Raw genomic sequence first — 57,671 nt, forward strand, 5'->3', positions numbered from 1 at the left:
ATTGCCGGTTTTATACTGGTATTTCAAAAAAAATATATCTGGGGAGGTTTGCTTACAATGTTCGCCGTTGCATTGGAAGTAAATGCAAATCACTTTCAGATGACTTATTACCTATTGATTTTCTTGTTGATTCTTTCCGGATATTTTACTTTTAATTTCATTAAAGAAAAACAATTCAAAGAACTTGGAATTGCAGTCGGGGTTTTAGCTATTGCGGGAATTTTTGCTATTGGAGCAAATGCTACAAATTTAATGGCAACAAGTGAGTATGCTAAATTCAGTACACGAAGCAACAGCGAACTGACTTTCAATCCGGATGGGTCTAAAAAGACCAATGAAAATGCCTTAAGCCGTGAATATATTACAGAATATAGTTATGGAATAGCTGAAAGTTTTAATCTTATTGCACCTAGACTTTTTGGAGGTTCTAATCATGAAAATGTAGGGACAGACAGCCGTATGTATTCATTTATGATCGAACAGGGAGTTCCATCCACACAGGCTCAGGATTTTGTATCAGGGATGCCTACTTACTGGGGAGATCAGCCTATAGTTGCTGCACCTGCCTATATTGGCGTTGTGGTTTTCTTTTTGGCTGTTTTAGCCCTATTTGTTGATGATAGAAAGATAAAATATGTATTTCTTGCAGGCGCATTGTTCTCTCTAGTCCTTTCCTGGGGAAAAAACTTTTCACTATTAACCGACTTCTTTATTGATTACGTTCCGATGTATGATAAGTTTAGAGCTGTTTCTTCTATTCAGGTGATTCTCGAATTATGTTTTCCTGTATTGGCTGTAATGGGAATCCAGTCGTTTTTTAAAGCAAAAGATGAACCAAAACTGCTGCAAAAAGCCCTGATACAAACAGGTGTTTTTGGTATTGGCGTAATTTTAATTTTGGTAATTGCAAAAGGCTTTTTCCACTTTACCGGAAGCAGTGATAATTATTTCTTAGAAAGTTATGGTCCTGGTTTTGTTGAAGCTTTGAAAGAAGACAGAATGACTTTGTATTCAGCTGATTTATTGCGTTCCGGATTTTTTATTATCGTGACTTTTGGAATTTTATGGCTATTTATTAAAAATAAACTGTCTCAAAATACCACTCTGATTATTGTAGGACTTTTGATGATTTTTGATTTGTTCTTTGTAGATAAAAAATATGTTTCTGCGAAAGATTTTGTAAGTCCGGTAGAAATTGCTGCACCATTTCAGGAAACGCCGTCTGATGCACAAATTTTAAAGGATACGACCCATTACAGGGTTTTTGAAGTAAGCGGAAATATGTCAAGTGCCCGTGCTTCTTATTTCCATAATTCATTAGGGGGATATCATGCTGCAAAGCCAAGAAGAATCCAGCAATTATTCGATTATCAGATCGCAAAAAATAATATGGAAGTTTTGGATATGTTAAATGTAAAGTACATTATCCAGACTGATAAAGAAGGAAAAGAATTCCCAACAATAAACCCAAATACAAATGGAAACGCATGGTTTGTCAGCACAGTAAAACTTGTCAATAAGCCAGACGATGTCATGAAAGCATTAGATCATATTGATACTAAAAAAGTAGCAGTTTTCAATGTACATGAACACGAGGGAAAATTTAGAAGTGCCCGTTTAAAAAAACAATGGGATACGACAGGAACAATCAAAGTGGTGCAATACAAACCAAATTATATTAAATACCAGTCGGATAACGGAAAAGACGGATTGGCTGTTTTCTCTGAAATGTATTATAAAAACGGCTGGAATGCTTACATCGATGGTCAGTTAACAGATCATTTTCCAGTAGATTATGTTTTAAGAGCTATGGAAATTCCAGGCGGAAAGCATACAATCGAATTTAAATTTGAGCCTCAGGTAATTAAAACCGGAAGTACTATTACCCTTGCAAGCTCAATAGGAATGATGCTGCTTTTGATTGGAGGAATTTATTTTGAAAAATTCTTTCGCAAAGATTCGCAAAGTAATCACGGAGATACTCAAAAATAATTTAATAATCTTTGTGCTCCTTAGTGGGGATTTTGTAAATCTCTGTGGAATCTGAATATGGAACAAAAAAAACTTTTAATAATTACTTATTACTTCCCGCCGGCAGGAGGGCCAGGTGTACAACGCTGGCTCAAATTTGTAAAATACCTGCCTGAATTTGGTATTCAGCCAATTGTTTATGTGCCTGAAAACCCAACTTATCCAATTGTTGATGAAGGTTTAGTAAATGAGATTTCAGATAAAGTAATTGTTTTAAAGAATAAAATTTGGGAACCTTATCAGCTGGCTTCTGTTTTTTCAAAAAATAAAACGAAGAAAATCGCTTCGGGAATTATGCCCAATAAGAAAAAACAAAGCTTTCTTGATAAACTTTTTTTGTGGGTGCGCGGTAATCTTTTTATACCAGACGCACGTGTTTTTTGGGTTAAACCTTCTGTTTCTTATTTAGAAAAATACATCACTGAAAACAATATTGATGCGATTGTGACTTCGGGTCCCCCTCATAGTCTCCATCTGATAGGTTTGGAATTGCAACAGAAACTGAAAGTAAAGTGGTTTGCTGATTTCCGTGATCCATGGACAACTATAGGTTATCATAAAGCGCTCCGTTTATCTTCTTATGCTGAAAAAAAACATAAAAAGTTAGAGTATAAAGTGCTTAATTCGGCAGATGAAATTATTGTAACAAGTAAAACGACTAAAGCAGAATTTCAGGAAATAACCGATAAACCTATTTCAGTTATTACAAATGGGTATGACATTGAAAATGTTGAGAAGCAGGTTTTAGATACTAAATTTACTCTTGCCCATATTGGTTCCTTTTTATCAGATCGAAATCCAAGGTTTTTATGGGAATGTCTGATTGAATTGTTAAATGAGGTACCTGATTTTAAATCACATTTAGAAATTAAATTAATTGGAGCTGTAAGTCAGGAAGTATTGGATTGTATTGCTGAATTTAATCTCAATTCATATCTCAACCTTCTCGGATATGTGTCACATCATGAAGCAATTGCTCATCAAAAAAAATCTCAGGTTTTGCTGCTAATCGAAATTAATTCTGAAGACACTAAAAGCATCATTCCGGGAAAATTATTTGAATATATGGTCTCAAATCGTCCAATAATTGCTATTGGACCTAAAGGTTCTGATTTTGCTGATATTATAAAACAAACCAATACAGGGGTATTTTTTGATTATTCTGAAAAAGCGAAATTAAAAAGTGTAATTTTGGACTTTTATAATCAGTTTTTAGAAGGAAACTTGCAGGCTCATGGCGTTGGTTTACAACAATATTCAAGGAAAAATCTCACCAGAGAATTGGCTCAACTGATAAAGTAACAAGTTTTCCAAAACAAACCAAATAATCTAAATTTAACAATTTACACTCGAACATGGGTATTGTTTTAAATCAATCTTTCAAAAATACTATAATTACTTATATAGGTTTCGGCATTGGGGCTATTAATACTCTTTATTTGTACCCAATTTATTTAGGAGCAACATATTATGCCTTAACAAATTATATTCTTTCTGCCGCAAATGTTATCATGCCTTTATTTGCTATTGGGATGCAAAATACATTAGTCAAATTTTATTCACAATATAATACTGAAGAGGAGAGAGAGCAATTTTTGTCTTTTACAGCATTGTTTCCGATATTAATGTGCGTTCCTTTGGGGATTATCGGAATCTTTTTCTTTGATGATATAACAGATTTTGTTTCTAAGGAAAACCCTGTTGTCAGGGAGTTTATGCTTTTAATTCCGTTTATTGGAATTTGCATGGCGTATTTTGAAATTTTTTACGCTTGGGCAAGAGTACATATGCATTCGGTTTTTGGTAATTTTATAAAGGAAGTTGGTTTGAGATTATTCTCTAGTTTTGCTTTAATTGGTTTGTATTTTAACTGGATATCCCTGGTTCAATTTGTTTACCTGACTGCAATAATTTATTTTGTAGCTTTTTTGATCACGATGTTTTACGCATTTTATATTAAAAGGCCGAATTTTCAAATTACAATTCCGGACAATGTAAAAAGTGTTATGGAATATACTTTTTACATTATTTTGTCTGGAAGTGTTGCGAATCTGCTTTTAGATGGTGATAAACTAATGCTGAATCAATACATGGAAATTAAGAATATTGCTTATTATTCTGTTGCAACTTATATTGCCCTAGTTATTTCTGTTCCAAGTCGTGCCATGCATCAAATCGTATATCCGATTACTGCCAAATTAATGCATGAAAACAAACATGACGAATTAAATATTTTATACAAAAAAACATCTATAAATCTTCAAATTGTAGGTGGTTTTGTTATGCTGTGCATATTTGTTAATATCAATCAGTTATATGAGATTGTTCCTGACGAGTATAGGGGAGGAATTCCTGTAGTTTTTATGATAGGTCTTTCAAAATATTTCGATTTAATTTTGGGAAATAATAATGCTATTATTTTCAATACAAAATATTACAAAACGGTATTATTTCTTGGTTTAGGTTTAGTTATATTGACGTTTATTTTAAATGTAATTTTCATACCCCTTTATGGTATTATGGGATCGGCATTTGCCACCCTGTTGTCAATTACTTTTTATAGTTTAGCCAAATTATTGTTTGTAGTTAAAAAACTTCATTTATATCCTTTTACAATACAGAATTTATATTCTTTAGGAGTTACAACAGCTTTGTTTTTAGCGTTTTATTTTTGGAATTTTCCAATTTATCCTTTGATTGGAATTGCTATGAAATCCATTTTGGTCACGATTTTATATCTATACCTGAATTATAAATTGAATATATCGCCAGATATAAATAAAGTTGTTGATGGTCTTCTAAGAAAAATTGGAATGAAAATTTAAACAAGATTTGTTTAGTACAAATACCTAGTATTAAAAAATTGAATTAGTTTGATAATACATAATACATTTTCGACACTTCTAATCTAAATTTAACATTTGTTTTATTTGTAGTTTATAAGATAAAAACTACCTTTATGTTCACGGATTAACAAGAAAATCTCTTTTACACTGAAAAATTATTTGTAAATCACTAAAAGTGGGTATTGTTAGCAGTATTGAGTTTGTTTAATTTTGTTTAAAATTTATAAGATTAGTTTTAATTTAATGATTATGAAAAACAATCAATTCAGCCAGGAGGAAAGTTTACAAGTATTCTCTAATATGATTTCTAAAAAGGTTCATAATGGATTTATACTTGAGGAACGCAATGACAAAATGCTTTTTGCGGTACTTTCAAAAGGAGGAAAAGCTGTAGATCATGGTTTCAATTTTATAATATTTTGTCTAACATTAGGTCTATGGTCAGTAGCATGGTTGTATCTTACAGTCCAAGCGTCTAAACAAAAAAAGATTTTAGTCGCTATAGATGAAGATGGTGTTCCCTTTGAAGAAAGATGTTTAGTTGCTTAACGCGCAGGACGAAGCAATTTTAAAAAATAGCCACAAATTATTACTTATTACAATTCAGTAAAAAGAATAATTTGTGGCTAATTTATTTTTATTGAAGTTTTTCTTTTAAATAAATCCCTGTAACAGACTCGCTAACCTTCACAATGTCTTCAGGAGTTCCTGCAGCTAATAAATGACCGCCGTTTTCACCTCCTTCAGGACCTAAATCAATAATCCAGTCCGCACATTTTATAAGGTCAAGATTGTGCTCAATTACAATAATAGAATGTCCTTTTTCAATTAGGGCATCAAATGAAGCCAGTAGTTTTTTGATATCGTGAAAATGCAATCCTGTTGTCGGTTCGTCAAAGACAAATAGCGCTTTGTCTTTCGTAACACCTTTTACTAAAAAAGAGGCAAGTTTAATACGTTGTGCTTCGCCTCCGGAAAGGGTAGAAGAAGATTGTCCGAGCTGAACATAACCTAGACCAACATCCTGAAGAGGCTGCAGTTTTTGAGTGATTTTGGGTTGTTTGTTTTTTTCAAAAAAAGCAATAGCATCATCGATAGTCATGGTCAGGATATCATTGATGTTTTTTTCGTTGAAATTAATTTCCAGAATCTCTTTTTTGAATCGTTTTCCTCCACAGGTTTCACACGGTAAAGAAACGTCAGCCATAAATACCATTTCGACATTTATAGAGCCTTCTCCTTTACAGGTTTCGCATCGGCCACCATCAACATTAAAAGAAAAATGTTTGGCCTGATAGCCTCTTATTTTAGACAGTTTTTCTTTGGCGTACAAATCACGAATATCATCATAAGCTTTTATATAAGTAACAGGGTTGGATCTGGAACTTCTTCCAATAGGATTCTGATCTACATACTCAATGTGTTTTATTTGAGAAAAAGATCCTTGTATGTCGGTAAACTGACCCGCTTTTTCTGAAGCACTTTCCAGTTTTTTCTGCATAGCCGGAAATAAAATCTTTTTAATAAGGGTACTTTTTCCGCTTCCTGAAACCCCTGTTACAACAGTTAAAACATCTAATGGAAAAGTAACATTAATGTTTTTTAAATTATTTTCCCTGGCCCCAATAATATCAATGTGATTCTTGAATTTACGTCTTTTCTTAGGTACAGAAATTTCTAAATCACCATTTAAATATTTTGCAGTAAGGGATTCTGACTCTAAAATTTCATCATATGTTCCCTGAGCTACAAGATTACCTCCAAAAGTTCCTGCTTCAGGACCAATGTCAATAATCATATCAGCTGCTTTCATTATATCTTCATCGTGTTCAACTACAATTACTGTATTGCCTAAATCACGAAGCGACAGCAAAACTTTTATTAATCGTTCAGAATCTTTTGGATGCAATCCTATACTTGGCTCATCGAGGATGTACATTGATCCTACTAAACTGCTTCCCAGCGAAGTGGCAAGATTAATTCTTTGGGATTCACCTCCGGAGAGTGATGCTGAGTTTCTATTTAAAGTAAGATAATCTAAACCAACTTCAGTCAAAAAGGATAGACGATTGTTAATTTCAACCATCAAACGTTTGGCAATCTGTTGTTCGTAAACATTCAATTCGATGTTTTTGAAAAAAGTCACTAAGTGTTTTATTGGTAAATCCACTAATTCAGAAACCGTTTTTCCGCTTATTTTTACATATGAAGCTTCTTCACGCAAACGTTTACCACGGCATGCATGACATTTTGTTTTACCACGATAACGGGATAGCATTACCCGATTTTGAATTTTATAATTTTTCTCTTCGAGTTCTTTAAAAAAGCTGTTCAATCCCTGAAAATACTGATTGCCTTTCCATATTAAATCTTTTTGATCTTCTGTAAGTTCAAAATACGGTTTGTGAATTGGAAAATCAAATTTATAAGCATGTTTAACTAATTCATCCTTATACCAGCTCATGCTTTCGCCTCTCCATGGATAAATGGCACTTTCAAAAACAGATAATGCTGTGTTTGGTACAACTAAATCGGTATCAATACCAATGATGTTTCCGTAGCCTTCGCAAACCGGGCACGCTCCATAAGGATTATTAAAACTGAATAAATGAACGTTTGGTTCTAAAAACGTAATGCCGTCTAATTCAAAGTTATTAGAATAAGAAAATCTTTTATCGGTACCTAATTCCTGAAGGAAGCAAATTCCTTTTCCTTCAAAAAAAGCGGTTTGTACAGCATCTGCGAGACGGTTGTAGAATTCTTCTTCCTCTTTAACAACGATTCTGTCAATGACTAATAAAATGTCTTTATTGTCTAATTTGTGAATATCGGAAGGTGAAAATTCATCCAGACGAACCATTTCGTTATCAATTAATATACGCGCAAATCCCTGTTGTAAAAGGACTTTAAGTTTGTCTTCAAGCTTTCTTCCTTCTTCTAAATGAATAGGTGACAATAAAAGCCATTTGCTGTCTATTTCTAAAGTTTTTACATCTGAGATAACATCGGTTACAGTATTCTTTTTTACTTCTCTGCCGGAAATCGGAGAATAAGTACGGCCAATTCTGGCATATAAAAGTTTGATATAATCGTAAATTTCGGTTGAAGTCCCTACAGTTGAACGGGCGTTGGTGGTGTTTACTTTCTGTTCAATTGCAATTGCCGGAGCAATTCCTTTTATGTATTCAACTTTAGGTTTGTCTAAGCGCCCTAAGAACTGACGCGCATATGATGATAAACTTTCAACATAACGGCGCTGTCCTTCGGCATATAAAGTATCAAATGCCAGACTAGATTTTCCAGATCCTGAAAGTCCTGTAATGACTACAAGTTTATTTCGCGGAATAGCAACATCTACATTTTTTAAATTATGTACCTGAGCGCCTTTAATGATGATATTATGTTTTGGGTCTAGTGTCGAAAGATCAATCTGCATAAAAAAGTCAATTTCTACAAAAGTAATCAATTTTGAAATGAGTTTTGTTAAGGTGGCTGTTCCAAATTTTAACAGAATCTGGATAGAAAACAATTTTTTATAGCTATTATTTTATATTAAAATTTGCTGGTTTGATTCAAAATAAGCTATTTTAGAAGTGTTTTTGTAACAAATTAAAACACTATAAATTTGAAGACTAAGTTTTGCTTTCTGTATTTTTTGATTTCTGTAAGTCTGTTTTCTCAGGAATTACCGCCAATTGTAAAATATCCTTCGACTGTTCATGGTGCAGGAAATCAAAGTTGGATGATTGCACAGGACGAGCAAAACATAATGTATTTTGCCAATAATGAAGGACTTTTAGAATATAATGGAACAAATTGGGAGTTATATTCAACGCCAAACGAAACCATAATGCGATCGGTAAAAGTAATCGATAATAAAGTTTATACAGGTTGCTACATGAATTTTGGTTACTGGACAAGACAGTCAAATGGTAAGTTAAAATATATTTCACTTAGCGACAAAATCAAAAATAAAATTCTGGACGACGAACAATTCTGGAATATTTTAAAATATGATCAATGGGTATTGTTTCAGTCTTTGAACCGAATTTATATTTACGATACCAAAACAAAAAGATTCAAAATTATTGCGCCTAAAAATGGTGTTGTAAAATCATTTTGTATTAAAAATTCGATTTTTTACCAAACCACAAATGAGGGGCTGTTCGAAATCGAAGAAGGAAAAGGAAAATTGATTTCAGAGCATCCTATTCTGAAAAAAAATACAATTGTAAATGTTTTTGCAGTTGATGACGGCTTACTGATTCTGACACAATTAGGCGGATTTTATAAACTTGCTGGTACAGTTTTAACTCCTTTTAAAACAGAAGTAGATTCACAGATAAAATCAGGATTTGTGTATAGCAGCCAGAAACTTCATGACGGCAGTTATGCTTTAGGAACTGTTTCTGATGGGGTTTTTATTTTATCGGATTCAGGAAAACAAAATTATCATATTTCGCAGAGTAAAGGATTGAGTAATAATACCGCTTTGTCTTTGTTTGAAGATAAGGATCAGAATGTTTGGATTGGTCTTGATAACGGAATTAATTGTATAAACTTACAGACTCCTGTTCATAGTTTTACAGACGATACTGGAGTATTAGGAACTGTTTATGCTTCAATTGTAAACAACGGAATATTATATGTAGGCACTAATCAGGGATTGTTTTGTAAAAGATACCAAAGTAATGAAGATTTTCAGTTTGTAAAGGGTACAAAAGGGCAAGTCTGGTCATTATTTGAATATGATAATACTCTTTTTTGCGGTCATGATTCAGGTACTTTTATTGTAGAAAATACTTCGGCAAGAAATATTTTCAGGAATTCAGGAACATGGAAATTTGAGCCTGTGCCAAATCATAAAAATATATTGCTTCAGGGAAATTACTACGGGATTTCAGTTTTAGAGAAAATTAATAATCAATGGCAATTTAAAAACAAAATTGAAGGTTTTAATTATTCGTCGCGTTATTTTGAAATTACTCCAGACCAGGAAATTTATATAAGTCATGAATACAAGGGGGTTTTTAGGATCAAAACCGATTATTCTTTTTCAAAGTCAATAGATTTTTATGCCTATTCTTCTCCCAAAAAAGGAAAAAATGCAAGTCTTACAAAATTTAATAATGCGATATATTATGCATACAAAGATGGAATTTTCAAATTGAATTCAGTTACAAAACAATTTGAAAAAGATAAATTGCTGAGTTCTATTTTTGAGAAAGACCAATATACGTCGGGTAAACTGATTGTTGACAAATCGAATAAAATCTGGTTGTTTTCTAAGAACTATATTCATTATTTTTCTGCCAGTAAGTTAAGTCATCAGTTAAAACAAAATATTATTCCAATTCCTTCATCCTTAACAAATTCTATGCTGGGTTTTGAAAATATTACTCAAATTTCAAAGTCAGCTTATTTAATAGGGACTACAGATGGTTATTACACGCTTAATATTGATGATTTAAGTTTTAAAAATTATACAGTTTCTATTTCGGAGATTTTAGTTAATAAACAGAATCAAACTTTAAAAAATGTAGCTTTAAATGAAGAAAGGAGTTTCAAATCGAATGAAAACAACATTACATTAAGTTATACAGTTCCGGAATACAATAAGTATATTAATTCGGAATACCAGTATTTATTAGAAGGTTTTCAGAATGAGTGGAGTGAATGGAGTACAAAATCTTCTGTGAATTTTAAAAATTTATCTCCGGGTAAATATACATTCAGAGTCCGCGCAAAATATGCTAATACACTTTTGCAGAATACAGCTACTTATACTTTTATAGTTTTAAAGCCTTGGTATTTAACTAATCTGGCTTGTTTTATTTATTTGTTGCTGCTTGTCGTAATTGGTTATTTTATTAATAAAGCATACCGAAACTTTTATCAAAAGCAAAAAGAGAAGCTAATAGAAGAAAATAATCTATTATTAGAAATCAAGGAACTCGAAAACGAACAGCAGTTAATGAAACTCAGAAACGAACAATTATCTCAGGATGTAGATAATAAAAACAGGGAATTAGCGGTTTCAACAATGAGTCTCAATAGTAAGAACGAACTTTTAGCATTTATTAAAGAAGATTTAAAGAAAACGGCTCAGGATGATAATAGAAACATCAAATCCGTTATCAGAACTATAAATGACAATATTACTGAGGAAGATTCCTGGAAAGTCTTTAAAGAAGCTTTTGATAATGCCGACAAGGACTTTCTAAAAAGAATAAAACAGCTACATCCCTTACTTACTCCTAATGATTTGAGGTTGTGCGCTTACCTGCGACTGAATCTTTCTTCAAAAGAAATCGCACCATTATTTAATATTTCGGTTCGAAGTGTTGAAATAAAAAGATATCGTCTACGCAAAAAAATGTATTTGCAGCATGAAATTGGTTTAGTAGAATATATTTTATCTGTATAGTAAACCTAAAGCATCCTACAAACACCTATACATTACCTCAACATTTGCCTTTTATTGTGAATTATACACTTATTTGTTAAAAAAATTAACATTTGTGATTGGGTATTCAATGAAGGTGTTTTTTGAGGTATTTGTATTTTAAATCTTGATTTTTTACGATGTATGTTTTTTGTTGAGGTTATTTTTATCTTATTGTTAAAGAGATACAATAATTTTATCATTCAATAAAAAACTAACTAAATATGAAACCAAAATTATTATTAATAGTATTGTTACTATTTACCTCTTTTGCGTTTTCGCAGGCTTTTGATGTAAATGGTACAGTACTGGATGCATCAGGTATGTCGCTGCCAGGTGTAAATGTAAAAGTTAAAAGTTCGTCACAAAGTACCACAACAGATTTTGACGGTTCTTTTAAATTATCAGGTCTCTCAAAAGGAACTATAATCGTTTTAAGTTACATCGGTTTTCGAACCCAAGAGGTTTCTGTATCGGATAACAAAATAACTGTAAAAATGAGCGATGATGCAAAGTCATTGGATGAAGTTGTGGTAATTGGTTATGGTTCACAGAAAAAGAGAGACCTTACCGGATCAGTAGGTTTAGTTGACAGCAAAACTATTGAAGCCTTAAAACCTGTAAAAGTAGAGCAGGCTTTACAAGGAACTGTTTCAGGAGTTAATGTAACGAGCCAGTCAGGAGCGCCTGGAGCTGGGTTGGACATTCGTATACGTGGTATTGCGACTAATGGAGAAAATAAGCCAACTGCAATTATTGATGGTTATGTTGGAGATTTAAGTTTACTTAATCCAGGTGATATCGAGACTATTACTGTTTTGAAAGATGCGCAGGCTGCTATTTACGGAACTATTGGGGCAAATGGGGTTATATTGATTACCACTAAAATGGGTAAAAGAAACTCAAAAGCTAAGCTTTCATATAACACGTATACAGGATTTCAGGAAACTTCAAGAAAACTTCCTACTTTAAATGCTACAGAATATGTTCTTTTATTAAATGAAAGTTATGCTAATGCGGGACAGGGAATTAAATATCCAAATGTAAATGGTTTTGGAAAAGGGACAGATTGGCAAGAGGAGATTTTTGGAAAAGGAGTGCCAATTATCAATCATGATTTATCTATTTCGGGAGGTTCTGAGAAAATTAATTATTCGGTAAGCGGATCACACCTTGACCAGGAAGGAATTGTTGGTGGAGAGAAATCTGGTTTTCTAAGAAATACTGCAAGAGTTGCAATAGGGGGTGATGTGTCTGATAGATTAAAGTTTAAGACTAATGTTATTTATACCTATTTTACAAGAAAGACATTGAATGAAAATGGACTGGGTTCTGTTCTTTTTAATGCATTAAATATTCCTGCTACAATAAGTCCTTATGATGCAAATGGTAATTTTACTATAATTCCACGTGATGGTTTAGGAAATGAGATTATTAATCCATTAGCGCAAATTGCTAATACATATAACAATTATAACTATAAGAAAATCAATGGGAATTTTGGTTTGGATTATAAGATTTTCAAAGGTTTTGTACTTTCTGGAAATATTGGTTTTAACACTTCAAATAGTGAGTATAAAAATTTTGCAAAACAAGTAAGTTATGGGGATAAAGTATTTGATGTAAAACAAAGCTCTGTAACACAGGGAGCCGTAAATGATAATGACTATTCATTCGATCTTTATGGTACCTATAGCAAACAAATAGGTGAAAATCACAATTTAGTTGGAACGGTTGGTACTACAGTTTTTAAGACCTGGGGTAACGGACTCTCAGCTACAGGCTATGATGTACCTTATAATTCATGGGAATTTGCAGATCTTAGTTTGATAACAACTATTCCAAAAGTTTTGACTAACGGATCTTATAATTATGACCAAAGAAGATTGTCTTATTTTGGGAGAGTACAATACGATTATAAAGGTAAATATTTGTTGTCTGGTATGATCAGACGAGATGCCTCTACAAAATTTGGTCCGGATAATAAAATAGCATATTTTCCTTCTTTTACCGGAGGCTGGGTTGTTTCTGATGAAAATTTCTTTGGTAAACCAAAAATAATTAATTTCTTGAAATTCAGAGCGAGTTACGGTACTTTAGGAAATGATCAGATTGGAGATTATCGCTATTTGAGCCAGCTTTCAGGAGAGGCAACGTATGTTTTTAATGATGAATTGGTTAGCGGCAGGGCTGAAGGTGTATTGGCAAACCCGAATGTTAAATGGGAAGAAGCCAAAAAATTTGATGTTGGTGTCGATATGAAATTATTAGATAATAAAATTTCTGTTGTTGCTGATTATTTTATTGATACCAGAAAAGATTTATTAATACCTGGTATTGCAGTTACGGGTATTGGAGGTATAGGTGCTCCTGGTGCTGGTGCTCCAACTATAAATGCGGGTACAGTGCGGAATTCAGGTATTGAATTTGCGGTAGAGTACAAAGAAAAATTTTCTGATGCTTTTTCAATGAGCGTTGCTTATAATGTAACTTTCCTTAAAAATGAAGTACTTGAAGTAAATAACGAAACTCATTATATAGAAAGAGGTGCTTTTTCTGTAGGTCAGCAAGCCCCGACAAGAATGGAGGAAGGAAAACCAATTGGCTATTTTTATGGATATAAAACAGATGGTATTTTTCAAAACCAGGCCGAAGTTGATGCTCATCCTTCACAACTGGCATTAGGGGCAAATGCAGCTCCTGGTGATTTGAGATTTGTAGATGTAAATGGAGACGGTCTCTTAGATAGTAAAGACAGAACCAATATCGGGGATCAGATACCTGCTGCAACTATGGGTTTCAATGTACAAATGAATTACAAGAATTTTGATTTTGCAGTTTATACCTATGCATCTGTAGGTAATGATTTAATAAGAAATTACGAGAGAAATCTTTCTGATGTTAACCATTTAAATTATGTATTAGACAGATGGACTGGTGAAGGGACTTCTAATTCAACACCTAGAGTAACAACAGGAGCTACAGCAAATAGCATATTCTCTGATTATTATGTTGAGGATGCTTCTTACCTGAGAATTCAAAACTTGCAAATTGGTTATACGTTAGACTCTAAAGTGACCCAAAAAGCCGGTATTACAAAACTCAGATTATATGTTGGGGCTAATAATCTTTACACCTTTACCAAATATAAAGGTTTTGATCCTGGAGCTTCTACCGGAGATCCTATCGCGGGAGGAATTGATTACGGTTTTTATCCTATACCAAGAACCTATCAATTAGGACTAAATCTTAACTTTTAATTTTTGTCAAAATGAAAAAATATACACTAATATTTCTTTTAACAGGAATACTGTTTACCACAGTTTTTATTTCTTGCTCTGATGATTTTGTAGAAACCAAACCACAATATTCAATAGATTCAGAAAATTATTTTAACTCAAAAGCAGATTATGATCAGGCTTTAGTTGCCGCTTATGACATACTTCAATCTACATATGTAAATGTTTTATTAGGAGAAATTGCGTCTGACAATACTTTGGCTGGAGGTGAAAGTCCTACTGATGTGGTGGGTTTTCAACAAGTAGATGATATGATTCATACGCCGGTAAACAGCAATTTACATGATATATGGAACTGGATGTTCGCCGGAGTGCAAAGAACAAATTATATTCTTGAGTTTAAGGATAAAACAGATTTTGAAGGAAAAACACAACTCCTTGCAGAAACCCGTTTTCTTAGAGCATACTACCAATTTGAATTAGTAAAATGGTTTGGTGGTATCCCTATGAAGGGCGATGCAAGATTTAAATTAGGAGATGAAACTAAAATTCCGCGTTCTTCAGTAGCAGAAGTATACGCTTCAATAGAATCTGATTTAATTTACGCAATAGCAAACTTATCTCCAACCACAACTCAAAAGGGAAGAGTCACCAAAGGAGCTGCACAGGCTTTGTTAGGCAAAGCTTACTTATATCAGGATAAGTTTGTACAGGCAGCCACGACATTAGAAAGTTTAATTAGTACTTCTCCTTATTCTTTGGTAACAGATTATAATTCAATATTCGAGATGGAAGGGGAAAACGGACCTGAATCTGTATTTGAAATACAATATACAGATGTTGAAGGTGCCGGATTCGGATGTTTACAATGTAGTGAAGGGAATGTAGCAGTTGGTTTCAGTGGCATACGTGGTTATGAAGGGCCGCTTTTTACTTCAGGATTCAGTTTTAATATTCCAACTCAGGAAAGTGCAGATGCTTTTGAAGTTGGAGATAAACGTAAAGATGTAGCTATATTAGATATAAAAGCGTGGGCAGCAGCAAACACGGGTGTTAAATATGGTAAAGGGAATGAAGATACAGGATTTTTTAACCGAAAATATTTGCCAAGAAAAAGAAGCGCTAATGCAGCCGGAGATTTGAATTTAACTAATCCAAACAATTACAGGGCAATCCGTTATGCAGACGTTTTATTAATGGCTGCCGAGGCTTATAACAGAGGAGGAATTGATGATGGTAAAGCAAGGACATATCTGAATGAAGTTAGAAAACGTGCTTTTGGAGATAATAATCACAATATATCAGCATCAGGAGCCGCATTGACCGATTTTATTTGGGCAGAAAGAAGATTAGAGCTTTTTGGAGAAGGACATCGTTTCTTCGACTTAGTGAGAACAGGCAAAGCAGTTGGAACAATTCCTGGTTTTCAAAAAGACAAAAACGAATTATTTCCGATTCCAATTGAAGAAATTCAATTTGCAGCAGGAAACTGGCAACAAAATCCGGGATATACTAAATAACATCAATTATGAAAAAGATACATTTTATTATAAGTTTTTTCGTTTTGACAGTCCTGATGGGGTGTGCAAGCGATAACAGCGATATTGATTTGGATGGTATAGCAGCGCCGGAAAATATATCAGCTTTGACCACGGTAACGCAGGATAATTCAGGAAAAGTTACTTTTTTACCTAAAGGAGAAGGAGCAACACAATACAAAGTTGATTTTGGTGATGGAAGTGCTGTTTCAGAATATATTTCGCCGGGAGCTACCGTGACACATGCATATGCGGAAGGCGTTTATACAGCTAAAATTATAGCGATGGGATTAAATGGAAAAACTACTGAAGCAGCTCAGCAAGTAGTAGTTTCCTTTAAAGCTCCGGAAAATTTAGTAGTAGTTGTAACCAATGATCTATCAGTGTCTAAAAAGCTAACAGTTACAGCCTCTGCTAATTATGCTTTGTTTTATGACGTTTATTTTGGAGAAGCAGGAAAACCAGATCCAATTTCGGCAAATAACGGTGAATCGGTTTCATATACGTACCAAAATGCAGGAGTGTATACCATTCGTGTGGTTTCAAAAAGTGCTGCCGTTAAAACTACAGAATATACAACTGAGGTTACTGCCAAACTGGTTCTTAATCCAACAACATCAGCTCCGGCTCCGCCAAACAGACAAGCTGGAGATGTGATTTCTATTTACAGTTCTAAATATACTAATGTAGCAGGAACTGTTTTCTATCCGAATTGGGGGCAATCTACTACTTTGACAGAATTTGATTTAGCAGGAGATAAAATGCTGAATTATAATAACCTGAATTATCAGGGGATTGCATTGGCAGATGGTGTAACTATTGATGTAACCGGAATGGAATTTTTTCATATGGATGTATGGACAGCAGATTTAGATAAAATCGAAACATTCTTAATTAGTAAAACGAATGGAGAAAAGCCAGTAGCAAAAAACTTGACAGCGAATGCATGGACAAGTATTGATATTCCTATTTCGGCATTTACAAGTCAGAATTTAACTGTTGCAGATATTTTTCAATTGAAACTGGTTGGAACCCCGGCAGGAAAAAATGTTTATATAGATAATATTTATTTCTACAAAACAGCTGCTCAGTCCGTACAATTGCCTCTTGATTTCGAATCAGCTAGCTTAACTTATGCCTGGGGAGGTTTTGGAGACTCAGGTTTTGGACCAATTCCCGTTTCAGTTGTTACAAATCCTGATAAAACCGGCGCTAATGTATCTAATAAGGTAGTTAAAATTGAGAAAACATCCGGAGCTCAGGTTTGGGCGGGTGCAAGTCTTAATTTAGAAAATACAATCGATTTCACTAAAGGTACTACTGTAAAAGTAACTGTGTGGTCTCCTAAAGTTGGTGCTGATATTTTATACAAAATGGAAGTTTCTACCTCTCCAAAAGACGGAAATGGAAATCCAACGATATTTTTCGAAGCGCATGCAACCACCACAACAGCAAATGCATGGCAGGTATTAACTTTTGACCTCACTACAGCGCCAAATTTTAGTACAGCAAATAAATACGACCGAGTAATTTTGTTTCCGGACTTTGGGCAAATGGGGACAGGTTCGACCTATTACTTCGATGATATAAAACAATCCAATTAAATTAAGAAATCATGAGCAAAAAAATAATTATAAAAATAGTATTCTTATTTGCTATTCTCCTGATGACGGGTTGTCAGAAAGATGATTACGCATTTGGAGATATAAATGCGCCGGCAAATATTCAGATAACTGCTGAAATTGTTGGAAAAACAGCCGCAGAACCCTATGGAGACGGATCAGGAATTGTTAAACTTGTGGCAACTGGAGATGATGTTATTTCATATAAATATGTATTTAGTGACGGAACTTCAGAAAATTCCCCTAGTGGTCATTTTGATAAACGATTTACTAAAACAGGAGTAAATAAATATATCGTTACAGCTGTTGCTTACGGAAAAGGAGGTGTAGCGACCAATACTACAATTGAAGTTGAGGTTTTAAGCAATTTTAGTGATCCGGAAGCAGTTGATTTTCTGACTGGAGGATCGTCTAAAAAATGGTACTGGTCAGCTTCTGAATCAGGGCATTTAGGAGTGGGACAAAATGATGGTGATGCAACCAAAAATTATTATGCCAACTATTATCAGGCAGGTTCATTTGAAAAAGCAGCCTCACCAGCTAGCAGTTGCCTGTATGAAAATGTACTGACTTTTTTTTTAGATGGAGAACAATTAAAATACGAACTGAATAATGGAGGTTCTACCTTTTTTAATGCTGCTTTTGCAAGTGTAGCAGGAGGAAGTTCACCCGATGATGCCTGTCTGGCATACAATGCAGGAGGGATGAAAAATGTATCCCTGAGCCCATCAGAATCTGTTGTGACTAAAAATCCTAATCATGCTACTCAGACAAGAGGAACTATGCTAAACTTCTCAGATGGTGGATTTATGGGGTATTATATCGGTCAGAGTTCTTATGAGATTTTATCTATTACAGCTAACAGAATGGTTGTAAGAGCGGTTATGGGAGGTAATCCTGCCTTGGCATGGTATCATATTTTTACGACAACAAAGCCAACTCAGGTTCCGGATACAGATGTAGATTATAGCAATTTAGTATGGTCTGATGAATTTAATACTGATGGTGCTCCTGATCCGGCGAAATGGGGTTATAATTTAGGAACCGGAGATAATGGCTGGGGAAATAATGAAAAACAGAATTACACTAATGCTGCTGCGAATGTAATCGTTCAGGGTGGAAATCTTAAGATTACTGCGAAGAAAGAATCTTCAGGAGGAGCGGCTTATTCATCAGCAAGATTAGTTTCTGAAAATAAATTTGAATTTAAGTATGGAAAAATAGAAGTAAGGGCCAAACTTCCAATAGGTGCCGGAACCTGGCCTGCCATCTGGATGTTAGGACAAAATTATGCAACAAGTCCGTGGCCTGCCTGTGGTGAAATTGATATTATGGAACATGTAGGAAACAATCAAAATGTAATTCATGGTACACTCCATTATCCAGGCCGCTCTGGAGGAAACGCTGATACAGGCAGTAAAACAATCGCAAATGTTTCAACTGAATTTCATGTTTATAAAGCGGTTTGGAGCCCGACAGCCATAAAAATATATGCTGATGATACACTCATACATTCTGTTGCGAATACTGCTTCGCTGCCGTTTAACAGCGACTTCTTTTTAATATTAAATGTAGCAATGGGAGGAAATCTTGGAGGGAATATCGATCCTGCTTTTACACAGTCTTCTATGGAGATTGATTATGTAAGGGTATATCAATAAAATAATTAATTAATATGATGAAAATTGGAAGGTCAGTTTTTGCTGGCCTTCTTAATTTCTTAATTTAAAAAAATATTGACATGAAAAAAGTAATGTTGCTTTTTATAATTAGTAGCTTTTGCATGGCGCAGGGACTAAAAAGAAAACTGATTTGGGAAGAAAATTTTAATAATAAAGTAAACGAATCTGTCTGGAATTTTGAAGTCGGTGACGGATGTCCAAATCTTTGTGGATGGGGAAATAATGAAAGACAAATTTATACCAGAACCAATCATGAAATAAAAAATGGTAATCTCGTTATTGAAGCACGAAAAGAAGGAGAAAAATACACATCTACAAAAATCACAACTAAGGGAAAAAAAGAATTTTTGTATGGCCGGATCGAAGCAAGGGCCAAGCTGCCTGTTGGTCATGGCTTATGGCCTGCATTTTGGATGTTAGGTGCAAATATTGATGAGGTAAAATGGCCTAAAACGGGAGAAATTGATATTTTAGAATATATAGGAAGAGACCCGCATATGGTTTACACCACCCTGCATACTCAGGACAGTCATGGAAATACAATTAATACAAAAAGAACTGAGTTTCCTAATATAGAAGAAGGATATCATATTTATGCAATTGAGTGGAATAAAGATAAAATTGATTTTTTCGTTGACGAAATTTTGGTTTATACTTTTAATCCTGAAGTTAAAAATGAAGATACCTGGCCTTTTAATAAGCCATTTTATATCATTATTAATTTAGCTATTGGAGGTAATTTTGGAGGCCCGGCTGTTGATGATGCAGTTTTGCCTCAAAAATTTTATATTGATTATGTCCGTGTGTATAAATAATATAAAATAACTACTATTAAAAAAGAAGTGTAACTTGTTTAAAATAAATAATTTAGGCGAGGAAACTTCTTTTTTTTTTAACTGTTAAAACATTTAAATTATTTAAGATTTACACGCGCTTTATCGATAAAATTTAAAATTAATTAATATTATTTCGAATTTTACTACTAATTATTCTGCTGTTCATTTGCTTTTTAAAATAAAAATTTGTTAAATTTGGACAGATTATTAACAAACTCAAAAAAAGATAAGCCTATACAATAAAATTACTTTTTAGAAAATTACTCCAAATTTCAACAACTAAAAAAGTAGTATATTATGGCTGATCTGCATATTCCTGACGCTCTATTGGTTAAAAATTATGTTGAAGGCAATGAAAATGCTTTAGCAACATTAATAAAAAGGCATGAGTCTAAAATCTATGGATTCATATATTCAAAGATTGCTGATAGAGATATTTCAAATGATATTTTTCAGGATACTTTTATTAAAGTTATTAAAACTTTAAAATCCAACTCATACAACGAAGAAGGTAAATTCCTGCCTTGGGTGATGCGAATTTCTCATAATTTAATTGTGGATCACTTTCGAAAAACCAAAAAAATGCCAATGTACAGAGAAACAGAAGAGTTTTCGATTTTTTCGATTATGTCTGATGATTCTTTAACTATTGAAGGTAAAATGATTTTAGACCAGGTCGAAGTTGACCTTAAAAAACTAATTCAGGAGCTTCCCGATGATCAAAAAGAAGTATTAATAATGCGCATGTATCAGGATATGAGTTTCAAGGAAATCTCCGAATTAACCGGTGTAAGTATCAACACAGCATTAGGCAGAATGCGTTATGCATTAATGAATTTAAGAAAAATAATTGATAAACATCAAATTATTTTAACCAATTAATACTATTTTAGATATTGTCGCGTTATACTGGTATAAAACATTTTCATAGTATGGCGAAAATTTACTCTAAAAAGACATTAGCTTCTAAAGATTTAAAACCAAACAAAGAAGTCGTTTCTTTTTTATTAAGTTATTCACAAGCTTTAAAAGTTGTGAAAATCGATAATAAAAGTTTTGAAATTATAGCTAATTAAACAGCCCACTACTTTTGTCGGATGTTTATTCGAAAGAGAACCAAATGGTCGTTTTGGTCGAAAGCTCACTATTCGTATGCAGATACAAATAGTGAGTTTTTTTATAAAATAAATCCTAATTCATATGATCTTGAAAGACTGTTGATAAATATTTGTAATAAAGAAATGGCGTAAAGCAACTTGTTCTTGTAAGGAATTATTTCTTTTAAACAGACTTTTGAAAAATAATTTGTATTTTATTTGTGTATTCATTTTTTAATTCTATTTTTAGATAAAAAATAAATAACCTTCAAAAAATGATGTAAAAAAAAAACATTTATAATTTTAATTCAGTTAAAAAATGATTTTTTTATATGTAGCGAATGTCTAACCGTATAAAATTTGTTGATATGATAAAAAACTACCCTAATTTTTCTATCTAGTTTGATGAGCTTTTAAATCCCATCAGATTTACAAGCTTACAGTTTTGCATCTAAATGCATCCCAAATCTATTAACTATCAAACTAATCTAAATATGAAATTAAAATTTATAATGTTATCAATACTATTGATACATGTTGGAGTATATTCTCAAAAGTCTCAAATAAAAGATGCTCAATCTTTGTTTGAAAAAGGAAAATCTGATGAGGCAATTGTAATTTTAAAGAAGACAGAATATCTAATTCTAAATGCCCCGGATGAAGAAAAGTCAGATTTTTATTTCTTAAAAGGAAATGTGTTAAAGGACCTGGCACTCAAAAATATTGATGCTGCCAATAATTTTTCTGCTGCATCACAATCTTATCAGGATGTAATTTTATATGAAAACGAAGCTGGTAAATACAAACTTTCCGTAAAAGCAAACCTGGCTTTAAAAGATATGAAGTCAAAACTTGTTAATGGTGCAATCAGTGATTTCAAGGCAGGTAATTTTAAAGAGAGTGCTGAAAAAAGCTATAAAGTATATTTATTCGATAAAAAGGATACAATGAATTTGTACAATGCAGCTGCTGCTTACTTAAATGCAAAGGAATATGTTTTGGCAATCCAATATTATGAGCAGTTAAAAAAAATCAACTTTTCAGGAAATGGAATTCTTTATTACGCGACCAATAAGAAAACAAAAGAAGAAGAAGCTTTTATTTCTCCAAAAGCAAGAGAATCGTATATTCAGGAAGGACTTTATGAAAAACCGAGAAATGAAGCTATTCCTTCCAGGAAGTTCGAGGTAAATAGAAACTTAGCATATGCTTATTTAGAGAGAAAGGAATTAGTAAAAGCAGAGGCGACCTACAATTATCTTTTAGAATTAAATCCTAATTATATTGATGCATACATCAATCTGGCTTATTTAAAACTAGAATCAAAAAAAGAAATAGTAGAAAAGATAGATGCTTTGGGGAATTCTAAAAAAGAAATGCTGGAGTATGATAAATTGTCAGCAAAAAAAGATGATATAACAAAAAGTGCTATTCCTTATCTTACAAAAGCACTTACTATCGAGCCAAAAAATCCAGAAGTTACAAAGATGCTTTTAGGAATTTACAGATCTTTAGATATGACAAAAGAGTATAATTCTCTAAAGACAATTAGTAATTAATAACAATAAATTTTATTAGCTATTAATTGTTCAAAAGAGACTTAGGAGTTTAAATTTAAAACTTAAAAGCTTTAGTTTTATCGGGATTTTTTATTTCGAAATAAAAACCAAATCGGTATTTTGCATGAAAGCTCACTATACGTATGAAAATACTGATAGTGAGCTTTTTTGTACACTAATTTAATGATAAATAGATAATCAATCTTAAATGTATGGTGACATAAATAGCAGGATTTGCGGTTTAAAATTTTTAATTAGTTAAAGGAATTGTACTTTAATTAGGATTTTTATTATTACGGTGTTAAAGTTTAGTGCTTTGTTAGTTTGCCTGATTTTTATCTTTAGGTTATTAAAAAAAAGCTTTTATTTTGTACAAATCAATAGATCTAAATTTGTCGGATTTGAAATGGTTCAGAATAAAAGTAAATAATAATAAAATAAAAATTTAAAGCATCAATTTTAACATCTATGAAAAAAAACTACGATAATTTATTTTGTTTTGTTTGCGCCTTTTAAATGTATACTACATTCAATTAATCAATTATTTAATAATCAAACTAAACAAAAAAATGAAAAATAATATTAAAATACTATCCTTTCTGTTATTGGTTAATGTTGGGGTATTTGCCCAAAAAGATCAAATAAAAGAAGCTCAGTCTTTTTATGATAAAGGAAAAATCGAAGAGTCATTAACAATTTTAAAAAAAATTGAATATCTTATCGTCAATGCCCCTGACGTAACCAAATCTGATTTTTTTTACTTAAAAGGAAATAGTCATAAAGATTTAGCGAATAAGGACATAGATCCGAAAAATAATTTCACATTGGCTTCTGGTGCATATCAGGATGTACTTTTGTATGAAAATGATTCACGCCATTACAAATATGCTTTTAAGGCAGATTTAGCTTTAAAAGATATTAAATCAAAACTCGTTAAGGGGGCAATTAGCGATTTCAAAGAAGGGAAATACAAAGAAAGTGCTGATAAGAGTTATGAAGTTTACTTATTTGATAAAAAAGATACGTTAAACTTATACAATGCAGCAGCAGCTTCCCTAACAGGTAAAGATTATATTTCATCTATCAAATATTACGAGGAACTTAAAAAAAGGAACTATACAGGAACAGGAACTATTTTTTATGCAACTCATAAAAAGACAAAATTAGAAGATGCTTTCGTTTCTTTAGGTGCGCGTGATTTGGCCGTTAGTGAAGGTGTATACGAGAAACCCAGAAATTTTTCGCCTCCTTCAAAAAGAGAAGAAGTTTTAACTAATCTGGCTTTTTCATATTTAGAGCGAAATGATTTTGCTAATGCAGAAAAAAATTATCAGGATGCTTTACAGGTAAATCCTAATTGTATTAATTGTTGCATTAATCTTGTTTTTGTCAAAATGGAATTAAAAAAGGCATTGTTAGATCAAATGAATGCACTAGGAAATACTCCAAAAGAAGTAAAACAATATGATGAATTAAATACTAAAAAAGATGAGATTGTAAAAAGTGCAATACCAATTCTTAAAAAGGCTTTAATTATCGAACCAGGCAATGAAGAAGCAAAAAAATCACTTTTAGGTATATACAGAGCTCTGGAAATGACTAATGAATATAATGCTTTGAAAAACAGTAAATAATTTATACGGAAGCTGCTAAATTTTCTTTTTGGCAGCTTCTTCTATTATTGATTTTTTTCCAATAGTTCTCGTAATAATATCTTTTTCCAGACTCCAGCCCCTTGCAGGAGAATATTCACGTCCGTACCAGATAATCTGCAAGTGTAAATCATTCCATAAATCTCTTGGAAATAATCTTTTAGCATCCTTTTCGGTCTGGACTACATTTTTTCCGTTCGAAAGATTCCATCGGTACATCAATCTGTGTATATGCGTATCAACTGGAAATGCCGGAACCCCAAATGCCTGGGACATCACCACACTTGCTGTTTTATGGCCAACAGCCGGCAAAGCTTCAAGAGCCTCAAAACTCTGAGGAACTTCTCCGTTATGTTTTTCAATTAAAATCTCAGATAACCCGTGAATCCCTTTTGATTTCATTGGTGACAACCCGCACGGACGAATAATTTCCTTAATTTCTTCTATAGACATTTTTACCATATCATATGGGTTATCAGCCTTAGCAAATAATAAAGGTGTAATCTGATTCACACGCACATCTGTACATTGTGCAGAAAGCAATACAGCAATCAATAAGGTATAAGGATCTTTGTGGTCAAGCGGGACAGGTATAGTAGGGTAGAGTTCTTTTAACGTATTTATAACAAATTGTACTCGGGCTTCTTTATTCATTTCCGTATTTTTATTACCGTAAAAATAGCATAATTTTGATGATGTGCCTAATCCGGCTTTCCGTTTCAACTCCTCATTGTCAAAGTAACATTTTTAAGCATTAACAAGAGCTTCCGCTGGTCGCTTTCTTAATGCAAAAAATGTAAACTTTCACAATTCCGGGGTTTTCACTGCAATCCGGGGCAGAAAACAAGTAACAATTCATAATTAACAATTATAAAACATGACGACATTACAAAAAGGGGATAAAGCACCCAATTTTTCAGGAACAGATCAGGACGGAAAAACACATACACTGGCAGATTATAAAGGGAAAAAGCTGGTAGTTTTCTTTTATCCCAAAGCGAGCACACCGGGCTGTACCGCTGAAGCCTGTGATTTAAGGGATAATTTTGAGCGTTTTAAAGCTAATAATTATGAACTTTTGGGTGTAAGTGCGGATAGTCAGAAAGCGCAATTGAAATTCAAAGACAAATACGAATTTCCTTTTCCGCTTTTGGCAGATGAAGACAAATCAGTAATCAATGCTTTTGGAGTCTGGGGACCAAAGAAATTCATGGGAAAAGAATATGACGGAATCCACAGGACCACTTTCGTAATTGACGAAAACGGAATAATCGATGAGGTTATTTCACAGGTCAAAACAAAAGAACATGCAGCTCAAATTTTGAAATAATTAAGTAAAAAAAATGCCCTTTTTTCGGAAAGGGCATTTTTGTATATTTCTATTTTCAAATTATTCTAAAACTAAACCAATCTGACCATCGTCATCTAATTCAGTTTCTACAGGATCGTCTTCTGAAATTTCAGGTCTTTCCGGAACTTCTTCAACAGGTTCTTCGTAAGGAAGCGGTTCTAATAAATTGACTTGTCTTAACTTTTCTGTTGTTAACTGATTTCCTAAAGCTTTAAAACCTTTTACGGCTATAAAGTCTGCTACATCTATATGAAGATCTTCTTTCTGAACACCTTTTACTTTTGCAAAAACCAATTGTGCCACCGGACGATAATCTGTTGATACAATTTCCAACTGAGAATTCGGATGATCGGTAATAAAGCTTTCTTCTTTGCCCTCATTTTCTACAAGGAAACGCTTTAAGAAATAGCGCTCTTTTTCACCATCGTAATAAATTGCAGAAATTGGTTTCTTAGGTTTCCATTTTTCCAAAACAATCATATCTTCTTCAAAGTGAGTTGATAACTCCGGAATAATTACTTTTAGTTTACCGGATTGACTGATAACCAAAATCTTGTCAGTTGGCTTGAATTCGCCCAGTAATTCTCCACGTCCGTCAACATTTAAACGTTTTACCGTATCATCAAACCAGACTTTTCTAGGCAATAAAGTAGAAATTCCTTTTTCTTTTAGTTCGATTTTTTTAATCGGGTATTTAGTAACCAGATTTCCTTTTGATGCACGTCCTTTAATGGCAAGGGCAGCAAAATCAATATCGAATTTCAGTTTTTTAATCGTTCCAATTTGTCTTAATAAGATGGTAACAACTTCCGCTTCACCGTTGGGATTATGTGAGAAATAAACAACCTGAGAACCTTTGGTACCATTTGTTAAATCATAAGCTTTGTCTCTGGTAACTCCCGAAACATTGAAACGTTTGATATAAGACGGACCCGATTTTCCATCACGATAAATCATGTTGTAAATGGTACGTTTATCGCTTTTATCAAATACTGCAACATGTATAATGTCTTTACCAACAAACGTTTTGCTGTCAACTTTTGTAATCATCATTGTACCATCACGCAAAAACACAATGACATCATCAATATCAGAACAGTCTCCAACGTATTCGTCTTTCTTTAAGCTGGTTCCTACGAAACCTTCTTCGCGGTTTACGTATAATTTTGTGTTTCGTAAAACAACTTTTGTAGCTTCAACGTTATCAAAAACACGAAGTTCAGTCTGGCGTTCGCGCCCTTTTCCATATTTCTCTTTCAACTTAGTGAAATAAGCAATGGCAAAATCAGTAAGATGTTCCAGATTGTATTCGACCTCTTTCATTTCTTCTTCTAACCTCGAAATCAATTCATCGGCTTTATCAGAGTCAAAACGGGTAATACGAATCATCGGAATCTGAGTCAGTCTTTGCAAATCATCATCATTGATTTCTCTTACAAATGATTTTTTGAAAGGCTCGAAACGGTCATACAAATATTTGTAAAGGGATTCCCTGTCACCGTATAATTTGAAATCAATGTACATTTCTTCGCGAATGAAGATTTTCTCCAGAGTAGAAAAATGCCATTTGTTTTTTAATTCTTCTAATTGGATTTCAAGCTCTTGCTTAAGTAATTCAACTGTTCTTTCCGTAGAAATTTTCAACATTTGAGAAACACCGATAAACAAGGGTTTATTATCTTCAATAACACAACCTAAAGGTGCTACAGAGGTTTCGCAGGCTGTAAATGCAAATAAAGCATCAATAGTTTTATCCGGTGAAACCCCTGGGAAAAGATGAATTAAAATTTCAACATCTGCCGCAGTGTTGTCTTCAATTTTCTTAATTTTAATTTTACCTTTTTCGTTCGCTTTCAAAATACTGTCAATCAGACTCGAAGTATTGGTAGAAAACGGAATCTGTGTAATTACTAATGTATTTTTGTCTAACTGTGAAATCTTCGCACGCACACGCACACGTCCGCCACGCATACCGTCGTTGTAATTCGAAACGTCGGCAACACCGGCCGTCATAAAATCAGGATACAGCGTGAATGGTTTTCCTTTTAAGATTTTAATCGAAGCGTCAATTAATTCATTGAAGTTATGCGGTAAAACTTTTGTTGATAAACCAACTGCAATACCTTCAGCTCCCTGTGCTAAAAGCAACGGAAATTTTACAGGAAGATTAATCGGTTCAGCTTTTCTACCGTCATACGATAATCCCCATTCAGTAATTTTTGGAGAGTATAAAACCTCCAAAGCAAATTTAGATAAACGTGCTTCTATATAACGAGAAGCTGCTGCTCCGTCACCTGTAAGTATGTTTCCCCAGTTTCCCTGGCAGTCAATCAATAAATCTTTTTGACCGATCTGTACCATAGCATCACCAATACTCGCATCTCCGTGAGGGTGATACTGCATGGTGTGCCCAACTACATTGGCAACTTTATTATAACGACCATCATCCAGCTCTTTCAAAGAGTGCATAATACGACGCTGAACAGGTTTAAAACCGTCCTCAATTGCAGGTACAGCACGTTCCAGAATTACGTACGAAGCGTAGTCCAAAAACCAGTCTTTGTACATTCCGGTTACTTTGGTAATCACATCTTCGCCTTCTTCTTCCTGATTTTCGTAAAAATGCTGTCCTTCAAAATGTTTAGCATCTACGTCTATAATCTCATCTTCATCACCATTTTGATTGTCATCAATTTGGTTTTCATCCTGATTATTCTCGTCGTCGCTTGGAATTATGTTATCGTCTTCTTCGTCTTTCATTTTTTATGCTGAATTATTTCAGTATTTCTATTTAATCGCTTTGATTGCCAAATTTTTTCTGCGAATGCTTCTTCTTTCGCTATTGCTTTTGGATCATCATTTTCTACAAAAAGTGAAATTCCAAATTTTTTAAATAAGTTACTCATATCATAATAACAATACCTTTGAAAATCTTTTAAATTATCTGAATTTCGAGAACTTGAACATTCTAAACAAAACTCATTATAACCAATAATTCTGTTTTTATTATCTCTAAACAGAATCATGTGTCTAGGATTATAGCAAGCTGACTCAATTTGATCAAGTGAACAACTATCACTTATCATTAAATTCAAAAGCTCTTTTTCCTGAATTTTATTTAAAACAACTCTTTCCTGTATCATTGTACTGTCGAAAGTTAATTTATATTTAGCTACTAATACTTTGTGAATTGGAAATTCTCCTTTAAATTTAGTATCCCAATAATTTCTATTATAATAAGAAATCAGTTCAATCTTAGAATAATTCTTTATTGGAAACTCTCTTTTATTAATTACTTTACTATATGTTTTATCTGTATCATTCTTTTTACAAGAAATTAAAAGTAAGGTTAAGATCAAAAATATAATTTTCTTCATTTCTCGCTCTCTATTTATTTTGAAGAGGTTCTTTCAAAACCTCAACACTTGGTAAAACGGTTTTATATTTACTCGCAAAAATCTGCTCATTGTTTTCAGGCAATGTATATTTAACTACAGCTTCACTTTTATTTTGGCAAAGAAAAAGGTGAAGGATCTTCAGCTACAAGTGTAAGTTGCTGCGAATCTTTATTTTCCAATTTCGTAGACAGTGTCGACTAATTTGAATATATCTTATAAAATTTTCTCATTCGGTCAAGATTTTCTACAGAAAATACTTTACCGAATTCTTGTATAAGCTGCTCAGATAAACCTTTTAAAAGCTTTTTACCGTATTCAGCCCTATCTTTTCCATTTTGTTCATCTTCAACAATAATTTTTCCTATTTCAAAATAACTATAAACCATTGTTGAGTTTACAGTGCGCAAAACCTGTTGTCGGGCATTTTGCAATAGCTCAAATACTTGCTGAAATATAAATTTATTTTGAAGATCGCTTGACAATAATATGTTTTTTAAATAGTGGCATCTTCCAATTCATCAATCTCAACCTTCAGATTCTTGATGATAAAATCCTGTCGATCCGGAGTGTTTTTCCCCATATAGAAAGATAACAATTGCTCAATCGAAGTATTTTTATCCATCATAACCGGATCAAGTCGGATCGTATCTCCAATAAAGTTTTTAAACTCATCTGGTGAAATCTCCCCCAAACCTTTAAATCGCGTGATTTCCGGTTTTGGTTTTAGTTTTTCGATAGCTTCTTTTCTTTCTTCTTCAGAATAACAGTAAATCGTTTCTTTTTTATTTCGAACCCTGAAAAGCGGCGTTTGTAAAATATACAAATGTCCTTCTTTGATTAATTCAGGAAAAAACTGTAAAAAGAACGTAATTAAAAGCAAACGAATGTGCATTCCGTCGACATCGGCATCGGTTGCGATTACAATGTTGTTATAGCGCAGTTTTTCTAAGCCATCTTCGATATCCAATGCTGCCTGAAGTAAGTTGAATTCTTCGTTTTCATACACGATTTTTTTACTCATTCCGTATGAATTCAGAGGCTTACCACGCAAACTGAAAACGGCTTGCGTATTCACATCACGCGACTTAGTAATCGATCCGGAAGCAGAATCACCCTCGGTGATAAAAAGCGTACTTTCTAAGTTTCTCGGGTTTTTGGTATCAGGTAAATGCGCACGGCAGTCCCTTAATTTTTTATTATGCAGATTGGCTTTTTTAGCACGGTCTGTTGCCAGTTTTCTAATTCCGGATAATTCTTTTCTTTCACGCTCAGCCTGAAGAATTTTACGCAGTAAAGCTTCAGCTGTCTGCGGGTTTTTGTGTAAATAATTATCTAATTTGGTTTTGATAAAATCGTTTACAAACGTACGTACAGAAACCGGTGGAGTTCCATCGTCTGAACCCATATCGGTAGAACCTAATTTTGTTTTGGTTTGAGACTCAAAAACCGGTTCCATCACTTTAATACTAATCGCACTTACAATTGATTTACGAACATCTGATGCTTCGAAATTCTTATTGTAAAACTCACGAATTGTTTTTACAACGGCCTCACGGTAAGCCGCTAAGTGCGTTCCTCCCTGCGTTGTGTTTTGTCCGTTTACGAAAGAGTGGTATTCTTCACTATATTGCGTTTTACTGTGTGTTAAAGCGACTTCAATATCATGATCTTTCAAATGAATGATCGGATATTCTAAATCCTCTTCGCTGATGGTTTCTTCTAATAAATCACGAAGACCGTTTTCAGAAATATATTTTTCGCCATTAAAAATAATCGTCAAACCATTGTTTAAGTAACAATAGTTTTTAACCATCTTAATCACGTATTCTAAACGAAATTTATAGTTTTTAAAGATCGATTCATCTGGTGTAAAAGTTACTTTTGTTCCTTTACGTTTGGTTGTGTCAATAACATCTTCTTCCTGAACCAGATTTCCTGCAGAGAATTCAGCTGCTTTTTGTTTGTCATCACGAACCGATTCTACACGGAAATAATTAGAAAGCGCATTTACCGCTTTTGTTCCGACACCATTCAGACCAACCGATTTCTGGAAAGCTTTAGAATCATACTTTCCTCCGGTATTCATTTTCGAAACTACATCGACCACTTTACCCAATGGAATTCCACGTCCGTAATCACGAACAGAGACTGTTTTGTCTTTAATGCTTACCTCGATAGTTTTTCCCGCACCCATAACGAATTCATCGATACAGTTGTCTAAAACCTCTTTTAAAAGAATATAAATACCATCATCAGGCGATGATCCGTCCCCTAATTTCCCGATGTACATACCCGGACGCATACGAATATGTTCCTTCCAATCGAGTGAACGAATATTATCTTCGTTGTATTGATTTTGCTCTAGCATAAATGAATTTAGGATTTTTTGCTAATGTACCATTTATCGGTAAAAAATAAAAGTGTATTCCTTATTTGTTATGAATAATAACAGTTTAAAACCTATTTAAATTGACTTGCAAATAATAACTCCAATAAAATTATGAAAAAACTGATTTTTCAGCAAAAAATACTACTTGATTCCGAGTACTTGTTTGGCTAAATCAATCATTTCAGATGTTCCCGTGTTTTTATTTTTTTCGTCAGAGAGTTTTACAACACCTTGCCAATGTGTATTATCAGGTTTCGTATCTGTTAATTTTATAACCATATTCATTGCAGGAAGTCCAACGTCATTAGTGAAATTGGTTCCAATTCCGAATGACATTTTTATTTTGTCTTGACAGAAATCGACGATTCTTTTTACCTTTTCGAAATTTAACGAATCGGAGAAAACAATCGCTTTCGATTTTGGATCAATGCCCATTTTGGTATAATGTGAAATTACTTTTTGAGCAAATTCTATCGGATCGCCGCTATCATGTCGTACACCATCAAAAAGTTTGGAATATTTTTTATCGAATTGACTAAAAAATATGTTTGTTGTGTAGGTATCTGTCAAAGCGATTCCAAGGTCGCCTCCGTAAACCTGAGTCCAGTGTTCCAGGCTGATCGAATTAGCCATTTTAAAACCGTACTGTGCAGCATGAAACATAAACCATTCGTGTGCGTGGGTACCTAAAGGTCTGCGGTTGTTGATCATTGCAAAATGTACATTACTGGTTCCCAGGAAGCTTCCGGAACCGTAAGTTCTGAGTGTTTCATTTATTAAATGATGCACATCGTAAGAATGACGGCGTCTGGTGCCAAATTCCAAAACAGAAACACCAAGATTATTGTAATTGTCAATTTTGTTTTTAGTCAGTTCTTTTATGGCGTCGTCATTTAAACGTATTAAAAGATTTGATTTATAAAAGAGTTCAGAAATTAAAGCCATCAATGGCACTTCCCATAAAATAGTACGATACCAATAGCCTTCAATAGTAACTTTGATTTCTGAGCCTTCCTGAATAATGTGCACTTCAGATGGATCGTAGCTATATCCTTGAAGAAAATCTAAATAAATAGGGTCGAGATATGGACAGTAGTGTGATAAATAATTCTTTTCGTCTTTGGTTAATCTCAGGTCTGCCATTGCGTCAACCGATTTTCGAAGCAAATCCGAAAAACCTGGCGGGAAAATATGTTTCCCCCGATTGATAAAACCATAGCGTACCCTGGCTTTTGGAAAAAGCCTGATTACAGCGTGCTGCATCGTAAATTTATAGAAATCATTATCTAAGATCGATTTCAAAAAAGTTGTTTCCATAATTCAGGTCATTGCTATTTTAGCAATAACTACTAAGTTACGACAATTCAGTAAAATAAGAAAGAATCTGGTTAGCGATAATTATTTTTGAATTACTTTAAAAGAAGCAATGCTATTTGTATCCAGATAAAATGTAATATAATTTCCGATAGTATTATCAAAAGTAACCTGAAATTCTAAACCGTTTCTTTTCTCTTTTGAGTTTGTTATCCTGACAGGCTGGTTCTTTTTATTGAGGTAATAAAGCGTATCTGACTTTGAAATGTTTTTGATCAAAAAAGTTATTTTATCACCATTATTGACCTCAAGGATTCCGGATTCAGGAGTTATTATTTTATTGTCTCCTTCGATTGTTTTGTTGTAAATTAAAGGACCATTTAGAAAGTCCTCTTTGTTTAATTTCTTCCCAAGAAAAGTACCTGAATCAGGAAAATGTTTTGCAAAAAAGTAATCCGGTTCTGTATCAAAATAGGCCGGATCAAAATCTTTTACCATTCTGCCCTTACTGCTGTCATAATAACCTTGTCCCCAGGTAACGTCAACTAATCTCCATTTTCCATCAATTAAAACGATGTTCCATGCATGATTGGAAGAAGTGCTCTTTCTGCCAATATCTGCGAGTCTTGTCTTTGAATCTCCTTTGATAATTTCTGATTTAATTCCAACTAATCCAGTCAAATGCTGAAATAAAAGGGTAAAACCTTCGCAGACTGCTTTTTTCGATTTGAAAGCCTTTTGAAGTATTTGGTTGTTAAACTCTTGTATTTTCTTTTGCTTTTCTGCTTCATTCCGATAAGAAAAACGCATTGATCCAGGAGGGTTTAAAAAAGCATCATAATCATATTTTATGTTAAATGCTATCCAGCTGTAAATGGCTCTTGCCTTATCATAATCTGAGTTGAAATCCTTGTCGATTTTTTGAGCTAATTCTTCGGTGCTGTCAAAACTTTTAGGATATTTCAGGACAATCCCGTCTATAGCATTCAGTTTTTGAGAGTAGGAGAGATGAAGTGTAATTACATTTAAAAATATAAATGCAAAAACAAATTGTTTGAATTTCATTAATTAAAACTGTTTTTTACAATAGTTTTGAGTTCATTATCAAATTCCGGATTTGAAATTTCATCTTTTTCCAAATCAAAATTAGCATTGAATGAAGGTAATGAAAATAGGGCTTTTATCTGAGCGCCATATCTTGGAAATGCAGTTTTTGCAATTTCTAAAACAGAAGCACCGCCTCTCGCCCCAGGTGAAGTCGCCATTAATAGCATTGGTTTTTGCTGGAACACATCTTTTATAATCCTGGAACTCCAGTCAAATACATTTTTAAAGGCAGCTGAATAATTTCCGTTATTTTCAGCCAAAGAAACCACTAGTATATCAGCACTTTCTATTTTTTTAAGAAATGATTTTGCGGTTTCGTGCTGTCCTATTTCTTTTTCTAAATCAACGCTGAATAAAGGCATTTCAAAATCATTCAGATCTAAAATTTCTATTTCTGCATTTTCAAACTGATTTGCGGCATAAGCAGCTAGATGTTTATTGATGGACTGTTGGCTGTTACTTCCTGCAAAGGCTATAATTTTCATGGTTTGTTTTTTAATTAAAAATACTAAAATTAAGTTACAATTAAAAACGCAGTAAATTGAAATAAATTTTACAAAAAAAAGTCCAAAATGAATGATTCTTTTTGGACTTTTATGATTTTGAATACAGTGAAATTAATTCTGTTCTAATTGTTTTTCAGGGTGATAGCCAAAAAGATGATGTTCTTTTATGATTTCGGCAACTCCGGAAGGAAGCATTGGTTCCCAGCCAGGTTTTCCCTGACCAATCATTTTCAATACTTCACGGGAAAATACATTTAAAATATCTGGGTTGTAGTCTACAATATCAACTACTTTTCCGTTGAATTTAAAGAATTTATACAATTCTTTCATTCTTGGATGTACTTTTAGATTTTCTGAAGTAATAATTTCTCCATTTTCACCCAACATTGGATATAAAAACACTTTCATATCACGATAGAATAATTTTCCAAAAGCTTCAAGTATTCCGCCGCTTAAATGGCGGTAGTATTTCTCGTCAAAGATATCGACTAAATTATTTACACCCATTGCAAGTCCCATACGGGCTTTGGTGTAATTAGAGAAATATTCAACCACTTTATAATATTCCTGGAAATTAGAAATCATAACAGTTTGCCCTAATGAACAAAGCAATTCGGCCCTGTCCATAAAATCACGCTCATCAATTTCTCCGTCTGAACGTAAATTTGAAAGCGTAATTTCAAAAACTACTAAAGTATTTTCTTTTTCAACCTTATTCTCTTCCAGAAACATTTTTAAAGATTTCCTGTACATGTCTACATTTACATTGGTAACAGGGCGGAAACTTCCTCTGAAAGCAAGAAGGTTTTTCTTGTATAAAATCGCTGCAGGTAAAATATTTTTTCCTTCCGGATTGAACATTACAGCATCAGTCATGCCGTTTTTAACCAGTTGCAAGCTCATCAGACGATTGTCAACATCTGCAAAACGAGGTCCTGAGAAATTAATCGTATCGATCTCTAACTGATCTTTGTCTAAGTGATCGTATAAATGTCTAAGTAATTTTTTAGGATCGTTATAGGTGTAAAAAGCACCATAAATCAGGTTAACACCTAAAATTCCTAATGTTTCCTGCTGTAATCGGGCATCTGTTTCTTTAAAACGAATGTGAAGGATAATTTCGTTATAAGCTTCATCAGGTTCAATCTGGTATCGGATTCCGACCCAGCCATGACCTTTAAACTGCTTGGCAAAATCTATCGTGGCAACAGTATTGGCGTAACTAAAAAAAAGTTTATTGGGGTGTTTTTCTCTACTCAGACGTTCTTCAATTAGTTCACCTTCAAAGGTTAACATTTTTTTGAGTCGGTTTTCGGTTACATATCGTCCATCACTTTCGGTACCATAAACCGCGTCACTAAAATCTTTATCATAGGCAGACATTGCTTTTGCAATTGTTCCTGATGAACCTCCGGATCTGAAAAAATGTCTTACAGTTTCCTGTCCGGCACCAATTTCTGCAAAAGTTCCGTAAATATTTTCATTTAAATTAATACGTAATGCTTTGTCTTTTATAGAAGGAATCTGAGCGATGACCTTGTCACCTTTGAGTTTTATTTCTGTGCCCATTTTATTTTGAATAGATTTGTTACAAAGTTAGTAAATTAGCGTTCTAATGAAAGAGAAATAATCCCTATTTTTGTAAAAAAAAAAGTTCAATTGAAGATTTATTTTTTAGGTACCGGTACTTCTCAAGGTATTCCCATTATTGGGATTGATCACCCTGTTTGCAAGAGTTTAGACGCTAAGGATAAAAGACTTCGTGTGTCGATTTGGATCACATGGGACGAGCATTCTTATGTAGTGGATTGCGGACCTGATTTCAGGCAGCAAATGCTTTCCTGCGGCTGTCGAAAACTTGATGCCATTTTATTTACACATGAGCATGCTGATCATACGGCGGGTTTAGATGATATTCGGCCTTATAATTTCAGGCAGGGGGAAATTCCCGTTTATGCCCACAAACGAGTGATTGATAATTTAAAAAAGCGTTTTGATTATGTTTTTGAAACAGTCAATAAATATCCAGGCGCACCAAGTGTAAAAACGATTGAAGTAATCAATAACAAGCCTTTTGCTATTGGAGATAAAATGGCTGTCCCGATAAATGTTATGCATGGTGATTTGCAGGTTTTTGGGTACAGAATCGATGACTTTGCTTATTTGACAGATGTAAAAACCATTGACAAAACGGAAACTGAAAAATTAAAAAACCTGAAAGTGCTGGTTGTGAATGCACTTCGCGTAGAACCTCATGATACGCATTTTAATTTGCAGGAAGCACTTGATTTTATCAATTTAGTGAAACCTGAAAAAGCTTATTTAACCCACATTAGCCATGTTTTGGGATTTCATGAAGAAGTTCAGAAACAGCTCCCTGAAAATGTTTTCCTGGCTTATGACAATTTAGAAATTACAATTTAATTATACCTACAAAATGAAGAAATCCTTAATGCTTTATCTTTTTTTATTAGCAATTCTAATGAATATTTTTACTTATATGTTTTACAGCAGAGAAGTAAAATTTGAAAAGGAACGATATGATAAAACGACGAAAAAGCTTAGAGACAGCATCAATCTGGTTTCAACAAAACTAGCTGAATCCAACTATTTTTCATTAGAAAACAATGAAAATGCCCAAAATTATTTTGATAACAGCGCTTCTGGCGGAAAGGTAATTTTATATGAAAAGCTGATTCCGGCGGTAACCGAAAAATTATTGGACTTAAATGCTAATCCAAACGGAAATCCTTACACAGGGCAAGATAAAATTGGACCTAATAAATTTATTATCAATAAAGTAAAAATATTAAATCACAGGTGGATTATTGCTGATTACAGTAATGGCGAATTGTGGGGAGAGGTATTGTTGAAATACTTTGTTGACGATAAGGAAAACATAACTTTTGAAGTAAATCAAACCTGGTTATATCAAAAATAGGATTTTTTTTAATCCTGTTTTACAATTATAAAAAAAATCCGATGCAAGTTATTGTATCGGATTTTTTATAAAAAGATGTTTTGAACTATTCAGCCAGCCAATTCTTAAAATCAAAGAAATTCTGAGGCGCCACGCCATGCCCAACAGGATATTCCTTATAAGTAGCAGGGATATTTAAATTTTCTAAAATAGAAGGCGTTTTTCTGGCCCATTCAATTGGAATTACCTGATCGACTGTTCCGTGAGAAGCGAATATTTTCAGATTTTTGAAATCGTTTTTCTCGTAACCTTCTTTGATAATTTCATCATTAAAATAACCGCTCATAGCAACGACACGCTGAATTTTTTCAGGATATGAAAGTGCAACAGAATAACTTAAAATAGAACCCTGGCTAAAACCGATTAAAGTTACATTATTAGCATCAATGGGATAGTTTAATGTCAACTCATCAATGAATTTAGCAATTAAATCCCTTGAAATTTTTGCTTGTTCGTTGTTAGAAAACTTATTCTGGTCGGCATCAAAATTGATTGCATACCAGGCATATGATCCATACTGTAAATCATAAGGAGCCCTTGCAGAAATTACATAATAATGATCCGGAAGTTCTGTTGCAAACGAAAATAAATCGGCTTCGTTACTGCCATATCCGTGCAATAAAAGCAATAACGGATTTTTATCTAAAATTACTTTTGGCTCTTGTATTTTATATTCTAAAGATAAATTCATTCTTAATTAAAGTTATGAGTTATAAGTTACGAGCTTCCTTAGAAGCCTAACTTTTACAAAGCTTTTGGGATTTGGATTTTTTTTTTGGAATTTTATCCAATGGATTTAAACCATTTCTGATATAAACCGCCAACTAGAGGCACGGGTCTTGTGTGTCCTTGTATGGCGCTGAAAATTCCGTAAGTCCACAAAACAGACATGCAGATCCACATTGGAAACGTAATCAGAAAACTGTCAAAAGGACTGATAATTAAAGCCAGTGAAATAAAAGTAATCGATAGTCCTAAAGCCTGACGGATATGAAAAGAAGCAAAACTGTTTTTGTTTTCCGAATTCATGCTCATGGCAATCAGGACACCAATAATCAGAATATAACTGGTAATAGCAATTGATTTTCCTTCTTCTACTGAATTATTCATTTTATTATTTTGTGATGACAAGTTGATTTTGATTTAAGATTCCGTACACAGAACCTTTGATTTCAGTTCCTAAAAAAGCAGAATTTTTAGACTTTGAAAGAATGTTTTCTTTCGTAAAAGTTGATTTTCCTTCTGGAGTGAAGAAGGTAAAATTAGCTTTTGAGCCTTCTTCGATTGTATTATTTTCTAAACCGAAGACGTTTCTTGAAGTTAGTTTTAAAATTACAGTTTCTAAAGGTAAAACAGTTAATAATGCGCCAAAAGCACTTTCTAAACCTATAGTTCCATTTTTCGCAGTATCAAATTCCATTTTTTTGAATTCAATGTCAATCGGGTTATGATCTGAAGTAATCATGTCGATTGTTCCGTCTAATACAGCATTTATAAGAACTTTTCTGTCAGCTTCGCTTCGTAATGGAGGTGTAACTTTAAAGCGGGTATCGAAACCTTCCAGTTTTTCATCTGTTAAAACTAAATGATGTACAGAAACACTGCAGGTTACCTTTAAGCCTTTTGCTTTAGCTTCTTTAATTAATTCGACTGATTTTGCAGTAGAGATGGTTGGAATGTGAAGTTTACCACCTGTATATTCCAATAAAAATAAGTTTCGGGCGATTTGTAATTCTTCGGCTAAATTCGGAATCCCTTTTAACCCCAGTCTTGTTGAAACAATGCCTTCATTTGCCACTCCGTTTCCTTTGATGTTGGCATCCTGTGAATAGGCGATTACCAAACCATCAAAATCTTGTACATATTGTAAGGCTATTTTGAGCAGATTGGCATTGCCAAGACTTTTATTATAATCTCCAAAAGCGATAGCTCCCGATTTTTTCATGTCAAATAATTCGGCCATGTCTTTTCCTTCGCTGGCTTTCGTTAAAGCACCAATAGGAAATAATTCTGTGGCAAAACCATTTGCTTTGTTTTTTACAAAATTTACCTGCGATTGATTATCAATTACAGGATAGGAGTTTGGTTGAAGAGCAATGGCTGTAAATCCGCTTTTTGCTGCAGTATTCAATCCGTTTGCAATTGTTTCCCTGTCTTCGTAACCAGGCTCTCCAAAAGAAACACTGCTGTCAAACCAGCCTTGGGAAAGGTGTAAATTGTTGAACTTAACTTCGGTTGTGTCGTCAATGTCAAGAATGGAAGTTCCTATTTTTTCTATTAAACCATCTGCAATTAAAAGATCAACAGTCTGGTTGTGAAACGGACTTTTTGAATCGATAATTTTGGCGCTTCTGATGATTATTTTCATATGTAGAGAAATTTATTTTTTACTTAAAGATTCCGTTTTGTCATTTCGACGAAGGAGAAATCGCATCCAGAATTTCATATAGTTCGTTCTCAGCGTGTGTGATTACTCCTTCGTCGAAATGACAGTGAAATCTATTTTACAAATTTAATGATGGCCATTTCTAATGCTAAAAACAGCAATGCAAAGATAACAAACCATTTCCAAATTTGGCTGTCAGTTCGTTCTGTTTGCAGTGTATTAAAAATAGTTGAAATCGTATCGGCAGTTTTAAAATCTGAAACTACGTTTGTATTTACCTGATTCAAATCACTTTCGCTTCGGTTGTAATTGAAACTCAGGTTTTCGACTGGTTCTTTTTTATCGTAAACACTGTAATTTCCGGCTGTGTCCGGGAAATCATTGAAAGTTAATTTGACCTTATTGTTCAGGATCTGCTGAATCGGAATAAATGAATCTTCCGTTCCTTTTACCTCTAAAATCGCATCTTTGCTCAATAATACATCCACAAAATAAGGCTGATTATTGCCAATAGTCAAAGCATTTACGCCTGTTTTTTGATTGTTTTGCCCCATTTTATAAAATAAGGGAACAATTAACGGCGATTGCTGGAAGTTAGAATTGGTGCTGTTTATTGGTGCTGAAAAAACCGTAATTCCTGCAACCGGATTTTGGATCATGGTTACAAACGGACTTTGATCTTCATAGGATAAAACTGCCGGATATGGACTGGAAATATCAAAAGAAGAATTGGTTTTTGGATATTGGAAATTCGTGATTTTATTCTCAAAAACGCCTGAAAACAAGGGGTGATCAAAATTAATTTTCGTAATCAGCCTGCTTGCTGTTTTTAGACTGTTGATCTGAATTTTTCCAAAATTCCCTAAAAAAGTATTTAAATTTGAAACGGAACTTTTTTCAGAAGGAATAATAACCAGATTACCGCCTTTTGAAACAAAAGCTTTTAAAGTCGTCTGCAAAGCCTGTGGAATTTCGGTTAATTCATTCAGGATTATAGTGTTTTGTTTTTCTAAGCTATTGTAATCTAAAGCGCTGATTGGGTAATTGTTGTAATTGAATTCTGCCGGAGTATAAATTCTTGATAAAAAGCCGTTTTTTTCTGGTTCCCCGATACTGATCACATTTGTCTTTTTAGCTTTCGAGATACTGAAAAAAAGTTTGTTGTCGTAAGCCAGACCGTTGTCTTCGATTGTCACATAACCATGAAAGGCTTCTTTCGGAATTGTAAAATTGACCTTCTTTTTCTTCGCATCAAAGTTAATAATTGTTTTGGCAATTAGCTTTTTCTGATTGTACAATGCTATCGAAACAGGTTTAAAATCCTCACCGTATGCCGATAAGTTGATTCCTATTTCGTAGAAATTTTCTAAAGTCTGATTGATAAAAACGCTGTCAATAGAAATGTTGTTTTTTTGTTCTGCTTCCGGAATTATAAAATACGGTTTTTCTTCGAAATCAATATTTTTCACCTCTTTTTCGGGTAAACCAACAGCATCAGTGATAATAACAATATCCTTTTTATGGACGGATTTGTGTGCTTTTATTTTTGCAGTTATGGCTGAAAGTTCAAATGGAGTAGCACTGTATTTTAAATTCTGGAGCGCACTTTTAGCCGATTTAATATCCGTGTTCCATAAATTTTCGGTGTTGGTCAGTAATGAAAATTTAGCAGTTTCTGGTGTGTTTTCCAACAGTTCCTGAACAGCACGTTTTAATAATTCGCCTTTTTTTCCTTTGGCCTGCATACTGAATGAATTATCCAGGACAATGTACATTTCGTTTGAGGCATTTTTACTGTCTTTTGCTTCAAAAAAAGGCTGGGCAAAAGCAATAATTGCACATGTCAATAGTAACAAACGTGTAGCTAATAATAACCTTTTTTTGATTTTTGAACTTTTACGGGTCTGAACCGCAAGTTCTTTTAGAAACCGGACATTTGTGAAATAGGAAGTTTTAAAACGTCGTAATTGAAATAAATGAACCAAAATTGGCACAATCAATAAGAACAGAAAGTATAGAATTTCGGGATTTTTAAAATGCATTCAGGTTTTGATTTATTTCACTGCGTTATATTTTTGCAAATGTGCTTGCCAAAAATACAAATTTGTTGAGAGTTTAAAGCTTTTCAAAGCAGGATTTTTTATTCAAAAAATATTTGAATAATATAAGTTTTAGAAATTCATTTATAAATGAAAAATCTGTAGGAAAAGATATTATTACCTATTTTAGCTAATTCAAAAAACCACTTTACAATATGAAAAAAATGTATTTAATACTATTTTCAGCTTTAGTAGTGACCACTTCAAAAGCTCAAAATAAGTTTAACTTGTTGGTAGGAACTTATACCAATACCTGCGAAAGCAAAGGAATTTATGTTTATGAGTTTGATGCTAATTCAGGAGATTTTAAATTAAAAAAATCTTCGGAGGGTGTTGTAAGTCCGAGTTATTTATCGGTTTCGGCAGATAATAAGTTTGTTTATGCTGTAAATGAAAACGGAAAACAAAGTGCAGTAAGTGCTTTTAGTTATAATTCTAAATCCGGCACAATAAAATTAATAAATAAGAATGATGCTTTGGGCGCCGATCCCTGTCATTTGATTAATGACAGCAAAAATGTAATTACGGCTAATTATTCCGGTGGGAATATTGCCGTATTTAAGAAAAATGCTGACGGAAGTATTACAGAAGGACAACAGCTTATCCAGCATGAAGGCAAAGGACCAAATGAAGCACGTCAGGAAAAAGCGCATATGCATATGGTTGCTTTTTCTCCGGATAAAAAGTTTGTTTTAGCCAGTGATTTAGGTTTAGATAAAATTTTTATCTATAAATATAATCCTGGTGCAGCACATGAAATTTTAAAATTAAAAGAAAGTGTAAATGTAAAGGCAGGAAGCGGACCAAGGCATTTGACTTTTAGCAAAGATGGTAAATTTGTTTATCTGATTCAGGAATTAGACGGAACCCTTACGACTTTTAGTTATGACAAAAGCGGAAGTTTAAAAAAGATTGCAGAAACAAGTATTCTTGCTAAAAATTTTAAAGGCGGTACAGGCGCAGCCGCAATTAAAATTTCACCAGATGGAAAATTTCTATATGTGACAGATCGTGTTGATGCGAACAATATTTCAGTTTATAAAATCCTTAAAAACGGCAGCATTCAATTGGTAGAACAACAAAGTACATTAGGAAAAGGCCCAAGGGATTTTGCTATTGATCCAACGGGGAATTATCTATTGGTTGGACATCAATATACGAATGAAATAATTGTTTTTAAAAGAGATAAAACTACAGGAAAGCTTACGAATACAGGAAAGAAAATAGAGTTATGTTCCCCTGTTGGACTGGTTTTTACTAAAATATAGTGTATCAAATTCCAAAAAAATAAAAATTCCAGATTCCAATTTTAGACTTTAATTGGAATTTGGAATTTTTTTATTGTGATTTACTACCTGTCGTTATTTTTTTTTCTTCTTCTCATTTCTTGTCTTCAGCATATTTCTGTTAACAGAACCATGTGTTTTCTTTTTTGTTTTTGAAGGTCCGCCCAGATTGACTTTTTGGTTCTTTTTAGATTTTTCGTGAAAAGCCCCGTCACCTTCCAGTTTTACTTTTTTCATCAAAAACTTAATCGGCTGTTTGTCTTTTTCAGGCTCGATTAGTTTGGCTGAAATTTCAACTTCTTCAGGCAAATCAGTGATTTCAAGCTCCTGATCCATCAAAAGTTCAGTTTCGATTTTAAATTCTTCTTCTCTTGGAGAAACAAAACTAATGGCTGTTCCCGTTGCATCTGCACGGCCTGTACGGCCAATTCGGTGCATATACAATTCAGGCTCTTCAGGCATTTCGAAATTAATTACGTGTGTGATGTTAGAAATATCAAGACCCCTTGCCATAACGTCGGTTGTTATTAAGCCACGAAGATTTCCTTCCTGAAATTCGGCCATCGTACTCAAACGATAATTTTGGGATTTATTAGAATGAATTACACCAAATTGCCCTGCAAAAAGCTCATCAATTCGATTGAAAAGCATATCCGAAATCTTTTTGTTATTTACGAAAACTAAAATACGGCTCATACTTTCGTTAGTCTCCAATAAATGTTTTAACAGATTTACTTTCGTATTGAAATTCGGAACGTTATAGGTAATCTGGGTAATTTTTTCAAGCGGTGTTCCTGAAGCAGCAAGAGTAACTTCTTCTGGAAAATCAAAATAATCATTTAAAATATCGTCAACTTCATCTGTCATCGTTGCAGAGAACAAGATATTCTGACGTTTGGTTTTCATCATAGCTAAAAGCGAAGTAAGCTGTGGTCTGAAGCCTAAATTCAGCATTTCATCAAATTCATCGATAACCAGTTTTTGGGTGTCATCAAAACGAACAACAGCATCAAGCGCTAAATCCATCGTACGACCCGGAGTTCCCACTAAAATGTCAACACCTTCGTAAACCGCTTTTTTTTGAGTATTGATGTTTACGCCACCATAAATCCCCAGAGTTTTAACGGACATATAGGTGGTTAACTTTTCAACTTCTTCCACAACCTGGACTACTAATTCGCGGGTTGGTACCAGAATTACGATTTTTGGCGTATTGGTATTGGTGAATTTATATAATTTTAAAAGAGGGAGTAAATAAGCAAATGTTTTACCGGTTCCGGTTTGTGCAATTCCCATCATATCTCGGCCGGACATAATTACAGAAAAAGATTTTTCCTGAATAGGAGTAGGTGTAACAAATCCTAATTCGTCAACAGCTTTTTGTAATGATTTTGGAAGATTGAATTTTTCGAAAGTACTCATTTGCATTAATTTTTTGCAAAGATAGCATTAAATCCTCTTTGAAACAGAGAAATACGAAAAACATCGTGAGTTAGTTATGTCTTTTGTGGTAAAATGTTATTTTAAATATCTTTTTACCCGAAATAATAATTCGTTAGGACTAAAAGGTTTAGCGATAAAATCGTCAACGCCTAATTTAAAAGCGTCCAAAACTGTAGCTTCCTCTTCACCCAGGGAAGACAAAGCAATAACAGGTGTTTTAGTGAAGTTGTCTTTGATGAATTTTATAACTTCAAGACCCGATTTCATAGGCATTAAAATATCTGTCATAACCAAATCAGGCTTTTCTTCCGGAATTCTTTCAATAGCATCTAATCCGTTTTTTGAAATAATAACTTCGTACCCTTCTTTAGAAAAGATATACTTTAATATCTGTATGGTCATGTTATCATCTTCAATAATAAATATCCTTTTTGGCATGAGCTGATCTTTAGGGCTATTATTTGAGTATTATTTCATCTATCATCAGCATGGGTTTTTTGTTTTTTCTTTCGCGCCATGCAGGTAATTTTTGTTCGGGGACTATAATGACTTTGATTCTATCAAAATTACGGAAACTAATGCTGTTAAAACTGTATTTTTTTACAGTAAAGTCATAATTTTCAGTTAAATATGATTCTTTTTTCTCCTTTAAAGTTTTCCATTTCTGATTTTTGAATCCTTTTATAATAATTTTTGAGGGTGGAAAAATCCAGTGACGCTGATCTTCCAGACATTGAAATTCTAACGAGTTGAAATCTGTATTATTGCAATTAATAATTATTTCGGCATTTTGGCCATACCATCCTGTCCAGTTCAGATTAAAATCTTTATAACCTTTTATCCCGTCTTGTAATCCATTTTCTTTTTTTAGGTTGAATTCAGGTTCGGGTTTTGTCACAAATTCATATTTTAGGTTTTCTCCTATATGATCGACAACATTGTTTTGAGCGATGTAGTTCCATTGAGTACTATATTCTTCAGGACTTAAGCCCTCTTCATTAAGTTCATAAATTCCGAAATCAGTACAATTTTGTACAAAATTCTGAACCCTTTTTTCCAGATGATCTTTGACAGAAAATGAATCTCCATTTTTTTGAAACATTCCGTGTGCTTCTTTTCCGTAGAATTTCGCCTGTTCGAAATAGACATATTCTAATGCCAGTCTCAGTTTTAAAACTCTCTTTACAATTACAGGTTTGTTTTTTGAAACCATTTCTGCCTGGCTTATTAACTGATCGTACTGATCCATTGCCTCAGATGATAGAAATGTGTTTCTGCTTTCTATTGGATTTGTATAAATATTGAGATAACGGTCACTTTTTTCCTGATTTTGAATAAGTAATTCAATATATTTCTTAACAAATGGTGCCGCATCGCCATAAAATCCATTTATAAAATCATTCGTGACAGCTTCAGCATCAGTATCAGTATCCCAAATTATTTTTGCCAGAAGATATTGTCGTAATTCATATAAATCTCCGGCAATATCAGCATAGCCCTGTACAAACAGTCCTTTGACCTTATTTTGTTTGTATAATTTGTAGTTTTTCGAAAAAGCATGAAAATTTGGAAAAGGGGAAAGATAATTGGTAAACTCAACGGTGTAATCCCATAAATACAAATTTTCTGTTGCGGTATTCCATTTGTTGAGAATATTTACAAAACTGTTCTTGTCTGATGTTTCTTCTATAGCTTTACCGCGATTCATTTCTATTGGACAAAAAATTGTATAAATATTAGGCTTGATTTTTATGTTTTTTGGAGCCTGATAAGTGTGAAGATATGCTAAAGTTGTAATTTTCGTTTTTGGGAATTGTGCTGCAATTTTGTTCAGGAAATAATATAATGATCCTTGCGGTCCCCCATGTTTTTCGTTTAAAGCTTTGCATTTATCACATTCACAATAAACCACATCATCGTTTTGGCTTACTGAAAAGAAACGGGCATTAGGGTTTTGACTTATAATGTCCGTCATTTTTTTTGAAACAATTTTGACTACAGCATCATTGGTCATGCATAATGATCCGGTATTTCTCTTACCTTCATAAAGGGCAAAAAAGTCTGGATTTGTTTTGGAATACTCTTTGGCACTTACTAATTTGTAAAAGGAGTGTCCCCAAATACCAAAATCATCGATATGCCAATCCAGTTTGTGCCATTCCCTAAAATTTTCATCGTAGCAATCAGGATAAAATAAAGCCCGGTATTCAAAAGAAGGTTTATAAGTTTTATGGAAGTTTTTTGGAAAAGTTACTTCTGTAAGCTTCGGAATAAAACTGTCTTTTGCAGTGTATTTTCTAAAACCCCATGTTTCCAGTAAAGTATAAATGGCGTATCGTAACGTTTTTTCATTCGAACCAATCAGATAAATATTTTTTTCGTTGCTTTTGATTATAAACGAATCATTTTCACCAATACTTCCTTGATTAACTTCAAGAATTATTTTTGAATTCTCAGCGTTTTCTGATTTAGCATTCTGAATTAAAAATGGATTATCGAAAGCCTGATCCAGATAGGTTTTTAAGAGAACTGATGCTTTTTGAGTATTTTCATCAGAAGAAACAATAATCACTTCCTGTCCTTTCGTATTTGCTAAATGTAAGGAGTTTTGAGCCATAATTTTGCAGTTTAGAAAAGATAGGAAAACAACAATGTAAAAAATAATGTGTTGTTTGATTTTCATTTTTTAGAATTGATATTGAAGCTCCGGATGAGCCTTGATTTCTCTTTCTTATTACAAAATTGACTTCAAACGATTTAGGTATAAATGATTCACTTTAATTTTCAAATGCAATTACCTGAAGCGGATTTCCCAGGACAATGCAAGGGTAGAAATCCAGAAATAATTTCCCTGATCAAAAGGGATTTCCTGATGAATGATTCCGAGTTGTGCGCCCCAGGCATTTTGTTTGTTATGGGTCGAGAAATAATAAGAGACATTCAGTTTTTGCGATTGCAGGTTTACGATTCGGTTATCATTTTCAAAAAAGTAATTCTGATTAAGTTCCGGTGAAATTCCAGCTCCGATATTGATGCCAAAGTAGTTATCAGCATCGCTTCTGTATTTTCGGTATGTTAGAGTACCTGAAGAACTTAAACCATTATCACCCGGAGTAAAATAGGGACGGAAAGACCAATAATTATTTCCATTATACCAGGTTACAGAACCTGTATAAATCATGGTAGTTGTATCGTATTGCAAACCTCTGAGTCCAGCCGAAATTTCAAAACTTCTTGGCAGCGATTTGAAAATCTCTGCTCCGTATCTATAATCAGGGAATAAAGAAGAACCGGATATACCAAAGTTCAGATAGGCATAAGTTCCTTTGGCAATTTTAGGATATAAATCGACCTCATACTGAGTTCCGTACTCACCAAGCCTTCTGTCGATGTTTACTCTCCCGATAATACTTCCATATTTGGTTTGTCGTGCATATTTTACAGCATTGTAAAACATAGGATCAAATACATCAGAATAAATATTGACTTCTGAAGTGACGCCAATAGTATTGTTTAGCACTTTTTTTCTCAAATCCGATTCCGATTCTTTAGATATAGAATCCTTCGGGATATCGCTCGATATTGTTTGTACAGCACCGGCAGTGGCAGTTGGGATCATGGTGCTTTCCTGTGCGCTTTTCTGCAAGTCTAATATTTCAGCATCATTTGTGAATTTTTTTAATGCTTTTCGGGATAATTTTAATGCAAGAAAAGGAAAGCCTCCCCATATTTCATTTTTAATGGCTGCTATCCACGTAGTTTTCCTGTGTTGGTCTTTTACCAAAATCTTCTGAAATTCGGTTCTTGCTTTTTTATAATCGCCATCCCAGGCATAGGTTGAAGCTAAAAATTCGCGAACATCATGATAATTAGGATATTTAGTCAGGATATGCAATAAAGTATCCTGTGCCTGCTTTCTACTATTATTAAAAGCCAGATCACGGGCCTTTGCAAATGAAACGTCAGGGTCACCACTATAAATTTTTTCTTGTCCTGTCATCTTAAACGATGCGGAAAATAAAGTTATAATGAGAAAAATATAGATTTGAAAATTTCTATGTCCAATTTTTATAAGATTCCCCATGACTTATTTGGTATTTGAATTGTTGATTGATTTTTGAGATCTTTCGATCTTTATTTTGATTTCGGGATTTTTTACACCGTTTGAAAGTGCTAATTTACCTGTTTCGATAGCTTTCTTATTCTGATCAGACCACCAATAAACATCCATCAGGGCTAAATAAGCATCATCATACAAAGGCATTCTTTTGATGACAATCAGTAACTCATTTTCTGCTTTTTTGTATTCACCGTCCCAACCAAATATCCGGCCTTTTAAAGTCCGTACATCTGAATAATTGGGTAATTCATTTAATATATAATCACATAACAAAATCGCCGTTTTGTGCTTTTTATTGAAAGCTAATTCCCTTGCTTTGAAAAACATCTGGTCGGGATTTAATCCTTTGGTTAGTTTGTCGATCTCCATTTGCTCTTCTTTAGTAAAATCGACGCCCTGTTCTTTGCTTAAACTCAAAGATTTTGGAATAATTTTGTCTTTTTGTGTCAAATAAGCATTCAGCTGTTTAAAAGCATTGAATTCGCTGGTAATCTTATTCAAAATGGCATCGTCATTGATGCTTTCTACATCAAAATTGTCTTTTATTTTGTACAATTCACCACTTGAGTACAAATATTCTTTATACACATAATCATCAATTGTTCCTTTATTGCGCGTTAAAGGTATACCCTGAGTGTTTCTGAATTCTTTTGCCGTATCAAGACCTTTTCCCATCCAGGCCGTTTGATCCAGTCTGTTGAATTTGTAATTATTAAACAAAAAGGAAACTAAACTTGGTGTTACATCCCAGTGGGAAGAAACCGACTTAAACGATTCAGTTTTTTTCAGCATTGGACTAAATATATACAAAGGTACATGAAAGCGGCATAATTTGTCTTTTTGTGTAATAGGAATCAAACGGTGGTCGCCTGTAATTATAAAGATAGTATTTTTATAATCAGGTCTTTTTGCATACGCTTCCATATAATTTTTGATGGAATTATCAGTGTAATTCAGACAGGCAAAAATATCTTTATAAGAGCTAATATTATCTTTTTGTGATTTTAAATTTTCATTCGCATCAATAATGCCGTCAATTTTTTTCAGATATGCATTTTTTTCCGGAAAGTCAAAAGGTTCATGATTGGTGAGGGTTTGTATGATATCCAGTCTTGGAACCTTCATTTTGTTAGTTTCGATAAGTGCTTTTCTGAAAATTTCAGCATCAGGATACCCCCATGAAAAACCTCCTGAATTGGCTTTTGTCTGTATATATTCAGGGCCATAGCTGCTTTTGTCTATTGTGTTGTCGATACCGTTTTGATCCAAAAAGTTAATTTTTCTATCAAAATTAGCGTTATCGCCTGAATAGAAAGATGTCGTGTATCCATTTGCCTTTAACACATTTATCAGCGAAAGATGCCTAGGATAAGGATTTAATTCTAAAAAACCTTTTTGACCGTAAGTAAGTGAACCCAATAATGACGATAGTACAGCAAAAGTCCTTCCTCCGTTGCTTAAAAAATTTTCCCAATACAATGATTTAGGAATCATCGAATCTAAGTAAGGTGTAAAGCCTGCATATTCATTTTTGCCAATAAATTCGGCTCCCAGGCCTTCGACTACAATAACGACAATATTTGGTTTTTCATTTGTAATAGTAAAATAAGGTGCTAAAACGTCCGGAGTCTCTTTAAATGGTTTTAGCATCGGATATTCCGATTTGAATTTAATGCTTTGAACGTTTTCGGCTATACTTTTATCTCTTTCAAACCTGATGATATCTTTAGTTATAAAGGCAAGTTTGTTTTCATACTTAGAATCAGACAGGCCGGAAACAAAAAGTTTCATAACTCCAGCAATAATCAATAATGCAAATGTTGTTGCTAAAACGATCTTTCCTTTGCCTAATCTGGTAAAAGCAAAATTGGTTCCCAGGTAAACCAGAGGAATTATAAAGAACGGCAAAAAGAACATAAATGAAAGCGATTCTGATGCTGTGACAGTGGTGTACATGTCTGAAAAAGAATATCCCAGCAAGTCAGCTCCAAGGTTAACAAGTGTCGTAGAACTGTATTTTACCAATGCAAACTGTATGAGTCCGACCAGCGTAAAAAGTACAGTCATAAAGCGTATGGCAAACGTTTTATTTGTGTATCCAACGATTATGAATAAGGGCAAAAGCACTAAACTCACTGCAATGGCTGATAAAAAATCATTAGCTAATTTATAACCAATCTCAAGCCACATGTTTGGAATTGTAATACCGTTTGCTATTTTTAAATACGTTTCTGCAAAACTGGATAGCCAAAAAATAAATACTAAAGACGTGGTGAGATATAAGTATTTTAAATGGTGTGTTTGCATTTGTCTTATTTTATATTGTATAAAGTTTTCTTTTTCTTTGATTGTTACAGGATTATCAAAACCTTGCCGCTTCATATTTCCCCAGCTTTGCTCTTTTAGGCTAAAGAAGTTATAATACCCTTTTAGTGAAGCATACACACAAATAGGGTGGTAGCAAAAAGGTTCAATAATGGCCATCAGCACTAAAATAATGATTTCTTTGGCATTGGCATAATTTTTATAAATAACATCATCCAAAAGGATGGATATAAAAGTCACGATAATGTAAAAGAAATAAACAGTTAACGTCAGATAAATAAAATTAACATAATCTTCATGAAAAAAAATAAAGCAAAAAATTAATACAATAGCCCCAATTACTTCCAGAATAGGAATCAGAAATTCAAAAAAGAGAAAATAAGGGAATATTAAAAAAGCTGTCCTTTGGTATTTTGGATTAAAAAACATGTTTTTATGCAGAAATAATGTCTCGACCAAACCTCTTGACCATCGTACGCGCTGGCGTATAAAAACTTCTCTTGTAGCAGGAACTTCTGTCCAGCATAGTGATTCAGGAATGTATTGTATCGAAAAAGGCAGTTTGTGGTCGTACATATATTTTCTCATTCGGGTTACCAGTTCCATGTCTTCGCCTAAAGATTTATGAAAATAACCACCGGCAGCAATAGCAATTTCTTTATCGAACATTCCAAGAGCTCCGGAAACCAATAGTAATCCGTTCACTTTACTCCAGGCCATCCTGCCAAAGAGAAATGCCCTGACATACTCCAGTTCCTGAAACCTGGGCAGCCAGCCTTTTGGGAAATGAACTTTGACCAAAAAACCATTTTTTACTTCGCAGGAATTTGAAATCCTAATGCCTGCGCCGGTTGCAATGACTCTTTTTTTGGACTCAATGAACGGTTTGGCTAGTTTTATAATTGTATCACTTTTTAAAATGCAATCAACATCAGTACAGATAAATAATGGATATTGAGTAGAATTTATTCCAACATTAACCGCATCAGCTTTGCTTTTTGCATTTTCTTTATCCACTACCAAAAGTTTATGATAAAGCGGATTGGTAGATTTATAGTGGCCTCTGACGATGTGGGTTTTAATCTGTTCCTGATAATAGAAATCAACTTTTACCAGTTCAAATTCTTTAATTAGTTTTTCTAAAGTACCATCCGAACTTCCGTCATTGACAAGTATTATTTCAAATTTGGGATAATTTAATGACAGCAGGGATTTGACATTATTTACTACTGTAGCTCCTTCGTTGAATGCTGGCGCCACAATGGAAACCCCTGGAATGTAATTGGATTTTATAATAACATTGTCAGGGAGAAAATGTTTGGTATTAAGGCTTCTTTTGATTGCATAATAGGACAATCCTGCCAATATACTATAAAAGATGATATATGTGATTGAAAATGCACCTATGAAATTCGTATAGAAGGATAAGATGTCGTCTGTCATTTTTTAATGGCTTTAACATGTTGAATCATTTTTTGCACATCTTCATTATCTAAAAAATTACTGCTAAAAAAGTTTGGGTTTATTTTATACAGACAATAAACAGCATCCAGTTTGATGCTTTCATCAGTTTTGGTTTCTAATAACTGGGCAATAAAATTTTCTGATGCTGCTGTTCCTATTTTGGCGAGTGTGTTAAAAATTTCAAGCTTATTTTCGGTATCTTCTTTACTGAAATGTTTTATTAATTCAGTTTCAGCTTCGACAATGTATAAGGAATTAATAGCTAAAATTACTTCATGACGAACCGCTTTATCGGTGTGATTCAGTAATTCTATTATTTTATTATTTTCATTAGCATAGTTGTAAAATATCATCAGTTTAATGCCCAATTTTACAATAGTTGGATTCTCAGCAACAATCCATTCTTTTAAATTTGCCGGCATTTTTGTTTTTTTATGATGGAGAATATCCATGATATTGATTTCTTCTGCAATTGTGATCTCATGCGAAAAATCAATCAGTGATTCTAGTTTATCTGGTCTTAATGAAATCAATGCTAAAAAAGCCCTCGATTTTATATCTCTGTTTTTGTGATTTAATAAAGGTGTGATGTACATTTTCCCTTTTTTATAGTCTAATGATTCAAGTTGAAACAATCCGAGGCATTTTAAGTAAAAATGACGGCTCTTTAAAAGTTTTTGGGTATATCGAAATAAGTCAAATTGTTCATAGATGTAATGAAATTTATTAGTAACCTCGCCTTTTAAGTTTTTTTTCAAAAAAATAATCTCGTTAAGTAATAATTTTTTGCACCAGTTTTTTTCAAAAGGAATAACTTTTTTAAATTGCTCTATTTCATAATGGTGAAGTTTTTCGTCAAAAGGAGAAAAAATCAGATTGGTCAGAAAGACATCAATTTCATTTTTTGTTGCATCAAATCTGGGGCTAAATGAATCGTAGCGGTATCTGTTGATTATTAAAACTATGATTAATAGTACACAACCAATGATTAGTATAGGCAATATAAATCGAATAAAGTAATGAATAAATACTTCCATTTAGTACATACTTATGAAATAATCGGTTCTTTAAGAGCTAACATAAAGATAACGAATATTTTAGAGTATAAAACAAAGAAAAAACTTTCTTTTTTGTAAAATTGAAATTAAAAACAGGAGGAAGAATATTTAATAATTGCCTTTTGTAAAGTTGAAAAACTGAATTTTGTGAAGAAATATTTTAAAATCCTTCAAAAACTCCTAAGCCGAATAAGGCAAAGTCATATTTTACCGGATCAGTTGGGTCTAATTCACGTAATCTCTGATCTAATTCAGCTAGTGCTTTTCCATCATTCTGCTTGCGCAAAAGAAGTCCTAACTTACGCGCCACATTCCCGGAATGAACGTCAAGAGGGCAGGAGAGGGCCGATGGGGTAATAGTTTTCCAGATACCTAAATCAACTCCTTTTGTGTCCTGGCGTACCATCCATCTCAGGTACATGTTAATTCGTTTTGCAGCAGAATTATTTAGCGGATCCGAAATATGCTTCTGGGTACGGGGCAAATGATCAGTTTCAAAGAATGTTTTTTTGAATTCATGAATACTCTTCTGCAAACTGTCCTTTTCATGATGTTTAGCAAAAACAGTTTCTAAGCCATTATGATTTTTGTAGATATGTTGTAGTCCTTTAATAAAACCTGCAAAATCTTTCCCGTTAAAAGTACGATGGACAAAATTTTCTAATTGTTGCAAATCTGGATCAGAATGTGACATGACAAAATCATATGGTGTATTGCCCATTAATTCCATCATTTTATGTGAATTTTTAATGATCATTTTACGGTTCCCCCATGCGATGCTGGCACTTAAAAAACCAGCAATTTCAATATCTTCTTTCTGCGAAAATAAATGCGGAATTTGTACAGGATCACTTTCGATAAAGTCCAAATTATTATATTGAATGACTTTTTCGTCAAGAAATTCTTTAAGTTCTGATTTATTCATGTGCAGAAAGTTTTTTAGCGTAAAATCCGTCTTTTAAGTCATTAGTACGCATTTGGGGTATAATATGAAAATATTTCTCAAAATAATCAAGCTGTTGTTTATTAACACAGGGCAATTCACCATTTCCATTTGCCCAGAAAAATGGATTTACTACAGGCGAATTGTATTTTAAATTTCCCAGATTAATGTTTTCAAAAGGACTGTCACTTTTGGTATTTTTATATGGAAATATAATGTTTTTAACTGAAAAATTACTGATTTCCAGCATAAATTTATGATTTGAAAAACGGTTCAGATTCACCGGAAAAAATAAAACAACACTTATTGACAGTAATGAAAAAGTTAATAAGGAATATATTGTTTTTTTATTCTGTACAATGTAAACCAGACAGAAAAGAGAAAAGAATAAAATGAAATTCATAAAAAAACGATATTGTGGAGACGTTATAAAAAGCAGGAAAAGCTGCAATAGCATCACACAGTATAAAAAACATAACGATTTTTTATTTTGAAATTTATAAATAAAGAGCGGAACGATAAGAATCAAAGAAACACCAATTTTATTAAAAAGGCCATTCAGTTTAGGCATTGATATCCATTGTAAAAACAACTCCCATGCCGACATAGAATTGTATTGTTCTGCAGTCGTGAAAAAGCCATAACATTTAATCTGATCATAGTAAAAAACCTGAATTGAATCAGGAATGGCATAATCCATTTTAAGTGAATGGACAATATTTGAAGGAAAAACCGGTGCCCCACAAATTATCATATTTTTTATGACAAAAAGCGATAATAAAGTGAAGGTTAGTAAAACAGGTTTTAAAAGCTTTTTTGATAAAAGTTTAAAATTTAATGCCAGTAAAATTATCGGGAAGATTGAAAACGTTAAGGTTGTGTTTTTTATGTAGAGTAAAAAAAGTACTAAAACTAAGATTAAATTAAAAACTTCAGGAGTTATTTTTTTGAAGTTTTCTAAAAAATAGAAAAAGAAAATAAACGAGATAATATAAACAGGAATATCCGGAGAAGGAGCACTGATAAACTGAAAAAAGAGAATATTAAATAGTGGTAATAATCCAATAATCAAATAATTCATATTGTTATTTTTGTAATATTCATTTAATTTCTGAATCGAAAAAATGTTGCCTAATAACAAACAGAATCCGCTTAAATCATTGAAATTTTGATATAAAAATGAAAAATTAAAAACGCTTTGAGCAATATGCCAGCCACTGGTCTGACTGAAAAATATATGCAAATTTACAAGCCCTTTTACAAAACCATATTCGTTAATCCATTTTATAGTCTGAATATAATAGGATTCGTTGTCAATTACAAAAGGTATGGAAGCGCATTGAGCCACAATTAAAATTGAAATAAGAACCAGAACAATTTTTAAAGTATTTTCTAATTGTTTCAATTCTGAAAGGAAAGATTTATAGGTTTCAGTTATTGAAATACCAAATTTCAAGACCGTAATAATATTCAAAACCAGTAAAAAAACATGAAATTCAATATTAATTCTTCCAAAAATAGCCCAAATACTGGCAATAACTGTTGCGAAAAATAGTCCTAATATGGATGTAACTACAAAGTTTTTATTTTTTAGACCTGTTATTTTGTCGAAAACCACCCCTAAATTGATGGTTGAGAATAGAATATAAATCCAACTTAAAAAAATTAAAAGCATCTTAAGATATAATTTGCCCGTCTGACATTATCAATTTTCTGTCGGCCATGTTTGCCAGTTCTTCGTTATGAGTCACAATTACAAATGTTTGTCCAAATTCATCCCTAAGCTGAAAAAATAACTGATGTAAATTTTCGGCAGAATGGGTGTCAAGATTTCCAGAGGGTTCATCGGCAAAAATCACATCGGGTTTATTGATCAAAGCTCTGGCTACTGCTACGCGCTGCTGTTCTCCGCCAGAGAGTTCATTTGGTTTATGATTAATTCTATGAGATAGTCCTAAGTAATCCAGTAGTTTTTTAGCCTCTGCTTCTGTTTCAGAAGGCTTTTTGCCTGCAATGTAAGCAGGAATACATACATTTTCAAGAGCAGTAAATTCTGGCAAAAGCTGATGAAACTGAAAAATAAAACCTAAATTTAGATTCCTGAATTTTGATAAGGCTTTGTCATTTAACCCTAAAATGTTTTGTCCGTTTATAGTAAGAGAGGTGTCTGAATTTGTTTTTTCAGGTTTATCTAATGTGCCTAAAATATGAAGGAGTGTGGTTTTTCCTGCACCTGAAGCACCCACTATCGAAACAATTTCCCCTTTCTGAATATGTAAGTCAACACCTTTTAAAACTTCAAGTTTATCATAGAATTTATGTATGTTTTTCGCGTGTATCATTTGGAAACTGTTTTTACAAAGAAACGAAGATTCTCTGGATATTGAAATGGTTTGTAACAGATTTTTATGAATCTTAAACGTAAGCGGTATGTTTATTGTATGGGAATTTAGAAATTAATTGTTCTCAGGAAGTAATGTATAAAAACGGATTCTTTTTAATTTTGAATGTAACTTAAACTATAATATCATGCAAGACTTGAAAGTTGTAGAAGATAACAGAATGCAAAAATTGCTAATTGGATTGCTTTTGGACGGAATCGGAATGATTTCTTTTTCGATTCCTCTGATTGGAGAGTTTTCAGATGTGATTTGGGCGCCAGTTGCGGCATTTATTATGACCAGAATGTACAAGGGAAGAGTAGGACGTGTGGCCAGTATTTTGACTTTCGTAGAAGAAATAATTCCATTTACAGATGTTATTCCATCCTTTACACTCACTTGGATTTATACTTATTTTTTTCAGAAAACAAAACAACTGCAATAAAAATGGCAGCTTGTTGGGCTGCCATTTAAACTAAAATTTATTGTACTATAATTTTTTTGATATGTAAAACTGCTTTGGTTGCAGGATCAGAAACTTTTAGTATAAATACTCCTTTGGACTTTAAATTGA

The 57,671-nt window shown here is 33.3% G+C and carries 43 protein-coding genes (2 of these 43 cut by a window edge); 19 read left to right on the forward strand and 24 right to left on the reverse strand.

The features are described 5' to 3' along the window. The 4 genes from OZP09_RS19175 to OZP09_RS19190 all read left to right on the forward strand — a co-directional run. On the forward strand, positions 1-1,992 hold the 3' portion of the coding sequence (locus tag OZP09_RS19175) for a YfhO family protein (protein ID WP_281309836.1). 468 nt of this gene lie to the left of the window's left edge; the window shows 1,992 of its 2,460 coding nt (coding positions 469-2,460); its start codon lies off the left edge, out of view; its stop codon occupies positions 1,990-1,992. A gap of 57 nt (positions 1,993-2,049) precedes the next feature. Next, on the forward strand, positions 2,050-3,333 hold the full coding sequence (locus OZP09_RS19180) for a glycosyltransferase family 4 protein (RefSeq protein WP_281309837.1): 1,284 nt from the start codon (positions 2,050-2,052) through the stop codon (positions 3,331-3,333). Positions 3,334-3,386: 53 nt separating this feature from the next. Then, the gene (locus OZP09_RS19185) at positions 3,387-4,856 is read left to right on the forward strand and encodes an oligosaccharide flippase family protein (RefSeq protein ID WP_269235240.1); all 1,470 of its coding nucleotides are present in this window, start codon (positions 3,387-3,389) and stop codon (positions 4,854-4,856) included. Positions 4,857-5,126: 270 nt separating this feature from the next. After that, entirely contained in the window at positions 5,127-5,426 is a 300-nt protein-coding gene (locus OZP09_RS19190; protein ID WP_269235241.1) for a hypothetical protein, read from the forward strand. An 88-nt stretch (positions 5,427-5,514) separates the two neighbouring features. On the opposite strand, the gene uvrA is transcribed toward OZP09_RS19190, so the two are convergent. Next, positions 5,515-8,313, reverse strand: coding sequence for an excinuclease ABC subunit UvrA (gene uvrA, locus OZP09_RS19195; RefSeq protein WP_281310772.1), 2,799 nt, complete (start codon positions 8,311-8,313; stop codon positions 5,515-5,517). A 189-nt stretch (positions 8,314-8,502) separates the two neighbouring features. Here uvrA and OZP09_RS19200 point away from each other — a divergent pair, with 189 nt between their 5' ends. The 10 genes from OZP09_RS19200 (at position 8,503) to OZP09_RS19245 (ending at position 24,529) form a co-directional block, all read left to right on the forward strand. Continuing rightward, positions 8,503-11,304, forward strand: a complete 2,802-nt coding sequence (locus tag OZP09_RS19200) for a helix-turn-helix and ligand-binding sensor domain-containing protein (protein WP_281309838.1) — start codon at positions 8,503-8,505, stop codon at positions 11,302-11,304. A gap of 242 nt (positions 11,305-11,546) precedes the next feature. Then, positions 11,547-14,582 (forward strand): SusC/RagA family TonB-linked outer membrane protein, encoded by a 3,036-nt coding sequence (locus OZP09_RS19205; protein WP_281309839.1) that lies wholly within the window; start codon positions 11,547-11,549, stop codon positions 14,580-14,582. An 11-nt stretch (positions 14,583-14,593) separates the two neighbouring features. Further along, positions 14,594-16,081 (forward strand): RagB/SusD family nutrient uptake outer membrane protein, encoded by a 1,488-nt coding sequence (locus tag OZP09_RS19210; RefSeq protein WP_269235246.1) that lies wholly within the window; start codon positions 14,594-14,596, stop codon positions 16,079-16,081. An 8-nt stretch (positions 16,082-16,089) separates the two neighbouring features. Beyond that, the gene (locus tag OZP09_RS19215) at positions 16,090-17,703 is read left to right on the forward strand and encodes a PKD domain-containing protein (RefSeq protein ID WP_281309840.1); all 1,614 of its coding nucleotides are present in this window, start codon (positions 16,090-16,092) and stop codon (positions 17,701-17,703) included. A gap of 11 nt (positions 17,704-17,714) precedes the next feature. After that, positions 17,715-19,382 (forward strand): glycoside hydrolase family 16 protein, encoded by a 1,668-nt coding sequence (locus OZP09_RS19220; protein ID WP_281309841.1) that lies wholly within the window; start codon positions 17,715-17,717, stop codon positions 19,380-19,382. Positions 19,383-19,462: 80 nt separating this feature from the next. Further along, positions 19,463-20,218, forward strand: a complete 756-nt coding sequence (locus tag OZP09_RS19225) for a glycoside hydrolase family 16 protein (protein ID WP_281309842.1) — start codon at positions 19,463-19,465, stop codon at positions 20,216-20,218. Between the two features lie 318 nt (positions 20,219-20,536). Further along, positions 20,537-21,121, forward strand: coding sequence for an RNA polymerase sigma factor (locus tag OZP09_RS19230; protein WP_223681599.1), 585 nt, complete (start codon positions 20,537-20,539; stop codon positions 21,119-21,121). A gap of 50 nt (positions 21,122-21,171) precedes the next feature. Beyond that, complete coding sequence (locus tag OZP09_RS19235; protein WP_269235252.1) at positions 21,172-21,315, forward strand: hypothetical protein; 144 nt, start codon at positions 21,172-21,174, stop codon at positions 21,313-21,315. Between the two features lie 515 nt (positions 21,316-21,830). Continuing rightward, positions 21,831-22,895, forward strand: coding sequence for a tetratricopeptide repeat protein (locus OZP09_RS19240; protein ID WP_281309843.1), 1,065 nt, complete (start codon positions 21,831-21,833; stop codon positions 22,893-22,895). A gap of 569 nt (positions 22,896-23,464) precedes the next feature. After that, complete coding sequence (locus OZP09_RS19245; protein WP_281309844.1) at positions 23,465-24,529, forward strand: tetratricopeptide repeat protein; 1,065 nt, start codon at positions 23,465-23,467, stop codon at positions 24,527-24,529. Between the two features lie 15 nt (positions 24,530-24,544). Here the strand turns inward: OZP09_RS19245 and OZP09_RS19250 are convergent, their stop codons facing one another. Next, the gene (locus OZP09_RS19250) at positions 24,545-25,201 is read right to left on the reverse strand and encodes an endonuclease III domain-containing protein (RefSeq protein ID WP_269235258.1); all 657 of its coding nucleotides are present in this window, start codon (positions 25,199-25,201) and stop codon (positions 24,545-24,547) included. A 223-nt stretch (positions 25,202-25,424) separates the two neighbouring features. On the opposite strand from OZP09_RS19250, the gene bcp reads away from it, so the two are divergent. Then, complete coding sequence (bcp, locus tag OZP09_RS19255) at positions 25,425-25,877, forward strand: thioredoxin-dependent thiol peroxidase (RefSeq protein ID WP_223681594.1); 453 nt, start codon at positions 25,425-25,427, stop codon at positions 25,875-25,877. A 60-nt stretch (positions 25,878-25,937) separates the two neighbouring features. Here bcp and OZP09_RS19260 read toward each other — a convergent pair whose 3' ends face one another. The 8 genes from OZP09_RS19260 to OZP09_RS19295 form a co-directional block, all read right to left on the reverse strand. Continuing rightward, positions 25,938-28,658, reverse strand: a complete 2,721-nt coding sequence (locus tag OZP09_RS19260) for a DNA gyrase/topoisomerase IV subunit A (protein ID WP_269235259.1) — start codon at positions 28,656-28,658, stop codon at positions 25,938-25,940. Beyond that, positions 28,655-29,275, reverse strand: a complete 621-nt coding sequence (locus tag OZP09_RS19265) for a hypothetical protein (protein WP_269235260.1) — start codon at positions 29,273-29,275, stop codon at positions 28,655-28,657. The genes OZP09_RS19260 and OZP09_RS19265 overlap by 4 nt, the downstream gene beginning before the upstream one ends. Before the next feature lie 218 nt (positions 29,276-29,493). Next, positions 29,494-29,778: a DUF1016 N-terminal domain-containing protein gene (locus tag OZP09_RS19270; RefSeq protein ID WP_269235261.1), complete on the reverse strand. Its 285-nt coding sequence runs from the start codon at positions 29,776-29,778 to the stop codon at positions 29,494-29,496. 11 nt (positions 29,779-29,789) lie between these two features. Beyond that, a complete protein-coding gene (locus OZP09_RS19275; protein ID WP_269235262.1) occupies positions 29,790-31,664 on the reverse strand; it encodes a DNA topoisomerase IV subunit B in 1,875 nt (624 codons plus the stop codon). Positions 31,665-31,826: 162 nt separating this feature from the next. Further along, on the reverse strand, positions 31,827-33,002 hold the full coding sequence (gene pncB / locus OZP09_RS19280) for a nicotinate phosphoribosyltransferase (protein ID WP_269235263.1): 1,176 nt from the start codon (positions 33,000-33,002) through the stop codon (positions 31,827-31,829). An 81-nt stretch (positions 33,003-33,083) separates the two neighbouring features. Beyond that, complete coding sequence (locus OZP09_RS19285) at positions 33,084-34,064, reverse strand: transglutaminase domain-containing protein (protein ID WP_269235264.1); 981 nt, start codon at positions 34,062-34,064, stop codon at positions 33,084-33,086. Further along, positions 34,064-34,591 carry an NADPH-dependent FMN reductase gene (locus OZP09_RS19290; RefSeq protein ID WP_269235265.1) on the reverse strand — a complete coding sequence of 176 codons (528 nt, stop codon included), beginning with the start codon at positions 34,589-34,591 and terminating at the stop codon, positions 34,064-34,066. Before OZP09_RS19290 ends, OZP09_RS19285 begins: the two co-directional genes overlap by 1 nt. A 132-nt stretch (positions 34,592-34,723) precedes the next feature. Beyond that, positions 34,724-36,181, reverse strand: coding sequence for a TonB-dependent receptor (locus tag OZP09_RS19295; protein WP_281309845.1), 1,458 nt, complete (start codon positions 36,179-36,181; stop codon positions 34,724-34,726). A 90-nt stretch (positions 36,182-36,271) separates the two neighbouring features. On the opposite strand from OZP09_RS19295, the gene OZP09_RS19300 reads away from it, so the two are divergent. Both OZP09_RS19300 and OZP09_RS19305 read left to right on the forward strand, forming a co-directional pair. After that, positions 36,272-37,036 (forward strand): MBL fold metallo-hydrolase, encoded by a 765-nt coding sequence (locus tag OZP09_RS19300; RefSeq protein ID WP_281309846.1) that lies wholly within the window; start codon positions 36,272-36,274, stop codon positions 37,034-37,036. A 13-nt stretch (positions 37,037-37,049) separates the two neighbouring features. After that, entirely contained in the window at positions 37,050-37,553 is a 504-nt protein-coding gene (locus OZP09_RS19305; protein WP_269235266.1) for a hypothetical protein, read from the forward strand. Positions 37,554-37,638: 85 nt separating this feature from the next. On the opposite strand, the gene OZP09_RS19310 is transcribed toward OZP09_RS19305, so the two are convergent. From OZP09_RS19310 to OZP09_RS19325, 4 genes are all read right to left on the reverse strand, one after another. Continuing rightward, a complete protein-coding gene (locus OZP09_RS19310; protein WP_269235267.1) occupies positions 37,639-38,283 on the reverse strand; it encodes an alpha/beta hydrolase in 645 nt (214 codons plus the stop codon). A gap of 92 nt (positions 38,284-38,375) precedes the next feature. Next, positions 38,376-38,702 carry a hypothetical protein gene (locus OZP09_RS19315; protein WP_223681573.1) on the reverse strand — a complete coding sequence of 109 codons (327 nt, stop codon included), beginning with the start codon at positions 38,700-38,702 and terminating at the stop codon, positions 38,376-38,378. 4 nt (positions 38,703-38,706) lie between these two features. Beyond that, positions 38,707-39,960 carry a dihydroorotase gene (locus OZP09_RS19320; protein WP_269235268.1) on the reverse strand — a complete coding sequence of 418 codons (1,254 nt, stop codon included), beginning with the start codon at positions 39,958-39,960 and terminating at the stop codon, positions 38,707-38,709. Positions 39,961-40,091: 131 nt separating this feature from the next. Continuing rightward, positions 40,092-42,020, reverse strand: a complete 1,929-nt coding sequence (locus OZP09_RS19325) for a vWA domain-containing protein (protein ID WP_269235269.1) — start codon at positions 42,018-42,020, stop codon at positions 40,092-40,094. A gap of 212 nt (positions 42,021-42,232) precedes the next feature. On the opposite strand from OZP09_RS19325, the gene OZP09_RS19330 reads away from it, so the two are divergent. Further along, positions 42,233-43,345, forward strand: coding sequence for a lactonase family protein (locus OZP09_RS19330; RefSeq protein WP_269235270.1), 1,113 nt, complete (start codon positions 42,233-42,235; stop codon positions 43,343-43,345). A 93-nt stretch (positions 43,346-43,438) separates the two neighbouring features. Here OZP09_RS19330 and OZP09_RS19335 read toward each other — a convergent pair whose 3' ends face one another. The 9 genes from OZP09_RS19335 to OZP09_RS19375 all read right to left on the reverse strand — a co-directional run bounded on the left by OZP09_RS19335 (position 43,439) and on the right by OZP09_RS19375 (position 57,058). Next, complete coding sequence (locus OZP09_RS19335; RefSeq protein WP_281309847.1) at positions 43,439-44,785, reverse strand: DEAD/DEAH box helicase; 1,347 nt, start codon at positions 44,783-44,785, stop codon at positions 43,439-43,441. Positions 44,786-44,881: 96 nt separating this feature from the next. Further along, entirely contained in the window at positions 44,882-45,244 is a 363-nt protein-coding gene (locus tag OZP09_RS19340) for a response regulator transcription factor (RefSeq protein ID WP_269235271.1), read from the reverse strand. A 19-nt stretch (positions 45,245-45,263) separates the two neighbouring features. After that, positions 45,264-47,423 (reverse strand): glycoside hydrolase family 20 protein, encoded by a 2,160-nt coding sequence (locus OZP09_RS19345; protein ID WP_269235272.1) that lies wholly within the window; start codon positions 47,421-47,423, stop codon positions 45,264-45,266. Positions 47,424-47,600: 177 nt separating this feature from the next. Beyond that, entirely contained in the window at positions 47,601-48,806 is a 1,206-nt protein-coding gene (locus OZP09_RS19350; RefSeq protein ID WP_281309848.1) for a YaiO family outer membrane beta-barrel protein, read from the reverse strand. Positions 48,807-48,893: 87 nt separating this feature from the next. After that, a complete protein-coding gene (locus tag OZP09_RS19355; protein WP_281309849.1) occupies positions 48,894-52,694 on the reverse strand; it encodes a sulfatase-like hydrolase/transferase in 3,801 nt (1,266 codons plus the stop codon). After that, positions 52,691-53,752, reverse strand: coding sequence for a HEAT repeat domain-containing protein (locus OZP09_RS19360; RefSeq protein WP_269235278.1), 1,062 nt, complete (start codon positions 53,750-53,752; stop codon positions 52,691-52,693). The genes OZP09_RS19355 and OZP09_RS19360 overlap by 4 nt, the downstream gene beginning before the upstream one ends. A gap of 181 nt (positions 53,753-53,933) precedes the next feature. Continuing rightward, on the reverse strand, positions 53,934-54,698 hold the full coding sequence (locus tag OZP09_RS19365; RefSeq protein WP_269235279.1) for a TIGR02757 family protein: 765 nt from the start codon (positions 54,696-54,698) through the stop codon (positions 53,934-53,936). Next, on the reverse strand, positions 54,691-56,391 hold the full coding sequence (locus OZP09_RS19370; RefSeq protein ID WP_269235280.1) for an LIC_10190 family membrane protein: 1,701 nt from the start codon (positions 56,389-56,391) through the stop codon (positions 54,691-54,693). Before OZP09_RS19370 ends, OZP09_RS19365 begins: the two co-directional genes overlap by 8 nt. Before the next feature lies 1 nt (position 56,392). Further along, positions 56,393-57,058 carry an ABC transporter ATP-binding protein gene (locus tag OZP09_RS19375; RefSeq protein ID WP_223681558.1) on the reverse strand — a complete coding sequence of 222 codons (666 nt, stop codon included), beginning with the start codon at positions 57,056-57,058 and terminating at the stop codon, positions 56,393-56,395. 187 nt (positions 57,059-57,245) lie between these two features. Between OZP09_RS19375 and OZP09_RS19380 the strand changes: the two genes are divergently transcribed. Next, complete coding sequence (locus tag OZP09_RS19380) at positions 57,246-57,542, forward strand: hypothetical protein (RefSeq protein ID WP_269235281.1); 297 nt, start codon at positions 57,246-57,248, stop codon at positions 57,540-57,542. A 37-nt stretch (positions 57,543-57,579) separates the two neighbouring features. On the opposite strand, the gene OZP09_RS19385 is transcribed toward OZP09_RS19380, so the two are convergent. Then, positions 57,580-57,671, reverse strand: partial view of a T9SS type A sorting domain-containing protein gene (locus OZP09_RS19385; RefSeq protein ID WP_269235282.1) — the end only. It continues 2,659 nt past the right edge of the window; only the last 92 of its 2,751 coding nucleotides appear in the window; its start codon lies beyond the right edge, outside the window; it ends in the stop codon at positions 57,580-57,582.

Source organism: Flavobacterium flavigenum (assembly GCF_027111255.2).
In the GTDB taxonomy this organism is placed as follows: Bacteria; Bacteroidota; Bacteroidia; order Flavobacteriales; family Flavobacteriaceae; genus Flavobacterium; species Flavobacterium flavigenum.

Bases quoted from the DNA above. Each gene is read 5' to 3' on its own strand.
- OZP09_RS19210 (WP_269235246.1), top strand. From the start codon at position 14,594: ATGAAAAAATATACACTAATATTTCTTTTAACAGGAATACTGTTTACC.
- OZP09_RS19370 (WP_269235280.1), bottom strand. From the start codon at position 56,391: ATGCTTTTAATTTTTTTAAGTTGGATTTATATTCTATTCTCAACCATC.
- OZP09_RS19245 (WP_281309844.1), top strand. From the start codon at position 23,465: ATGAAAAATAATATTAAAATACTATCCTTTCTGTTATTGGTTAATGTT.
- OZP09_RS19265 (WP_269235260.1), bottom strand. From the start codon at position 29,275: ATGAAGAAAATTATATTTTTGATCTTAACCTTACTTTTAATTTCTTGT.
- OZP09_RS19380 (WP_269235281.1), top strand. From the start codon at position 57,246: ATGCAAGACTTGAAAGTTGTAGAAGATAACAGAATGCAAAAATTGCTA.
- OZP09_RS19315 (WP_223681573.1), bottom strand. From the start codon at position 38,702: ATGAATAATTCAGTAGAAGAAGGAAAATCAATTGCTATTACCAGTTAT.
- OZP09_RS19330 (WP_269235270.1), top strand. From the start codon at position 42,233: ATGAAAAAAATGTATTTAATACTATTTTCAGCTTTAGTAGTGACCACT.
- OZP09_RS19220 (WP_281309841.1), top strand. From the start codon at position 17,715: ATGAGCAAAAAAATAATTATAAAAATAGTATTCTTATTTGCTATTCTC.
- OZP09_RS19240 (WP_281309843.1), top strand. From the start codon at position 21,831: ATGAAATTAAAATTTATAATGTTATCAATACTATTGATACATGTTGGA.
- OZP09_RS19340 (WP_269235271.1), bottom strand. From the start codon at position 45,244: ATGCCAAAAAGGATATTTATTATTGAAGATGATAACATGACCATACAG.
- OZP09_RS19360 (WP_269235278.1), bottom strand. From the start codon at position 53,752: ATGGAAGTATTTATTCATTACTTTATTCGATTTATATTGCCTATACTA.
- OZP09_RS19320 (WP_269235268.1), bottom strand. From the start codon at position 39,960: ATGAAAATAATCATCAGAAGCGCCAAAATTATCGATTCAAAAAGTCCG.
- OZP09_RS19350 (WP_281309848.1), bottom strand. From the start codon at position 48,806: ATGACAGGACAAGAAAAAATTTATAGTGGTGACCCTGACGTTTCATTT.
- bcp (WP_223681594.1), top strand. From the start codon at position 25,425: ATGACGACATTACAAAAAGGGGATAAAGCACCCAATTTTTCAGGAACA.
- OZP09_RS19375 (WP_223681558.1), bottom strand. From the start codon at position 57,058: ATGATACACGCGAAAAACATACATAAATTCTATGATAAACTTGAAGTT.
- OZP09_RS19285 (WP_269235264.1), bottom strand. From the start codon at position 34,064: ATGAAATTCAAACAATTTGTTTTTGCATTTATATTTTTAAATGTAATT.
- OZP09_RS19335 (WP_281309847.1), bottom strand. From the start codon at position 44,785: ATGAGTACTTTCGAAAAATTCAATCTTCCAAAATCATTACAAAAAGCT.
- OZP09_RS19365 (WP_269235279.1), bottom strand. From the start codon at position 54,698: ATGAATAAATCAGAACTTAAAGAATTTCTTGACGAAAAAGTCATTCAA.
- OZP09_RS19305 (WP_269235266.1), top strand. From the start codon at position 37,050: ATGAAGAAATCCTTAATGCTTTATCTTTTTTTATTAGCAATTCTAATG.
- OZP09_RS19295 (WP_281309845.1), bottom strand. From the start codon at position 36,181: ATGGGCACAGAAATAAAACTCAAAGGTGACAAGGTCATCGCTCAGATT.
- OZP09_RS19325 (WP_269235269.1), bottom strand. From the start codon at position 42,020: ATGCATTTTAAAAATCCCGAAATTCTATACTTTCTGTTCTTATTGATT.
- OZP09_RS19190 (WP_269235241.1), top strand. From the start codon at position 5,127: ATGAAAAACAATCAATTCAGCCAGGAGGAAAGTTTACAAGTATTCTCT.
- OZP09_RS19345 (WP_269235272.1), bottom strand. From the start codon at position 47,423: ATGGCTCAAAACTCCTTACATTTAGCAAATACGAAAGGACAGGAAGTG.
- OZP09_RS19235 (WP_269235252.1), top strand. From the start codon at position 21,172: ATGGCGAAAATTTACTCTAAAAAGACATTAGCTTCTAAAGATTTAAAA.
- OZP09_RS19260 (WP_269235259.1), bottom strand. From the start codon at position 28,658: ATGAAAGACGAAGAAGACGATAACATAATTCCAAGCGACGACGAGAAT.
- OZP09_RS19215 (WP_281309840.1), top strand. From the start codon at position 16,090: ATGAAAAAGATACATTTTATTATAAGTTTTTTCGTTTTGACAGTCCTG.
- OZP09_RS19275 (WP_269235262.1), bottom strand. From the start codon at position 31,664: ATGCTAGAGCAAAATCAATACAACGAAGATAATATTCGTTCACTCGAT.
- OZP09_RS19185 (WP_269235240.1), top strand. From the start codon at position 3,387: ATGGGTATTGTTTTAAATCAATCTTTCAAAAATACTATAATTACTTAT.
- OZP09_RS19230 (WP_223681599.1), top strand. From the start codon at position 20,537: ATGGCTGATCTGCATATTCCTGACGCTCTATTGGTTAAAAATTATGTT.
- OZP09_RS19310 (WP_269235267.1), bottom strand. From the start codon at position 38,283: ATGAATTTATCTTTAGAATATAAAATACAAGAGCCAAAAGTAATTTTA.
- OZP09_RS19205 (WP_281309839.1), top strand. From the start codon at position 11,547: ATGAAACCAAAATTATTATTAATAGTATTGTTACTATTTACCTCTTTT.
- OZP09_RS19225 (WP_281309842.1), top strand. From the start codon at position 19,463: ATGAAAAAAGTAATGTTGCTTTTTATAATTAGTAGCTTTTGCATGGCG.
- uvrA (WP_281310772.1), bottom strand. From the start codon at position 8,313: ATGCAGATTGATCTTTCGACACTAGACCCAAAACATAATATCATCATT.
- OZP09_RS19250 (WP_269235258.1), bottom strand. From the start codon at position 25,201: ATGAATAAAGAAGCCCGAGTACAATTTGTTATAAATACGTTAAAAGAA.
- OZP09_RS19290 (WP_269235265.1), bottom strand. From the start codon at position 34,591: ATGAAAATTATAGCCTTTGCAGGAAGTAACAGCCAACAGTCCATCAAT.
- OZP09_RS19180 (WP_281309837.1), top strand. From the start codon at position 2,050: ATGGAACAAAAAAAACTTTTAATAATTACTTATTACTTCCCGCCGGCA.
- pncB (WP_269235263.1), bottom strand. From the start codon at position 33,002: ATGGAAACAACTTTTTTGAAATCGATCTTAGATAATGATTTCTATAAA.
- OZP09_RS19355 (WP_281309849.1), bottom strand. From the start codon at position 52,694: ATGACAGACGACATCTTATCCTTCTATACGAATTTCATAGGTGCATTT.